This window comes from Roseateles puraquae (assembly GCF_002205845.1).
Classification (GTDB): Bacteria; Pseudomonadota; Gammaproteobacteria; order Burkholderiales; family Burkholderiaceae_C; genus Pelomonas; species Pelomonas puraquae.
In genome coordinates this window covers 1-56,163 of the sequence record NZ_NISI01000016.1, presented here as the reverse complement: position 1 = coordinate 56,163, position 56,163 = coordinate 1, and the positions used below count along the sequence as shown (strand labels likewise).

General features: G+C 69.6%; 50 protein-coding genes. 30 read left to right on the top strand and 20 right to left on the bottom strand.

Annotation, left to right across the window (positions count from 1 at the left end):
* Window positions 1–2: 2 nt before the first annotated feature.
* From CDO81_RS24595 to CDO81_RS24565, 8 genes are all read left to right on the top strand, one after another.
* Complete coding sequence (locus tag CDO81_RS24595; RefSeq protein ID WP_088485900.1) at window positions 3–545, top strand: PEP-CTERM sorting domain-containing protein; 543 nt, start codon at window positions 3–5, stop codon at window positions 543–545.
* A gap of 10 nt (window positions 546–555) precedes the next feature.
* A complete protein-coding gene (locus CDO81_RS24590) occupies window positions 556–1,794 on the top strand; it encodes a class I SAM-dependent methyltransferase (protein WP_088485899.1) in 1,239 nt (412 codons plus the stop codon).
* A gap of 192 nt (window positions 1,795–1,986) precedes the next feature.
* Entirely contained in the window at window positions 1,987–2,613 is a 627-nt protein-coding gene (locus tag CDO81_RS28265) for a hypothetical protein (protein WP_158218419.1), read from the top strand.
* Window positions 2,614–2,678: 65 nt separating this feature from the next.
* Window positions 2,679–3,179 carry an ASCH domain-containing protein gene (locus CDO81_RS24585; protein WP_158218418.1) on the top strand — a complete coding sequence of 167 codons (501 nt, stop codon included), beginning with the start codon at window positions 2,679–2,681 and terminating at the stop codon, window positions 3,177–3,179.
* Window positions 3,180–3,268: 89 nt separating this feature from the next.
* Window positions 3,269–3,796 (top strand): hypothetical protein, encoded by a 528-nt coding sequence (locus CDO81_RS24580; protein ID WP_158218417.1) that lies wholly within the window; start codon window positions 3,269–3,271, stop codon window positions 3,794–3,796.
* Between the two features lie 886 nt (window positions 3,797–4,682).
* A complete protein-coding gene (locus CDO81_RS24575; protein ID WP_088485896.1) occupies window positions 4,683–5,105 on the top strand; it encodes a hypothetical protein in 423 nt (140 codons plus the stop codon).
* A 133-nt stretch (window positions 5,106–5,238) separates the two neighbouring features.
* Window positions 5,239–5,775, top strand: coding sequence for a DUF4238 domain-containing protein (locus CDO81_RS24570; protein ID WP_088485895.1), 537 nt, complete (start codon window positions 5,239–5,241; stop codon window positions 5,773–5,775).
* Between the two features lie 682 nt (window positions 5,776–6,457).
* Window positions 6,458–6,667, top strand: a complete 210-nt coding sequence (locus CDO81_RS24565; protein WP_088485953.1) for a DUF4287 domain-containing protein — start codon at window positions 6,458–6,460, stop codon at window positions 6,665–6,667.
* Between the two features lie 59 nt (window positions 6,668–6,726).
* On the opposite strand, the gene CDO81_RS24560 is transcribed toward CDO81_RS24565, so the two are convergent.
* The 5 genes from CDO81_RS24560 to CDO81_RS24540 form a co-directional block, all read right to left on the bottom strand.
* On the bottom strand, window positions 6,727–7,077 hold the full coding sequence (locus CDO81_RS24560) for an RNA recognition motif domain-containing protein (protein WP_088485894.1): 351 nt from the start codon (window positions 7,075–7,077) through the stop codon (window positions 6,727–6,729).
* A gap of 302 nt (window positions 7,078–7,379) precedes the next feature.
* Window positions 7,380–9,086, bottom strand: a complete 1,707-nt coding sequence (locus tag CDO81_RS24555; RefSeq protein ID WP_144397394.1) for an SH3 domain-containing protein — start codon at window positions 9,084–9,086, stop codon at window positions 7,380–7,382.
* Window positions 9,087–9,164: 78 nt separating this feature from the next.
* Entirely contained in the window at window positions 9,165–9,737 is a 573-nt protein-coding gene (locus CDO81_RS24550) for a DVUA0089 family protein (RefSeq protein WP_088485892.1), read from the bottom strand.
* Between the two features lie 20 nt (window positions 9,738–9,757).
* On the bottom strand, window positions 9,758–11,428 hold the full coding sequence (locus tag CDO81_RS24545) for an alkaline phosphatase D family protein (protein WP_088485891.1): 1,671 nt from the start codon (window positions 11,426–11,428) through the stop codon (window positions 9,758–9,760).
* Window positions 11,429–11,516: 88 nt separating this feature from the next.
* On the bottom strand, window positions 11,517–12,365 hold the full coding sequence (locus CDO81_RS24540) for a PEP-CTERM sorting domain-containing protein (RefSeq protein WP_088485890.1): 849 nt from the start codon (window positions 12,363–12,365) through the stop codon (window positions 11,517–11,519).
* A gap of 125 nt (window positions 12,366–12,490) precedes the next feature.
* On the opposite strand from CDO81_RS24540, the gene CDO81_RS24535 reads away from it, so the two are divergent.
* On the top strand, window positions 12,491–15,106 hold the full coding sequence (locus CDO81_RS24535) for a winged helix-turn-helix domain-containing protein (protein WP_088485889.1): 2,616 nt from the start codon (window positions 12,491–12,493) through the stop codon (window positions 15,104–15,106).
* 45 nt (window positions 15,107–15,151) lie between these two features.
* On the opposite strand, the gene CDO81_RS24530 is transcribed toward CDO81_RS24535, so the two are convergent.
* Window positions 15,152–15,832 (bottom strand): hemerythrin domain-containing protein, encoded by a 681-nt coding sequence (locus CDO81_RS24530; protein WP_158218416.1) that lies wholly within the window; start codon window positions 15,830–15,832, stop codon window positions 15,152–15,154.
* Window positions 15,833–16,040: 208 nt separating this feature from the next.
* Between CDO81_RS24530 and CDO81_RS24525 the strand changes: the two genes are divergently transcribed.
* From CDO81_RS24525 to CDO81_RS24510, 4 genes are all read left to right on the top strand, one after another.
* Window positions 16,041–16,877, top strand: coding sequence for an SRPBCC family protein (locus CDO81_RS24525; RefSeq protein ID WP_144397393.1), 837 nt, complete (start codon window positions 16,041–16,043; stop codon window positions 16,875–16,877).
* Window positions 16,874–17,398: a c-type cytochrome gene (locus CDO81_RS24520; protein ID WP_088485886.1), complete on the top strand. Its 525-nt coding sequence runs from the start codon at window positions 16,874–16,876 to the stop codon at window positions 17,396–17,398. The genes CDO81_RS24525 and CDO81_RS24520 overlap by 4 nt, the downstream gene beginning before the upstream one ends.
* Window positions 17,399–17,439: 41 nt before the next feature.
* Window positions 17,440–17,868: a hypothetical protein gene (locus tag CDO81_RS24515; protein WP_088485885.1), complete on the top strand. Its 429-nt coding sequence runs from the start codon at window positions 17,440–17,442 to the stop codon at window positions 17,866–17,868.
* Between the two features lie 688 nt (window positions 17,869–18,556).
* A complete protein-coding gene (locus tag CDO81_RS24510) occupies window positions 18,557–19,543 on the top strand; it encodes a GGDEF domain-containing protein (RefSeq protein WP_088485884.1) in 987 nt (328 codons plus the stop codon).
* A gap of 242 nt (window positions 19,544–19,785) precedes the next feature.
* On the opposite strand, the gene CDO81_RS24505 is transcribed toward CDO81_RS24510, so the two are convergent.
* The 10 genes from CDO81_RS24505 to puuE all read right to left on the bottom strand — a co-directional run bounded on the left by CDO81_RS24505 (window position 19,786) and on the right by puuE (window position 35,503).
* Window positions 19,786–21,282 (bottom strand): PepSY-associated TM helix domain-containing protein, encoded by a 1,497-nt coding sequence (locus CDO81_RS24505; protein ID WP_088485883.1) that lies wholly within the window; start codon window positions 21,280–21,282, stop codon window positions 19,786–19,788.
* A gap of 2 nt (window positions 21,283–21,284) precedes the next feature.
* Window positions 21,285–23,450 (bottom strand): TonB-dependent receptor, encoded by a 2,166-nt coding sequence (locus CDO81_RS24500; protein WP_088485882.1) that lies wholly within the window; start codon window positions 23,448–23,450, stop codon window positions 21,285–21,287.
* Window positions 23,451–23,525: 75 nt separating this feature from the next.
* Window positions 23,526–24,047 (bottom strand): YcnI family copper-binding membrane protein, encoded by a 522-nt coding sequence (locus CDO81_RS24495; protein WP_088485881.1) that lies wholly within the window; start codon window positions 24,045–24,047, stop codon window positions 23,526–23,528.
* A gap of 11 nt (window positions 24,048–24,058) precedes the next feature.
* A complete protein-coding gene (locus CDO81_RS24490; protein WP_088485952.1) occupies window positions 24,059–26,347 on the bottom strand; it encodes a TonB-dependent receptor in 2,289 nt (762 codons plus the stop codon).
* Window positions 26,348–26,553: 206 nt separating this feature from the next.
* The gene (locus tag CDO81_RS24485) at window positions 26,554–26,937 is read right to left on the bottom strand and encodes a DUF2946 family protein (protein WP_088485880.1); all 384 of its coding nucleotides are present in this window, start codon (window positions 26,935–26,937) and stop codon (window positions 26,554–26,556) included.
* Window positions 26,938–26,989: 52 nt separating this feature from the next.
* The gene (locus tag CDO81_RS24480; RefSeq protein ID WP_144397392.1) at window positions 26,990–30,298 is read right to left on the bottom strand and encodes a CHASE domain-containing protein; all 3,309 of its coding nucleotides are present in this window, start codon (window positions 30,296–30,298) and stop codon (window positions 26,990–26,992) included.
* Between the two features lie 2 nt (window positions 30,299–30,300).
* Window positions 30,301–31,272, bottom strand: coding sequence for a diguanylate cyclase domain-containing protein (locus CDO81_RS24475; RefSeq protein ID WP_088485878.1), 972 nt, complete (start codon window positions 31,270–31,272; stop codon window positions 30,301–30,303).
* Window positions 31,273–31,462: 190 nt separating this feature from the next.
* Window positions 31,463–32,767 carry a M20/M25/M40 family metallo-hydrolase gene (locus CDO81_RS24470; protein WP_088485877.1) on the bottom strand — a complete coding sequence of 435 codons (1,305 nt, stop codon included), beginning with the start codon at window positions 32,765–32,767 and terminating at the stop codon, window positions 31,463–31,465.
* On the bottom strand, window positions 32,760–34,523 hold the full coding sequence (uraD, locus tag CDO81_RS24465) for a 2-oxo-4-hydroxy-4-carboxy-5-ureidoimidazoline decarboxylase (protein ID WP_241517137.1): 1,764 nt from the start codon (window positions 34,521–34,523) through the stop codon (window positions 32,760–32,762). Before uraD ends, CDO81_RS24470 begins: the two co-directional genes overlap by 8 nt.
* Window positions 34,524–34,546: 23 nt before the next feature.
* Window positions 34,547–35,503, bottom strand: a complete 957-nt coding sequence (puuE, locus tag CDO81_RS24460; protein WP_088485875.1) for an allantoinase PuuE — start codon at window positions 35,501–35,503, stop codon at window positions 34,547–34,549.
* A 32-nt stretch (window positions 35,504–35,535) separates the two neighbouring features.
* Between puuE and uraH the strand changes: the two genes are divergently transcribed.
* Both uraH and xdhC read left to right on the top strand, forming a co-directional pair.
* A complete protein-coding gene (gene uraH / locus CDO81_RS24455; protein WP_088485874.1) occupies window positions 35,536–35,889 on the top strand; it encodes a hydroxyisourate hydrolase in 354 nt (117 codons plus the stop codon).
* A gap of 2 nt (window positions 35,890–35,891) precedes the next feature.
* Window positions 35,892–36,677 carry a xanthine dehydrogenase accessory protein XdhC gene (xdhC, locus tag CDO81_RS24450; protein ID WP_241517136.1) on the top strand — a complete coding sequence of 262 codons (786 nt, stop codon included), beginning with the start codon at window positions 35,892–35,894 and terminating at the stop codon, window positions 36,675–36,677.
* On the opposite strand, the gene CDO81_RS24445 is transcribed toward xdhC, so the two are convergent.
* A complete protein-coding gene (locus CDO81_RS24445; RefSeq protein WP_088485873.1) occupies window positions 36,610–37,467 on the bottom strand; it encodes a substrate-binding periplasmic protein in 858 nt (285 codons plus the stop codon). The genes xdhC and CDO81_RS24445 overlap by 68 nt on opposite strands.
* Window positions 37,468–37,648: 181 nt before the next feature.
* Between CDO81_RS24445 and CDO81_RS24440 the strand changes: the two genes are divergently transcribed.
* The 4 genes from CDO81_RS24440 to CDO81_RS24425 all read left to right on the top strand — a co-directional run bounded on the left by CDO81_RS24440 (window position 37,649) and on the right by CDO81_RS24425 (window position 43,997).
* Window positions 37,649–38,836: a urate hydroxylase PuuD gene (locus tag CDO81_RS24440; RefSeq protein WP_088485872.1), complete on the top strand. Its 1,188-nt coding sequence runs from the start codon at window positions 37,649–37,651 to the stop codon at window positions 38,834–38,836.
* Window positions 38,833–40,128: a glycerate kinase type-2 family protein gene (locus CDO81_RS24435; RefSeq protein WP_088485871.1), complete on the top strand. Its 1,296-nt coding sequence runs from the start codon at window positions 38,833–38,835 to the stop codon at window positions 40,126–40,128. The genes CDO81_RS24440 and CDO81_RS24435 overlap by 4 nt, the downstream gene beginning before the upstream one ends.
* A gap of 76 nt (window positions 40,129–40,204) precedes the next feature.
* The gene (locus CDO81_RS24430; protein WP_088485870.1) at window positions 40,205–41,050 is read left to right on the top strand and encodes an HDOD domain-containing protein; all 846 of its coding nucleotides are present in this window, start codon (window positions 40,205–40,207) and stop codon (window positions 41,048–41,050) included.
* An 85-nt stretch (window positions 41,051–41,135) separates the two neighbouring features.
* Entirely contained in the window at window positions 41,136–43,997 is a 2,862-nt protein-coding gene (locus tag CDO81_RS24425; RefSeq protein WP_088485869.1) for a DUF3857 domain-containing protein, read from the top strand.
* Between the two features lie 129 nt (window positions 43,998–44,126).
* Here CDO81_RS24425 and CDO81_RS24420 read toward each other — a convergent pair whose 3' ends face one another.
* Entirely contained in the window at window positions 44,127–44,660 is a 534-nt protein-coding gene (locus CDO81_RS24420; RefSeq protein ID WP_158218415.1) for a histidine phosphatase family protein, read from the bottom strand.
* Between the two features lie 88 nt (window positions 44,661–44,748).
* Here CDO81_RS24420 and CDO81_RS24415 point away from each other — a divergent pair, with 88 nt between their 5' ends.
* From CDO81_RS24415 to CDO81_RS24390, 6 genes are read left to right on the top strand one after another with little or no spacing between them, the layout of a single operon-like run.
* Entirely contained in the window at window positions 44,749–46,005 is a 1,257-nt protein-coding gene (locus tag CDO81_RS24415) for a lipoprotein-releasing ABC transporter permease subunit (protein ID WP_088485867.1), read from the top strand.
* On the top strand, window positions 45,998–46,690 hold the full coding sequence (gene lolD / locus CDO81_RS24410; protein WP_088485866.1) for a lipoprotein-releasing ABC transporter ATP-binding protein LolD: 693 nt from the start codon (window positions 45,998–46,000) through the stop codon (window positions 46,688–46,690). Before CDO81_RS24415 ends, lolD begins: the two co-directional genes overlap by 8 nt.
* On the top strand, window positions 46,687–47,541 hold the full coding sequence (gene purU / locus CDO81_RS24405; RefSeq protein WP_088485865.1) for a formyltetrahydrofolate deformylase: 855 nt from the start codon (window positions 46,687–46,689) through the stop codon (window positions 47,539–47,541). The genes lolD and purU overlap by 4 nt, the downstream gene beginning before the upstream one ends.
* A 39-nt stretch (window positions 47,542–47,580) precedes the next feature.
* The gene (locus tag CDO81_RS24400) at window positions 47,581–47,817 is read left to right on the top strand and encodes a CopG family ribbon-helix-helix protein (protein WP_088485864.1); all 237 of its coding nucleotides are present in this window, start codon (window positions 47,581–47,583) and stop codon (window positions 47,815–47,817) included.
* Entirely contained in the window at window positions 47,817–48,089 is a 273-nt protein-coding gene (locus CDO81_RS24395) for a type II toxin-antitoxin system RelE/ParE family toxin (RefSeq protein ID WP_088485863.1), read from the top strand. Before CDO81_RS24400 ends, CDO81_RS24395 begins: the two co-directional genes overlap by 1 nt.
* Window positions 48,089–48,907: a TatD family hydrolase gene (locus CDO81_RS24390; RefSeq protein ID WP_088485862.1), complete on the top strand. Its 819-nt coding sequence runs from the start codon at window positions 48,089–48,091 to the stop codon at window positions 48,905–48,907. The genes CDO81_RS24395 and CDO81_RS24390 overlap by 1 nt, the downstream gene beginning before the upstream one ends.
* Here the strand turns inward: CDO81_RS24390 and CDO81_RS24385 are convergent.
* Together CDO81_RS24385 and CDO81_RS24380 are read right to left on the bottom strand one after the other, a co-directional pair.
* Complete coding sequence (locus CDO81_RS24385) at window positions 48,900–49,715, bottom strand: MOSC domain-containing protein (RefSeq protein WP_088485861.1); 816 nt, start codon at window positions 49,713–49,715, stop codon at window positions 48,900–48,902. The two genes, CDO81_RS24390 and CDO81_RS24385, sit on opposite strands and share 8 nt — an antisense overlap.
* A 6-nt stretch (window positions 49,716–49,721) precedes the next feature.
* Entirely contained in the window at window positions 49,722–50,531 is an 810-nt protein-coding gene (locus CDO81_RS24380) for a mechanosensitive ion channel family protein (RefSeq protein WP_088485950.1), read from the bottom strand.
* Between the two features lie 15 nt (window positions 50,532–50,546).
* Here CDO81_RS24380 and CDO81_RS24375 point away from each other — a divergent pair, with 15 nt between their 5' ends.
* The 5 genes from CDO81_RS24375 (at window position 50,547) to CDO81_RS24355 (ending at window position 55,805) form a co-directional block, all read left to right on the top strand.
* Complete coding sequence (locus CDO81_RS24375; protein ID WP_241517134.1) at window positions 50,547–51,116, top strand: DNA-deoxyinosine glycosylase; 570 nt, start codon at window positions 50,547–50,549, stop codon at window positions 51,114–51,116.
* Between the two features lie 9 nt (window positions 51,117–51,125).
* Window positions 51,126–51,899, top strand: coding sequence for a spermine/spermidine synthase domain-containing protein (locus tag CDO81_RS24370; RefSeq protein ID WP_088485859.1), 774 nt, complete (start codon window positions 51,126–51,128; stop codon window positions 51,897–51,899).
* 13 nt (window positions 51,900–51,912) lie between these two features.
* A complete protein-coding gene (gene tfpB, locus CDO81_RS24365; protein WP_088485858.1) occupies window positions 51,913–53,697 on the top strand; it encodes a type IV pilus assembly ATPase TfpB in 1,785 nt (594 codons plus the stop codon).
* A gap of 123 nt (window positions 53,698–53,820) precedes the next feature.
* The gene (locus tag CDO81_RS24360) at window positions 53,821–54,285 is read left to right on the top strand and encodes a tripartite tricarboxylate transporter TctB family protein (RefSeq protein WP_088485857.1); all 465 of its coding nucleotides are present in this window, start codon (window positions 53,821–53,823) and stop codon (window positions 54,283–54,285) included.
* An 8-nt stretch (window positions 54,286–54,293) separates the two neighbouring features.
* The gene (locus CDO81_RS24355) at window positions 54,294–55,805 is read left to right on the top strand and encodes a tripartite tricarboxylate transporter permease (protein ID WP_088485856.1); all 1,512 of its coding nucleotides are present in this window, start codon (window positions 54,294–54,296) and stop codon (window positions 55,803–55,805) included.
* The last annotated feature ends 358 nt before the right edge of the window (window positions 55,806–56,163 follow it).

Sequence of the window (56,163 nt, the reverse complement as noted above, 5' to 3'; positions counted from 1 at the left end):
TCATGTCAACCTCTCGCTTCTTTGCGCTCACGGCGCTGTTGGCCCTGGCGGCTGCGGTCGTGGTCGAGCCGGCGCGGGCCGAGGCGCCCGTGCAGTCTTTCGTGTTCAGCCAGACCGGGTTTGCCGACGAGGCCCGCATCACCGGCACCTTTGCCGGGGCCGACCTGGACGGCGATGGCTGGCTGTACGGCTATGAGCTCACCGGCTTCGAGCTGCACTGGAGCGGCAACCGTGCGGTGGCCGCGTTCAGCCTCGGCTTGGATGACCGCGCGGGCCTGGAGTTCGAGCTGGCCACCGGGCGGGTCTGGCACATGACCGGCGTCAGCCAGGACGCCGAAGGCGGTCGCCACTTCAGCTACGACAGCATGGGCTGGCCGAGCTACCAGGTGCCGGGCACCGTCAGCGACGAGCCGCTCGGCCTGTCGTCCAGCTCCTGGGCCCCGCTGGAGGTGTCGGCCGCCGTGCCGGAGCCGCAGAGCCTGGCGCTGTGGCTGGCAGGCCTGGGGGTGGTCGCCTTGCGCAGGCGAGGCGGACGCCGTCACTGACAATGGCGCCATGGCCGCGCCGTTGTTCACTGCCCTCATCACCCCACCCCCCGCCGCCACGGCGCCTGCGCACGAGCGCTTCCTGCATCTGGTGCGCCTGGCCCTCGCCAGCGGTCAGTTCGGCAAGCTGCTGTTGTCGGGCCCGGTGGGCGATGACGAGGACGTGGAGCGGTTGACGGTTCGTGCGATTGAGCTGCGCGGTGAGCCGGCGCTCACGTTTCTGTGGCGCCACCGGACCAAGGACATCACCAAGAACCACGCGCCCGAGGCGGGCCTGGACGAGGTTGCCCGCCTGCTCGGCGCGCGCTTTCGCAATGCCCATCTGCATACCTCGGCGGAAGAGGTGCAGTTCGCCGTGAGCCGCAAGGGCCGGGAGACGCTGCGCGTGACGCGCATCGACGCCGTCGAGGCGCCCGCGCCCGCGGTGCACGACAAGGCCAAGCACCGGCCGCTGGAGATGGCCCATCCGGTGTGGTCGGCCCTCGGCCTGACCCACGTCGTCAAGGGTGAGCCGGCCCTGGTGCCGGCCATGGCGCGCAAGTGGAAGCAGATCAACCGCTTCGTCGAGATCCTGTCCTCTGCGGTCGAGGAGGCCGGCTTGCAAGGCCCGGTGCGAGTGGCCGACTTTGGCTCCGGCAAGGGCTACCTGACCATTGCCGTGCACGACTGGCTGCAGGCCCGGGGCCTGGCACCCCGGGTGACCGGCATCGAGCTGCGCGACGACATGGTCAAGCTGTGCAACGCCGTCATCGAAGGCGAGCAGTTGCAGGGCATCCGATTCGACCAGGGCGACGTGCGCACCCAGGCCGTGCAGCCGCTGGACGTGATGATCGCGCTGCATGCCTGCGACATCGCCACCGACCACGCCCTGCACGTGGGCCTGCAAAGCGGCGCGCGCATCATCATGAGCTCGCCCTGCTGCCACAAGGAGCTGCGCCCGCAGATGACGCTGCCCGAGGTGCTCAGGCCCATGCTGCAGCACGGCATCCACCTCGGCCAGGAGGCCGAAATGGTGACCGACTCGCTGCGCGCCCTGCTGCTGGAGAGCCAGGGCTACCGCACCCAGGTGTTCGAGTTCATCGCGCTGGAGCACACCAGCAAGAACAAGATGATCTTGGCGGTCAAGGCGCAAGGGCCTGCCGCCGCGGCTCTGGCTGCACGGCGGCCGGAGCTGCTGGCGCAGATCGCAGAGATCAAGCGCTTCTACGGGCTGAAAGAGCAGCGGCTGGAGCAGTTGCTGGCCGCGTGAGCCACAGCGGAGCGACCGTTCAAGTTCAGCAGCAGCACTGCAGCAGACCCCGGCGCGCCCGGGGGCACCATTCGGGGCAGCCGCAGTTGCTGCAGGCACGCCTGTGGCGATGCAATCCGGCTCAGCACGGAGCCCGGCACCGAAACGCTAAGGAGGAACGGGACGCTTGCCAACAACCATTCCGAGAGCTGAATGCCTCTGCACAACCTTGACCGTCGCCTACTGCCCTGGGTCCTGGGGGCCAGCCTGCTGAGTGCGCCCGCGGCACGCGCGGCGGAGGACTTTCCGGCAGCCGAGCAGGCCCAGCCGATCACGGTGGACCGGCTCGCCGCCGTGCATGCCGCAGGGGGCGCCTACCTGCGGGCTGCCGTCGGCGGCCAGCAGGCCCAGCAGTGGTTGGCCGCCGTGGCTGACATGCCGGGCGGGCTCCACGTCGTCGCCGCCTGCATCGGCTCGTTCGACCGGCCGGGGCAGTCGCAGGCCTTGCTGGGGCTCGTGACGGCCGATGCAAGCCGGCTGATGTATGCCGTTTTCTCGCCGGGTGCTGCGCCGCAGGTGGTGTGGGATGAGAAGCCGGCACCCGGGCGCGTGGCGGGGACGATGCCGCGCTTTCCGAGTGCCCGCTGCCTGTCATGGACCGCCGTCGAGCGGCTGAACGCCCGCCTTCGCTCGGCAGGCGTTCAAGACACGGTCAAGCGACGCTCCTCCATGGATGCCGCCTGCGTGGCACCGATGACGTCGGACTACGAGTACCTCTGCTACGGTTGGGACACCGGGCGTCGGCGCTGGGAGCGGCTGGGCGGCTGGCTGCAGCCCTGAGGGCCAGCGCCTGCCGGTCGCCCAAGCACAGCGCGGCTGGGCAGAATGCCGCCACGGGAGGGCCCATGAACCTGCACCACGACATCCTCGAAGCCGCCTATCCCGGGCAGAGCCATCGCTTCTTCCTGCCGATCAGCATCGGTGGCACGCCAGCGCTCGCTGACGAAGGCGCCGGCCTCATCCTGTCGGGCATCAAGACGGCGACCTCTTCGGCCTTCTGGGACTACCCGGACGGCCGCATCCCGTTCGCCGGCGCGCTGTCCGTGCTGCTGGACGGGCGGGACCAGCCCGTGGCCATCATCGAGACGACCGGGGTCATGCCGGTGCGCTACTGCGACGTGACGGAGCCCATGGCGCTGGCCTATGGCGAAGGCGAGCGCACGCTGGCCTCCTGGCGCCACCACACCGGCGGCTGGTTCCGCGCCAAGGCGGCACGCGAGGGGCAGGCGTTCAGTGACGAGACCCTCATCCTGTGGGAGACACTGGCCGTGGTGCGGCGCCTGTGCTCAAGCGCCACGGATGACTCAGCCTTGCACCACACCCTCCAGCAGCCCTCGGGACTGTGATGATGCGCATCTGCTCTCTTGTCGTTGGGCCTTTGCTGCTCGGGCTCGCCCTGCCGCTCGCTGCGGCTGAGCGCCTGGACCCTCAGCAGATGTTCCTGCAACTGCGGCCCGATTTGGGCCACCTGCAGTTCCTGTGGACCCAGGCGGAAGGTGACCTCAATGGCGATGGCATGGCGGATGTCGCGATGCTGTTGACCGGCAGCACGGGCACCGACGCGGGCAGGGACGAACGGCTCGTGATCCTGGCCGGTACGCCCGCAGGCGGCTACCGCGTGCTATCCGTGTCCGCCGATTTCTGCCACCCGAGCAAGTTCTACAACTTGGAGATCCGGCGCGGGGCGCTGTTGGTCGAGACGGTCGAGACGGCAGACGGCGGTCGATGGGGCAGCACGACCCGGCGCTTTCGCTACAACGCCGGGCGCCAAGACCTGGAGCTGATCGGCGAAGACACGCGTTCGGAAGACGAGTCATCGGGCGAAGCGGAGCGTGGCAGCACCAACTTCCTGACCGGCCAGCACGTGTCGACCACCCGCAGCAAAGGCAAGACCCAGACGACAACCCGACAACTCGGCATCACCGCACGGCCCTTCCTGAACGGCTGGGACTGCGGGCGATAGCGCCAAGGCGCCGCCACACGGCCCCGATGCGCGGCCAATCGGCTCTTCGCTTCTTGGGCTACGGGCTTGCCGGGGTGCTTCTGCTTTGTGCCGGATGGTGCCTGCTGTGGGTGCTTCCATCCAGCAACATGGCGTTCATGCCTTGCTGCGGGAAGGTGGCCGTCAGGACGAGCTTTCGTTTGAGTGGCGCTATCGGCCAGGAGCGGTCGTCAGAACTAGACCGCTTTCATGTAGCCTAGTCTGTCTCCCCGTCACATCGTGCTATGCCCTCGTCCACGCCCGGCTACTGGTTCACGTCTACGGTCTTTGAGGCAGAGCCTGGTGAAGACCATCAGACCAACCCGCGTATGTATGGGCGCCAACCGGCAAGGTGGCTCCGCGAGGGGCTTGTCAGGCTTGGGTACCACGCTGAGGAGGTGTTTGGGGAAGACTGGGGTTGGTGCGTTATGTGCCAGCGCGATCCGTACCTACTGTGGGTTGGCTGCGTGAATCTGCCGGATAGGGGCTTCGCGCAGGAAGGTGATCCGCCGCCGGCCAGAAGCCAACTCCTCTGGAACGTTGTGCCGTTTGCCGAAGTGCCGTTTTTCAAGCATGCGTTTCGTCGCAAGCCCGACATAACACCCGGGCTCGCTAAACTTGACGCTGACCTCCACGTGCTGCTGAAGGCTGAGCCCTCCATTCGGATTTTTGGCCAGGAAGTCGCGACGACCTGGTTTGAACGTGGAGACACTGGCAGTCTGGATGGGCCAGTTTGGCCTTGACTGGCGCCTGTCGGCCAGGAGCGGACTTCGGCGAGAGGCGGCTTTCCGGTAGGCTCCAAGCTCCCAACGTTCGAAACGTCGCCTTGGACGTTCATGCGCAACCCCAAACCGTTTGAAGATTGGCCATGTTTGTCATCGAAGCGCGGAACAGTCGAGGTTGGCGTTGGATTTCGGCGATATGCCGGGATCAGCAGCGCGCGATCGACTTCCTCGCATCCGTCCCGCCAGAGCTTCAACCGGTGCAACGCATGATTGAAGTCCCGGCTCGTGACTACCCCATGTTCATCGTGGAAGACCACGGCTTCGAGTATGGGAGCGCGGAGCTTGTTCGGAGACGGTTGTCCCAGTTGCGGCCGTGTGGCGATGAAGATGCTGTTCTGCTGAACGTCTACATCGTGCGGGAGGACTTCTTGCCGGACCATCCGGGCAGGGACTGCATGGGGCACCTTTACCACTGGCACATCACGGACGATGCACTCCGCCCGCCGCGGATCGACCGAATACATGAAGAGCTTGATCGTGCGACCCAGGAGCAGCCGAGCGACTGATGCGGCGTGGTGACCAAACCTTGGTCCGGCGGTGACCAAAGTCAGCCAGGATCGGCCGGTGGCATCGGGCGGCTTTCGCGCAAACCTGTTGCTCGCGCCGCATCCTCCACGACACTGCTCAACATATCAACCAATGAGCCATCGAAAGCATCACTACGTGCCTGCTTTCTTGCTAGAGCAGTGGCACGCAGAAGACACGCGAAAGCTGGTCTCGTTCAGATGGGCGCACGGGGCTCTGCGATCGCACCCGCATACGGCACAACACGTGGCCAAGGCCGACCACCTTTATTCAATGGTGCGTTCAGCCAGCCAGCCAAACGTTGCGGCGGAGCGCGACTTCCTTGGGCCGCATGTTGATGATCCGGCCGCAAAGGTTCACAAGCAGATCCTCGCAAGCGGTGTTCGTTCCCTCAGCATGCAGGACCGAGCGGTCTGGTCGCGGTTTCTGGTTGCCCAGTTGCTGCGCATACCGAGGATGGTTGAACACATGCGGGGGAAGGGGCGAGATATCTTGCGTCGCCAGCTTCAGGACGCTCCCGATGAATACGAGGCGGTGCGAGGCGATGCCGCCGAAGAGTCACTTTACGAATGGGCCTTGCAGAACTCCCGGACATCTTTGATGACTTGGCAATTCACACGCTGCCATCACTTGTCCAATCTGAAGTACTGAACAGAGCTTTTCTGGGGCCAGGCGTCAGTTGGGCTACTCGCCAGCTTCATAGCTCAGTCCATGAACTTCTGATTGGCGATGCACCGCTTATCGTCGTTGGGACGCTTGCCACTAGCTATCTGGCTTGTCTGCCCTTGGGGCCACGGAACGCCTTCTTCGCGTTCAACAATCCCCGTACTTGGGAGCAGACAATGGCACGTTCCCAGTCCGAGATGGCAAAGGAGATCAACTGGAATACGGTGCAGCAGGCCGACACCTACGTGTACGCCCGGACGGTGGCGCAATTCGGCTTCATTGAACGGCACCTAAAGAGGCCACCCGGCTAGCGACGAAGGAGATGACAAAGCCCTTTCAATGACTGGCTCACTGAAGAAGTGTTGCAGCGCGCGCATGAATCACCTACGAGCTTGGCCTTCTCGCTGTGGACAACTAATGCCCGCTTGCCGGCACCCAACCTGGCATGCCTGAGCGGCCGCACCGGGTCGTCAGCCGACCTTCCACCAACCCCGTCCCCCAGCGGTCAACGCCTCTCAACGGCAGGGCAAATTAGGCAACTGACCTCAAGCCAGGGCCCGTAGACCCAGCGCACGCAGCCCTGCAACTTGTCGATCCCGCGCGCCTCGATTCGTCGAGCGAGCAGCATGCCCTGCATCGAGCCATGCCTTGCCATTTGGAGCTGCCCATGCCGACACCCGAAAAAGCCAAAGGCCCCGCGTCCTACTTTCCGTCCATCGAGAAGACCTACGGCCAACGCGTCGAGCACTGGCTGGCTGTCCTGCGGGCGGCAGGCGACTTGAAGCACATGGAATTGGTCGCCTTGCTCAAGTCGGCTCATGGGCTGGGGCATGGGCATGCGAATGCGCTGGTGGCCCATCACCTGGCCGGGCGCTAGCTGAGCCGGGCGAAAAAGAACGGCTCCGTGGAGCCGTTTCTCGCGAGCCGCTGCGGGCCTCAGTAGCGACCGCCGCCGAAGCCGCCGTTGCCGTAGCCAACGTCCGGTCGATTGCTGGCGCGGTAGCCGGTGGCGCTGTAGGCGCCGGGGGCGGCGCGTTCTTCGCGAGGGCGGGCGAGGCTGACGACGATGCGGCGGCCTTCGACTGACACGCCGTTCAAGGCGCTGATCGCGGATTGCGCCGCTTCGGGTGAGGCCATCTCGACAAAGCCGAAGCCCTTGGACTCGCCCGTGTCGCGGTCCATCATCACCTTGGCCGAGGTCACGCCGCCGAACTCGGCGAAGTTGCTCTTCAGGCTGGTATCGGTGACGGAGTAGGGCAGGTTGCCCACGTAGATCTTGCTGCTCATGGCTGAGCCTTTCGGTGGTTCAGGGCGTCGTCGAGCAGCAGTGTGCCGCCCAGGCTGGCCCGGGGTCGTGCGGAGGAGGGGGCGGATGCGGGCGGGTGCAGTCGGCGCCGGCATGAGCGAAAGGGGCGGTTGGCTGCAGCTCGGCGGGCCTACCGGCGACGGGCGTCGCGTGTCTCGGTCGGCATGGAGGCCGCCGGTGAAACGGCGTCGGCCGGAACACGGCGCGGATTATACGTTCGTGTTATTTGAACGGCTGCCCATATTATTTTCTGTTTCAAAGGGCAGGCTTCAGCCCGGCCGCTTCAACAGCCACAGCCGTAGGCAAAGCGGTCGTGCCCCAGCACCTTCCACGCGCCACCGATATTGGCCAGCTGCAGCCGCCACCAGGGGTCGTCGGTGGTGGACATCATGTCCAGGTGGCCTGGCCCGCGGCCCACGCCTTCCAGCACGACAAGGTCGGGGCGGCCGTCGCCATCGAGGTCGAAGCTCATCTGCACCACGCGCACGAAGCCAGTCGCCTCGCGGTCCAGCTTGATCACCTGTTCGCTGCGTTCGGCCTTGGCCCGGGGCGGTGCCTGCAGCGCGTTGTAGCCAAACAGCCGGGGTGGGCCGGCGCGCCGCGGCGGCGGTGTCAGGCCCATGCCGGCGTCCTGGCCGTAGCGCCAGATGGCGCCGTCGACATCGCCGAAGCCGAAGCCGGGCGTCCAGTCGCCGCACTCGGGTTCGTCCACATCACGCCACAGCAGCTCGGTGTAGGCGGCTGTGTTGGGTTCGCTCGTCAATGAGCCGTCGCGGTGCAGCCGCACGAACTGCACCGGGCGGGTCAGCGACTCGGTGCGGCTGAGCATGTCATAGAGCCCGGCTGCCGCGTTGGGCTCATCGCTGCGACGCTGCGGCTTGCGCGGCGTGACCACCGTGCGGTAGATGCCGTCGAAGCGGCCGGCCAGGGCCTGGGCGTTTTCGCCCGGCGGGCCGATCTCGGCTTCGGTCTTGAACAGGGATGGCGCCGCCGTGGGCAGCTCCAGCGCGCGCATCAGGCGCAGCACCCGTTCACCCCCGCCCTCGGCAGAAATGGGATCGTGCAACGGGCCGGACAGGCCCAGGGCATTGGCGATGCGATGCGCGGCGCCGCTGGCGCGGTACTCGCGTTCCCACAGGGCCTTGTCCTGGCCGGACTGCGCTTGCGCGCGGCGGGCCGGGCTGAGCAGCGACGGCTCGTGCGCCGCCGCCAGCGCCTTCAAGGCGGCCCAGTCGGGCAGCGGTGGCGGCGGGCTGCCCTTGAGGCCCAGGGCCAGGTGAGCCTTCATGCGCTCCAGCGCTTCGTCGCGCGGCCAGGGGCCGGCCTTGGCCGACTCCGGCAGGGCCTTGGCGAGTTGCTGGGCATGCGCTTCGAGCTTCCACCAGCCGGGCGCCCGCCAAAAGGCGCGCACGGGGTCGGGGTCATCCCCGGCGGCCACTGCTGCTGAGAGTGGCTCCAGGCCGAGGTATTGACAAGCTGCATAACCGCTCGGGCCATCGGGCTTGCCGGCGCGGTCCTGCGGCTGCACTTCGCAATAGCCGGCGCTGGCATCAGGCTTGAGGAGCCGCACCGTGCGGTTCACGGCCAGCCGCGACAGTTGCGGCGCGTCGCGCGAGGGGCCACTGCGCAGGATCACGGCCGTGCCGGTCACCCAGCGCTGGTCGGCCGGCACACCCCCCTGGCCGGCGCGCGGCCGGGCCACCGGGTCGGCACTCAGGTACTGGCAGGCGACGTAGCCGTACAGGCCGTCACCTTCGATCAGGCAAAAGCCATCGAAGACGGTCGGGCTCTTCAGGATGACCTGCGCGCCCCGCTGCAGCAGGCCCCGTACCGGGTGGTCGAGGCCCGGGCCGTTGCGCACGCGCAGGTCGTCGGCCTTGATCCAGCGCGGCGGCTGTTCCAGCGCCTGGCCGAGGGGCGCAAGGGTGCTCAAGGCCAGCCCGAGCAGGGCGCCGAGCGCGGCCTTCACGGGCCGTCGGGGTCGATGCATGTGGTCTCCCTGGCCGGGCGCGGGCCCGGTGGCGAGGGAGTGTAGGAGGGCGCTCGTGCCCCGAGAGCTCGTCGCCCCTCAGCCGCGTCGGCGTGCCCGCAGGCCGAGCGCCAGCAGGCCCGGCAGCATCAGCGCCCAGCCGGCCGGCTCGGGCACGACCGCGGCGGTCTCGACGCCGCTCAGGTGCAGGCGCCAGAAGCCGCCCTTCTGGTCGTTGGCGTTGACGTCGTAGCTCGGCTGGTTCCAGGTGGCCAGGGGGATGGGCGTGTCGCCGTCGTAGGTGAAGCCGGCGGACAGCGTCGAACCCAGCCGGGTGTTGGAGCTCGCGTTGAGCACCAGGCGGTAGCTGCCGGCCGTGCTGGCAGTGAACGTCAGGCCAGCGTCGAAGAAGCCAGCGCCGGCGTTGACGAGGCTGCCGTTGTCATCGTCTTCCAGCACGATGGCATCGCCCTGGGCCAGGTAGAGCTGCGGGTCGAAGTTCAGGCCCGACTGCCAGCTGTCGGTCCACAGCGAGATGCTGCTGCCGGCGGCGACCTGGAAGTCGATGACGATCTTGTCGTTGTGGTTCACCGCCTGGCCGGAGAAGGTCAGGTCCGCCGCGCCGGCGTTCAGCGAGAGCAGGGCGGCGAGGAGCGTGAGGGCGTGCTTCATGTCGAGGGTCCGTGGGAGGTTCAGGGGGCCAGGGCCGGCGGGTTGGCGCGGTTGGGTGTCTGGGCGGAGGCGCGCAGGCGGTTCTCGCCGGCGCGCACCTCGAAGGCGGTCGCGAAGGTCTCGATGTTGCTGGGGCTGGCCACCGTGTCGACGTACCACCACTCGCCCACCACGCGGTCACGGTTGACGTCCATGACCATGTAGCCGCGGCGGGTCAACTGCACGTACTTGAAGTGCGGGTTGAAGGAGCGGATGGCGCCCGCCACCGCGCCGGTCGTGTCGGTGTCGATGCCGGGCGAGGTGACCGACGTGCCGACGAACTCCACCGCCAGCGAACCGGCGCCGGTGGCCTTGTCGTAGGCGGCCGGGTTGTAGGGGTTGGGGTGCAGGTCGGCGGCCCAGCTGCTGTGGATGTCGCCGGTCAGCACGACGACGTCGTTGACCTTGGCGTTCGCGGCATCGCCCTGGATGCCGGCAAAGATGCGGTTGCGCGCTGGCTCGTAGCCATCCCACTGGTCGCTGTTGATGAAGTACAGGCCCGGGTCGGTCGCCTGGTTGCTACCCGGCGCCTTGAGCTGGGCAAACATGACGCCCTGGCCGAGCAGCTTCCACTGGGCCGGCGTGGTGCGCAGGCGGTTGATGAGCCAGGCCTCCTGCGCATCGCCCAGGAGGGTGCGGCTCGCGTCGCCATAGCCCGGGTCGGTGGTCGCGAAGCCGGCGCCGAAGGCGGTGGGGTGCACGGCCGTCGTGAGCTGCTCGGAGCGGGCGTTCACGCGCTCTTCCAGCATCAGCAGTTCGGCCAGGTCACCGTAGGCGAAGCTGCGGTGGTTGTCGCGCAGGTTGGCCACGTCCACCGGGCGCACCGGCATCCATTCGTAGTAGGCCTGCATCGCGGCGGCCACGCGGGCGCTCCAGTCGCCTTCGGTGGCGGGCTGGTGGTTTTCGGCGCCGGTCTTGAAGGCGTTGTTGGCCGTCTCGTGGTCGTCCCAGATGGCGATCAGCGGATGCTGGCGGTGCATGGCCTGGGAGTCGGCATCACGCTTGTACTGGGCATGGCGCTGGCGGTAGTCGGCCAGCGTGACGATCTCTTGGGCCGGCTCGGGCGTGCGCACGCTGCCGTACTGGCGGGCGCCGTATTCGTAGATGTAGTCGCCCAGGTGCATGACCAGGTCGAGGTCGGCCCGTGCCGCGATGCGGGCGTAGGCGTTGAAGTAGCCGTAGGCGTGGTTGGAGCAGCTCACCACCGCGAAGCGCAGGCTGTTCACGCCGGTCGTCGGCAGCGTCTTGGTGCGGCCCACGGGGCTGTCCACGCCCTCGGCGCTGAAGCGGTAGTAGTAGGTCGTGCCGGGCTTCAGGCCCGCGGCATCGACCTTGACGGTGTAGTCGCGGCCCGGGTTGGTCTTGGCGCTGCCGCGCTGCACGACCTGGGTGAGCGCCGGGTCAGTCGCCACCACGTACTGCACCGCGATGGCCGGGCGGGCCGCCGACGGCGTCACGCGGGTCCACAGGATGACGCGGTCAGCCAACGGGTCGCCGCTGGCCACGCCGTGCTCGAAGCGCACCGGCCCGGTGGTCTGCGCGAGCAGCGGCGTGGCGGTCGCCACGGCCACGGCGCCAGCGCCTGAGCGTTTGAAGAAGTCGCGGCGGCTGCTGCCTTCGCGCGACGGCTGAACCTTGCTAGGACGACCCATGCGTTACCTCGTGTGCGCTGCCGCAGCGGCTGCTGCGGATGGGCGCGGAGGATGGGTCGCTTCTGTGAAGCGGTCGTGACGGCGCGGTTCAGCGCACCCGGCGGCGCTGCGCCAGCAGGCCGAGCCAGCCCAGGCCGGCGCCGATCAGGGCCCAACTGCCCGGTTCGGGCACCGCCGCCACGGCGCCCCACTGGATGGTGTGCCCGTCGGTGGCGAGGCCATTGGCGGCCGTGAAGCCGTAGTACACCGGCAGGCCCACCAGCCCCAGCGCGGCGAAGTCCACACCGGCCTGCACGCTGAAGCTGCCGACGTCGGGGTTCCAGATCGTGCCGGTCAGGGTGCCGGCGTGGTCTGCCAGGCCGGAAGGCGTGTAGTCGAACGTCGCGATCAACGCGTAGTTGCCATTGCGGATGGCGTCTCCCAGCCCGGTCTCGGTGTAGGCCACCGGCGTGGTCACGCCCTGCGTGAGGATCTGCAGGCTGGGCGAGACCGGCTCGCCGTCGAAGTGGAAGGTGTCGATCGCCAACGCCAGGCTGCGCGAAGACAGGCCCTCATAGCCGAGCCCGGAGCCGGTGCCGCCCACGCCGGTGGCATCGGCCAGCACGAAGGTCAGGCCGTCGCCGCGCACCTCGTCGGGGTTGTTGTGGATGTTGAAGGCGAAGCGGAAGCTGAACGCGGTGTTGAAGTCCAGCAGCAGCGTCTGCGGCGCCCAGCCGGCACCGGCCGAGCCGCCGACCGTGGCCTGGGTCAGGTTCAGCGTGCTGTAGGTGAAGCCGTTGCCGGGCGTCAGGTTCTGGGCGCTGGCGCTGCCGTAGAGCGTCCAGGCGGGGAAGTTGGGGCTCTGGCCAGGGTCGAGCAGGTCCACGCCCTGCTGGGCATGGGCCGCGCAGGCGCTGGCAGCGAAGACGAGGGGCAGCAGGAGGCGGGTGAGTGACATGGCGGTTCTCCCATCAAGGTGGCCGCAGTCTCTGAACCAACCGTTAGGCAAGCGTTCGTCCATCGTTTGCTCAAGGGGGGCAAAAGCCCCGCAAGCAGGGGGGTGCGTGCCTATCATTCGAGGCCATGGCACTCGCCCACACCAAAACCCGAGCCCCGCGGCCGCGGGCCGGCTTGCTGTTGCCGCGCCCGGCCTTGCTGGCCCGCTTTCATGAAGCCCTGCAGACCCACCGGGCGCTGCTGCTGTGTGCCCCGGCCGGTTACGGCAAGACGGCGCTGCTGACCCAGGCCCTGGCCGAACTGGGTGACGACACCGCCGTGGCCTGGGTGGCGCTCGACGAGGGCGACGACCTCGGGCGCCTGCTGGACTGCCTGTTCACGGCTTTCGAGCCCTACGACCCCCCCTGGCGCACGGCGCCCGAGGGCCTGCGCGATGCGGCGCTGCGCGGTGGCGCCGAGCTGATCACCGCGGCGGATGCGATGGCCAACGCGCTGGAGGCTTGCGAAGTCGCCCACGGCCTGATCGTGCTGGACGATGCCCACCATCTGGTGGACACCGCCTCACTGCAGTTCCTCGACCGCTGGCTCGCGCGCATGGGCGAGCGCTGGCGGCTGGTGCTGTCGGCCCGCCATGAGCCGGCGCTGCGCGTGGCCCGGCTGCGGGCCACCGGCGACCTGGCTGACCTCGGGCCCGAGCAGCTGGCCCTGGCGCCGGCCGAGGTCACGCAGCTCGCTCACGCCGCCGGCCTGGGCGACGAGGCCGCGGCCGAGCTGTATGCGCGCAGCCAGGGCTGGGCGGCCGGCCTGCGGCTGGCGTTGGGGCTGTCGCAGCGGGACGCGCTGCCCGCGGCCATCGACCGTGCCACCTTTGACTACCTGGCCGCCGAGGTGCTGGACCGGCTGGACGCCGAGCTGCGCGACTTCCTGCTGCGCACCAGCGTGCTGCACGAACTGGACGTGGCCCGCTGCCAGGCCCTGGGGGAGGGCGCGATGGTGGCGACCTTCCTGGCCGAGATCGAGCGGCTGTCGCTGTTCGTGACGGTGGTCGACCTGTCGCCCCACACGCTGCGCCTGCACCAGCTCTTCCGCGACATGCTGCAGCTGCGCTTGCGCCAGACCCAGCCCGAGCTGCACCGCGAGCTGCTGGAGCGCGCTGCGGTGTTGGAGAGCGACGCCCAGCGCCGCCATGGCCTGCTGATGGCCGCCGGCCGGCCCGACCGTGCGGCGGAGCTGCTGCTGGCCGATGCCGGCATGCTGATCAACCAGCTCGGCGCCCAGGGGTTGCTCGACCTGGCGGGGCGCTTCGATGCGGACTTTGCCGAGGTCAGCCCCGAGCTGCACCGCGTCAAGGCCGTGGCGCTGTGGACGCTGTGGGAAGCGGAGCGGGCCGAGTACCACCTGGGCCGCGCGGAGCTGCTGTTCCAGGCGCGGGGTGACACGGCTGCGCTGCGGGTGGCGCGCGCCCACCTGGCCGTGCTGCTGATCGCGCAGGGCCGGCTCACGCAGGCGGCGGCCATCCTGCAGGCGCTGGACCCCTTCGATGGTGAAAGCCGGCTCAGTGGCGAAGCCCGCCGCGTGGTGCTGCTGGCGCGCTGCTGGCATGCCTTGGAGAGCTGCCGCTTCGATGCGGTGGCGCCGCTCTTCGAGGCGCAGCTCGCCGAGTTGCTCAAGCATCCGACCGTGGAAGCCTGGTACACCGGCGTGCCGCCGCCGCGCCAGATCAGCTGCCGCGGCATGGCTGCGCCCATGGAGCGCTGGTTCCGCGGCGCGATGCAGGTGGTGGGCGACCGCCCGCTGCCGCTGGGGGTGATGGGCTACATGGCGCGGGCCTGGAGTCTCTTCTGGCAGGGCGAGCTGGCCGAGTGCGAGCAGCATCTCGCGCGTGCCGAGGCCGATGCCGCCTGGTTTGGCCGGCTGGTCATCGCCCGCAACCATGGCCAGGCGCTGCATGCGATGTTGGACCTGGTGCATGGCCGCCACGAGTCTGCGGTGGCCTTGATGCGGCTGCGCCTGGCCGAGCACGTGCCGGGCTATGGCCGCTGGGGCCTGTGGCACGGCATCTTCTTCTGCTCGCGCATGGCTGCGGCCTGTGGCGAGGTGGCGCTGCTGGATGAAGGCCTGGCGCGCCTGGTGCGCGAGGGCGCCGAACTGCCCGACCTGACCGCCCCGCACCGCCGCGACCCGCTGGCCGGCCTGCGGGCGCGCCAGGCCGAACTGGCGGGCCGCCGCGCTGAGGCGATTGCGCTGTGGCGGGCCTTGCTCGCCGAGGGTGAATCCGCCGACCTGCTCGGCCAGCGCGCCGAGGCGCAGCTGCGTCTGGCCGGCGCGCTGCTGGATGATGGCCAGCCCGCCCAGGCCGCCGAGGCGCTGGCACCCGCGCTGGCCGAGCACGACCCCGGCGGCCTGCTGTGGGACGTGCCGCTGATGCGGCGCATGGCCGCGCACGACTGGGGCGGCCTGCTCGACGCGGCGGCGCTGGCCCGGCTGCGCAGTTGGGTGGAGGCCCTGGCGCCGCTGGCCGCGGGCACCGGGGAGTCGGCCGCACTGGCGGCGGACGACCGGCTGTCGCAACGCGAGGCCGAGGTCATCGCCCAGATCGCGGCGGGTGCGAGCAACAAGCACATCGCCCGCGCGCTGGACCTGAGCCCGCACACCGTCAAGCGGCATGTGGCCAACATCCTCGACAAGCTGGGCTTGAACTCACGCGGCGAGGCCGCCGCGTGGTGGAACCGGCAGCGCTGAACGGGCCTTTGGCGCGCCTGGCAGGCCCGCCTGGCGCCGCTGCCGTCAGGCCTCCACGAGGCCCGGCACGCTGGCCTGGCCCATCGCCCGGCTGAGCTTGCCCCAGGCGGCATCGTTCAGCAGCGCGCGGGCCGAGGCCATCACCGGCGCCTGCACCTCGGGCGGCAGGCCGCCGATCACCTCGGCGCGCTCGGCCGGCGCCAGCGCCGGGATCATCCAGCGCAGGATCTCGCTCATCTCCTGCGGGCCGACGCTGGCCAGGATGCGGCCGTGCAGCGCGTGCAGCTCCTCGTCGGTGTAGGCCGCCCACAGCGCCTGGTTGTGGCGGCTCTCCTCCACGGCCATGTGCTCGAAGTTGTGGGCCACGAAGGTGGCAAAGCGGCGGTACAGGCGCTGGGCGGCGGCGGCCGACGGCATCACGCGCAGGGCGGCAGCTTCGGCGCGCAGCGTGCCGATGCTGTCCAGATGCTCCTCGTGCTCCGCCTCGATGGCTGCGCTGGCGCCGGCGCGCCGGGCTTCGATGGCCGGATGCACGAAGCGGTTCTCCTTCTCGACGTGATGCTGGGCGGCATCCAGCACGGCATCGAGCTGGCCGAGGGTGGCGGCGATGTCCAGCGGGTCGGCGGGGTCCAGGCTGCTGAGCTGGCGCAGCGTCTCGCACATCGCCAGGCGCAGGGCCTTGTGGATGTGGGCATACAGGTCGACGCGGTGGGTGGGGGTGGTCATGGGAATCTCCTTGAAGCCGGCGCGAGGGGTCGAAGTGAAGGGGGCCGGATGCCGGGCAGTGTTCCGTCCGGGCGGGTGCGCGCCATCGCTCTGACGGGCCAGGGCCGGTGGGCCACGGGGGTGACGAGGGTCATGGCTCTTCAGCCCCGGGGGCGCTGGCCCGTCCGGGCGATGTGGGCCAGCCGGCCGCTCGGCACAGTGCCGTCCCATGCCCCGCCTTGCCTGTGCCCTCTTGCTGCTCGCCGTCGCCCTGCCGGTGCGGGCTACGCTGCCTGAGCGGCTGGCCGACACCGGCTTCGGCGGCCCGGGCCTGCGGAGCTTCGAGCCGCGATTTCCGCTGTGGTCCGACGGCGCGGCCAAGCAGCGCTGGATCGCCCTGCCGCCTGGCACCACGGTCGACGCCAGCCGGGCTGACGCGTGGCGCTTCCCGGCCGGCACCCGGCTGTGGAAGACCTTCAGCGTGGACGGCCACCCGGTCGAGACCCGGCATCTGGTGGTCCAGGCCGATGGCCGCGTCGAGGCCGCCACCTATGTCTGGCACGACGGCCAGGCCCGCCGCGCGCCTGACCGCGGTGCCGTGCTGACGCTGCCCGGCGGGCGCCGCTACGAGCTGCCGTCGGTGGGCGACTGCATGGCCTGCCATGCCGGCGCGCGCAGCCCGGTGCTGGGCTTTGCCGCCCTGCAGCTCGGCCCCGCCGTGCCCGCCCTGGTGCGCGAGGGCGTCATCGCACCGGCCCCGGCCGCCTGGCGCGAGCAGGGGCCGGACTTCCTGGCCGCCACGCCCGCCGAGCAGGCCGCCCGCGGCTATCTGCACGGCAACTGTGGCCACTGCCATTTCGACGGTGGCGTGCCGGTGCCGCTGCGGCTCGCGCTGGACGCGGGCCAGCCGCCCGCGCCGGTGGACGGCGCCGCCGTGCTGCGCCGCGCGGGCACCCGCAACCCCTACCAGCAGATGCCGCCGCTCGGCACCCGCGAGATCGACGCCCAGGGCCTGGCTGTGTTGGCCCGCCACTTCAACCTCAACCCCCCGGAGAAAAGCCCATGAAGGCCATCCTGCCCCTGCTCATCCTGGTTGCCGCGACAGCCCAGGCCAGTGACCGCATCGAACGCGGCCGCTACCTCGTCAACACCAGCGGCTGCGCCGACTGCCACACGCCGCTCAAGATGGGCGCCAACGGCCCCGAGCCCGACATGGCCCGTCACCTGTCCGGCCATCCGCAGGGCTTCACCGTGACCGCGCCGGCCACGCCACCCGGTGAGCCCTGGATGGTGCTGATCGCGCAGACCGGCACGGCCTATTCGGGCCCCTGGGGCGTGAGCTTCTCCGCCAACCTCACGTCCGACCCCGACACGGGCCTGGGCCGCTGGAGCGAGAGCGACTTCGTGCAGACCATCCGCACCGGCCGCCATCTGGGCCGCGGCCGCCCGGTGCTGCCGCCCATGCCGATCCCGGTCTACAACCACATGACCGACGACGACCTCAAGGCCGTGTTCGCCTACCTGCAGACCCTGCCCCCGACGCGCAACAAGGTGCCCGACCCGCTGCCGCCGGCCGGCGTGCGCTGAACGGCTTCGCCCTTCTTGCCTCCATCCATCAGGACACTCCCATGTCACTCATCACCCCCGCCCGCCTGGGCCTCCTGTCCGCCCTGTGCCTCGTGGCCGCCGCCGTCATCACCTTCGGTGAGGAAGCCCATGCCGCCACCGCGCCCTGTGACGACACCGCCGCCCTGCAGCAACGACTCAACGATTTCGATGCCCACTGGAACGCCAGCGACGCCTGGGGCCTGACCGCGCAGTTCGCCCCCGAAGGCAGCCTGGGCGCCGACGCCCCCGCCGGCCGCCAGGCCGTCTACCGTGAACTCGTGGAGCGACTCGGCCGCTCCACCACCAAGCGCCAGACGCGCGTGGTGCGGGCCACGGCGGTGGGCGCCGCGTGCCTGGTGGACGTGCAGGTGAAGAGCGGCGAGCGCAGCGAGCCGGGGCTCTTCCTGCTGGCGGCCTCGCGAGACGGTGGCATCGTCGCCATGCGCTGAAGCGCACGCAGCCGCGCAAAGGAAAGCCCCGCCCGGCATGAGCCGGTCGGGGCGAAAGAGCGCCTCACGCCGCCCGGGACACCCCGAGACGGGGCGTGGGGCTGCGGCGTTCATCACAGCGCAGGCGGCCTGGCAGGCGACACCGGGAGGTGACGCAGTCGGGCCCGAACTTGGTGCTTCTCGTGGTCGCGGGCGGTTCGCGTTCCGCCTCGCCAGGGGCCGCAACGTTGCCGGGGGCCATGCACTGGTGACGGGCTGAATCATCGTCGTGCCCGAGCGTGAACGATGCCGCGATCAGGCGGGGTCAGCCGGGCCTTTTTTCGTCAGTGGTGCGCTGGCTGCGCGTCGGCGCAGACCTGATGTTCGAGCGACTCGAACAGGGCGGGCGCGGACGGGATTCGGAGTCGACAGAGAGCCCGGCGGTGGGCCGCTATCCACGATTGCCGGGCTGGCATTGCCGCTTGGCGGATGGAGAGCTTGTACGCGTGGTGGCTGTGGAGCGATGGCGGCGACTTCTTGCAATCGGTTGAGCGCCGGTTGAAAGCTCTTCAGCAGACTGGATGCAGAGTGAGCATGCCTTCTCTCGCGTGCATATTCCCGGTAGGTGGCGTTGCCTGGCGCACGGGCCACTTCTGCGCCTTGGGGGCTGGATGAAACTCCTGCCGTTTTGGCTTGTCGCGTCTCGGTCATGCAGGTTGTTCTTCAGGCTTTCCAACGACTGTTCGCAATGCCCAAGGCGGACGACACCTGGGCAAGGCGTGCCGCGCGTACCGTTCTGGAAGTGACCCTGGTCCTGCTGGGCTTCACCTCGCTGTCCTTCCTGGTGTCGCATTTGGACTTCGAGGATGTGACGGCCCGTACCGTGGTCGCCATCGTTGTGGGCAGCGCCTATGCCGCCCTGTACACGGCAGTTGTTCTGCGTCATTCCCGAATGCCGCAGGCCTGGTCGAGCGTGGCGCTCCTCGTGCTTGAGTTGGCGATGCTTGCCATCCTGCTTCCCTTCCTTGTCGGGCTGAGCCATCTTGTCGTGCCCAAGAGGTTCCTGGATCTGTTCGTGGGCACTACCAATGAGACCGCCTGGGGAATACTGGTCTTCCTCGCGGTCGTGCTTTTCGCCAGCAGGGGGTGGGGAAGATACGTCGGTCGCTCTGCGCGGATTGCAGCGGCAAACGAGACCAGTCGGGTTTATGAGCGCCTCGCGCACGAAGACGTCCTGACAGGCCTGCCCAACAGGCGCCGATTCGAGCAGGATGCGACCGCTTGGCTGAGCGAGAGCGCAGCAGGAGGCGGCGGTGTCTCGCTACTGATGATCGACGTCAACCGCTTCAAGTTCATCAACGACACGTATACGCACAACATCGGCGACGAGGTGCTGAAGGGTATCGCCGAGGTCTTGAGGTCGAACGTCCGCAAGACAGACTTGGCTGCACGGCTCGCCGGTGACGAGTTTGTCGTGGTACTGCGAGACGCAGATGAGGGCTTCGCGCGTCAGATGGCTCAGCGCCTGATGGATGCGGTCAGCCGCCGGGACTGGTCGACGATCGCAGCGGGCTTGCCCGTTTCCATCAGCGTGGGGTACGCGACCGCGGCCAAGGGAGAGGCGCTGGTCGACCTGATGCTCAGAAGCGACCAGCAGATGTATGCGATCAAGCAGGCGGGCCGGACTGCCAGCTGAGTTCCGAACAGCACTGTGCCGCGCAGCGGTCATTCGGGCGGGCTGTGCGTGAACTACCCACCGAGCGGCCGATGTCGGAGTCAAAGCCGACAGGCAAGCCGGCCCCGCAGCCGTCTGCTTGATGGGGCTGAACAATCGTCGCTGAGGCCCTGAGCCGCGAACGGCTCCCATCAGCCTTCCGCGGTCCTCTGTCCCCACCCGCAGCGCCCCGCTCCGCCCGCCCACATCGCGCCTGAAGGCAGTTACCGCCGCCCAGCCACTGGCCGCCGCGTGACCTTGTGCCTCAACCTTCGCCAGCCCAGCACCACCCCGGTCAGTGACAGCGCCAGGCCGGCGAGGCTGAAGCCCAGCATCCAGAGGTCCCACATGGGTCGGGCGTTGAGCAACACCGGCAGGTCGAAGCTGTGCAGGAAGGCGAAGAGCCAGCGCTCGGCACGCTGCGGGCGGTTGGTGAGCTGCACCAGGCTCCCGGTGGCAGGGTCGAGCACGGCTTCATGGGCGGCGGGGTCGTCGAAGCGAAGGCGCAGCGCGGGCAGCGGGCGTTCGCGGTGGCCGGTCATGGTGTGCGACTCGCGGGCGTAGTAGTGCGCGTCGTAGGCCTGCAGCCATTCGCGGCTGATGATGCGGGCCTGCGGCAGCAGGCGTGCGGCGGCCTGTTCGAGCGTGGCCTCGAATAGTGGGGGGAGGCGCCGGCCGGAGGCATCGACGAGGAAGCTGGCGCCCGCGGTCTGAACCAGCACGACCGGCTGGCCCGCCACACGGCGCCATTCCAGCAGGCGCGGGGCCTGGCCGTCGGCGCTCAGTTGCGCCAGCACGTGGGCCGCGGCAGGCGCATCGTCCGCGCGCAGCGGGCCGCCGGCGAAGGCGATGCGGTCGGGCTTGGCCCCGTTGGCCGTGAAGAGCTTCCACGGGTTCATGGAGAACAGGCCGCTGAGCACCCAGGTCAGTGCCAGCAGGCCGCCCGTCAGGCCCACGAGGTGGTGCCAGCGCATCAGGCCCGCGCGGTAGGGCGAGCGCGAGCCCGTCTTGTAAGGCGTGCCGAAGCGCCAGCGCCACACGCCGACCACGCTGCCGCTCAGGGCCAGCACGCCACCGGCGATGGCCAGCCAGATGACGATGTCGGTCCACCAGGCGTCGAGTGCACCGCCGCGGAAGACATAGAGCCAGTGCAGCCAGGCGCCCACCCAGCCCCAGGTGCGTTCGGTGCGGCTGGCATCGCGCACCACCTCGCCGGTGCGGCTGCTGACGTAGAGCCAGCGGCCGTCGGGCTCGTCCACCGCGACGACCTGCAGCGGCCGGTGGGCGTCGAGCGCGCGGGAGTGGGTCCAGGCGTCCTCCTGCACCTCGCCGAGCCAGTGCACGGGGGCACCGCCGGCGAACTCGGCGGCACTGGCCACCGCGGCGCTCGCGTCGGTTGGTGGCACACGCCGGCCGCTGCGTGCATCGACGGCAGCCGCAGCCTTGCGGCCGTCGCCGAACACATAACGCAGCTCGCCGCCGATGCGCATCAGCCGCCACTGAGTCGGCTCGCGCAGGCCGGAGGCCGCGAGCGCCTCGGCCAGCGGCACGCAGCAGTCGGGCCCGGCGGTCAGCACGGCCTGGCCCTGCAATTGCTCGGCGGGCGTGAGCTTGGGGTAGCCCACATAGAGCATGACCATGCCCGACAGGAACCACAGCGCCATCACCAGCGCCAGCGTGATGCCGGCCCAGCGGTGCAGCAGGTAGAGCAGCCGCTTCATGATCAGAAGCGCCAGTCGAGCGCGCCACTGAGGCTGCGCGGTGCGCCGAGGTAGGGCAGGCTGGTGCTGAGGCTGGCCACGTAGCGGGCATCCGTCGCGTTGTCCACGCGCAGCCGGGCGGTGAGCTGGGGCGTGATGCGCAGCGTGAGGTTGAACCCCAGCAGGTCATAGGCGCCGTCCCACACGGTGTTGGCGGTGTTGGCATAACGGCGGCCGACGTGGCGCCAGTCCGCCCCCATCGTGAGGGCGTCGTTCACCCGCCAGTCGGCGCTGGCGCCCAGCACGACGGCCGGCACATTGGCCGGGCGGTTGCCGGCGCGCGAGACGGTCGCCGTGCCCACGGTCTCGACGAAGGTGTCGTACTGCGCCTGGGTGTAGCTGGCCTGGGCGGCCAGCGTCCAGGCGGCCGTCGGGCGCCATCGCGTGTTGAGCTCCACGCCACGGCTGCTCTGCGCGCCGACCGGGATGACCTGGGTGCGGTCGTTGGGGTCGGTGATGGCGAGGTTCCTGCGCGTGATGTCGTAGGCCGCCAGCGTCGCCCAGCCTCGGCCGGCATCGAAGCCCCATTTGCTGCCCACCTCGACCTGGCGGCCGGTGGTGAGGTCGAAGTTGCGCAGTGCCGAGAAGCCGGCCGTGGCCAGCACGCCCGACGGCGGGTCGGCGGCGGTGCTGGCCTGGGCGTAGACCTGCCAGTCGGCGCCGAGGTCCTTCACCAGCCCAAGCCGGCCCGTGACGGGCGAGAAGCGCGTGGTGAACAGCGCCGGGTTGGTGGCCGTGACCGCGCGGTGGTTGCGCACGTCCAGCGCGATGCGATCGGCCCGCAGCGCGCTGACCACCGACCAGCCACCGCCCAGCACCGTGCGGTTCTCCAGGAAGAGCGCAAAGCTGCGCAGCAGGTTGGTGGCGCCCGGTGTGTAGGTGCGCGTGATGCCGGGCGTCTGCAGGAAGTAGCGGTCGGCCGGCGCGTAGGGTGAGGTGGTGTCGAAGGGGCCGGCGACCGACAGCGGGAAACGCGTCTGCTCATTGAAGCTCCAGTCCCAGCCGGCGGCGAAATCGGAGCGCAGGCCGGCTAGGGTGGTGCTGTGGCTGGCCTCCAGGCGGCTGCCGGTCACGTGCTGGTCGTGGCGCTGCAGCAGGGCGCTGCTGCGCTCGACCGCGGTGTTGCCGGCCTTGAAGGTGTAGACCTCGACGTTGTCGTAGTCGCGCAGGGCGTTGTAGTGATAGAGGGTGTGGGTCAGGCGCGTCGCGGGCGAGACGGTCCATTCGAGGATGGATCGCGCCCAGTCGACGTCCTGCTCGTAGCGGCCGTCCACCACGTTGTAGTTCACGCCAAAGGTGCCGGGGTCGAAGCGCAGCTGGCCGCTCGCGCTGCCGTCGGCGGCGCGCAGCATCGGCGTGCCCCAGTAAGGCTGCAGCACCTTCTCGTGCTGGCGCTCCAGCGCCAGGGTGTGCACCAGGCCGGCCGTCAGCGGTGCGCGCCAGGAGGCGCTGGCCTGCCAGGCGCTGCGGTCGCGGCCTTGCGTCCACAGGGCGCCCTCGCTGCGGTTGAGTTCCACGCGCAGCACCTGGTCGGCCACGGTGCGCTGCCAGCTGCCGGCCAACTGCGCGCGGTCGCCCAGGCCGGTGTAAAGCCGTGTGATGTCACCGCTGGTGTCGGCCACCTTGGTGATGACGTTGATCGTGCCGCCGACGGCGCCCGAGCCGTTCAGGAAGCTCGACGGTCCGCCGATGGCTTCCAGCCGCTCGACGATCCAGCTGTCCACCGGCCGGGCGGCGATGGCGTCGTACTGCACGCTGATGCCGTTGTAGAGCTGGGCCAGCGAGCCCGACCCGAAGCCGCGGTAGAACACGCTGCCGGCCGAGCCGGGCGGGTCGGAGAACACGACGCCGGGCACGCCCTTGAGCAGGTCTTGCGTGGTGGCGGCGCCGCGGGCCTCGATGGCCTCGCGGTCGATGACGGTGACGCTGGCCGGCGTCTGCTGCAGCGTCAGCCCCAGTCGCGAGTTGCTGCCGGCCGCCGTGGCCAGGCCGCTGGCGGTACCGGTGACGGAGACGCGCTCCAGGGTGGTGGTGTCCGTCTGGGCGGCGGCCGGCAGGGCCAGCAGGCAGGCGAGGGGGACCAGCGCCAGGGCCGGTTGGCGGGCGCGGGAGGGGGTCAGGTGTGTCATGGCAGAGGTGGCCACGGCTCCGCTGGCCGGTGCGCCGCAAGGCGCGGCCGGCGAGAGGGCTCGTGGCGATTCAGGTCAGTGGTGGGGTTGCGACGCGGCGGGTTGCACGACCAGCTTCACGGCCGGTGCGCGTGGCTTCGGGTTGGCGGCGCTGGGCTTCTCGGCCCAGTGCCACTCGCCCTCGGTGCAGGTCTGGCGCACGGCGAAGAACAGCTCGCCCGGCTCGGCCGGCAGGCTGGCGCGCACGACGAATTCGTCGTACCAGGCGTCGGGCAGGGCATCGGCCGGCGTGTTGGCCGTCCAGCGCACCTCGGCGAGTTCGTCGGCGACGGTCTTGCCGTGGCTCTCGTAGGGCGCCTTGAGCGGCCGGCGCGTGGTGGTCAGCGTCCAGCCGGGTTTGGGCATGGGCTTGGCGCCGCGCAGGCCGTCCGGCAGCGTGATGGTGATGGCCGTGGTGGCTGCGCCGTCACAGCCGTGGCCGACCTTGAAGGTGGCGCGGTAGCTGCTGCCGGCGGGCGCCGCGGGCTGGTCGAGCGTGATGTGGGCGTGGGCGATGCCGCTGAACAGTGCAGTCAGGAGCAGGGCGGTCTTGGTCATGGCGGCGGTCCTCACAGGTCGAACTTCAACTCAGCGGAATAGCTGCGCTGCGGATACGGGTGGAAGTTCCAGTACTTGTCGTTGTTCAGGTTGTCCACACCGAACGCTGCACTCCACTGGCGGTCGATCTGCCAGCGCAGGCGCGCATCCGCCGTGAGGAACTTGCTGACGCCCTGGTAGGCGAAGCCGTTCACGTCGGCATTGTTGAGCGTGCGGTACTGCGGGCCGCTGTAGCGCACCGCGAGGTTGGCGCTCCAGGCTGCGTTGAGTCGGTAGCCCGCCTGCGCGGTGGCGCGCCAGCGCGCGATGTTGGGCTGCCACTTGCCCACGGTGTCGCCTGCCACCGCGACAAAGCCGCGGTTGGCCTTGATCTTGGAGTCGGTGTAGGTGAGGCTCATGGACAGGTCCAGCCCGCGCGTCAGCCAGTCCTGGGTGCCGAAGCTGGCTTCCAGGCCGGTGGTGCCCACCTTGTCGACGTTCTGCACGCGGCTGATGTTGCGGTTGGCCGCGGCGTCGAACGCGGTCTGCGAATACAGCGAGTCGCGCGTGGTTTCAGCGAACAGCGTGACCCGCGACTGCAGCGGCCCCCACAGGCCTTCGGCGCTGAGCTCCGCGGTCCACGACTTCTCGGGCTTCAGGTTGGGGTCGTTGATGTAGAGCGAGTTGGTGGTGGAGGTTGCCCCATAGAGCTCGCTGACGGTGGGCATGCGCACGGCGCGGCCCACGGACGCCTTCAGCACCGTGTTCTCCAGCGCCTGCCAGGACAGCGCAAGCTTGGGCGACAGGAAATGCTCGCGCCGCGTGGGGTAGCTGAGCTTGCTGCTGCCGGAGAAATCCGTGCGGCCATCGCTCGCCTCCCAGCGCTCCGCGCGCAGGCCGGCCACGGCCTTCCAGTCGGGCGCGATCAGCCAGGCGTCCTGCACGTAGGCCGCCTGCAGCGTGGTGTTGCCGCTCACATTGCTGGTCAAGGTGCCCGGGCCGTCCTGCAGATAGTTGTTGGTCAGGCTGGTGGTGATGTAGCGGAGCTGGTAGCTGTCTTGCTGCAGGCCGACGTCCACGACATGGTCGGTGCCCGCCGGCCGCCAGATGCCCTTGGCGGCCAGCGTGTGCCAGCCCGTGCCGCTGCCATCGGCCAGCGTGCCCGCGCCGCCGTTCAAGGCGCTGGGCTGCGCGTTGGTGGCGGCGTTCTGGCGCTTCTCGTCGCGGCCGTAGTCGTAGAGGCTGGCGGCCAGTTCCCAGTCCCAGGTGCCGCCGCTGCGGCTCTTCAGCGACAGGCCATGCATGGTGTGGCTGAGCTTCTCGCGGGTGACGGCGAGGTCGCCCCCGGTGAGCGCGGCGTACTGCTTGCCGTCGATGACGATGGCGCCGCTGGTCACCGGCTGCCCGGCGGCATTGCGCAGATAGCTCTCGGAGTTGCCGTCAGCGTCATTGCGCCAGGCACCGAACACATAGCTGGCGCGCAGGGTCGGGCTCAGGTCATAGGCGAACTTGAGTTTGAGGTGGTCCTGCACCGTGCGGTACTGGGTGCCCGCGCCAATCAGCCACCAGGCCTGATTGGCGTTGTTCAGGCCGGCGACCGCGCCGGTGACCGGCGTGCCGGTGGTGACGGCCGTGCCGGAGGACACCAGCCGGGTGGCGAAGGTCAGCGGCTGGCCGTCGCTGTCGGTGCGGTTGACGTTGATCCACCAGCTCAGATCGCCGTCCCGGCTGCCCACCGAGGCGCTGGCCTGCCAGGCGCGGTAGGTGGTGTCGGTGTTGTAGAGCTTGAAGGGCTGGCTCACATAGCCGACCTTGGCGTGGGCCTCGAACTTCGTCGGCATGCGGGTCACGTAGTCGACCACGGCGCCCACCGAGTTGCCGGGGTAGGCGGCCGAGAAGGGGCCGTACATCACGTCCACCCGCTCGATCTCCTCCGGCGTGACCAGGCCCCAGCGCGGCGGGAAGCTCAGCCCGCCCACGCCGTTGCCCAGGAAGTTGGATAGGAGGATGCCGTCGGCATAGACCGCCGAGCGCGCACTGTTGCCGGTGCCCGAGGCGCGGCTGGACAGGATGGCGTGGTTGTAGTCGCCGATGTAGCGCTTGCGCACCAACAGGCTCGGCAGGTACTTGAGCGCATCCTCCGAGTCGGTCGCATTGATGTTGCGCTCGATGTCCTCGCGCGTGACGGTTTCGCGCGTGGTGGGGATGTTGGTGGGCAGGGAGCTGGGTGAGGCGCCTTGCACGCGCACCAGGCCGAGCTTGGCGCGTGGGGCGGGCGTGTCGCCCTCCTGCGCAGCGGTGCCGGCCGCGGCGCTGGCCATGGGCGCGGGCGTGTCGTCGCAATCGCAGTCGTCGCAGGCCAGGGCCAGGCCAGGCAGCAGGTAGAGCGCCGCGCAGGCCGCAGCCGCGCGCGCGAGAAGAGTCTTGTTCATGAGCAGCAGTGATCGAACCAGGCCCGCGCGCCGCGGCCAGGCCGGGCGGGCAGGCAAATGCCGGCCCCAAGGGGCGCGACAGCGTCAGGGAGCGATCAAGCGGCGGGAGGGGCGCGCGCGCTGGCGGGGCGCCAGGCGTGGGCGGTGACCGGGGCGGTCCAGAAGCGTTCAGGCGCTTGCAGCAGCAGGTCGTTGCGCAGCGTCAGCGGCAGGGGCGCGGGAGGCGGTGCCAGGTCGCCGGTGCCGATGTGGCAGGCGGGGCAGTGCCCTTTGGCCAGCAGGTCCAGGGCCGCTTCGAGCGGCTTGGGCTGCAGGCTGTTGCTGGCAGCCGGCGAGCGGCAGACATCCTGCAGCGCCGCGAAGTCGCCCCGGGCATGGGCCAGCGCGGCGCTGATGCCGGGGGCGAGCACGCCCAGCAGGAACACGACGATCAGCCAGCCGAGGTGGCGGCGTGAGCGGGCGTGGTTCAGGCGGAGCATGGTGGCGCATTCTAGGTGTCTGCGCGGGCGTCACGCGCTGTCGCGCAAACGCTTATGCGCCGTGAACCTCTGCGCTTTGCTGTGGCTCGCTGCTGGTGACCAGCCCGGCATCTTCCAGGACCTGCACCGCCGCATCGAAGGCCAGCGACTCGACATGCTGCACCAGCCGCGCAAAGGCGAGGTCGCCCAGTTGACGGCGCAGCGCGGGGCGCAGCGGCTGGAAGCTGTCCAGGGCCTGCAAGTCGTTGGCCTTGAGCTGCCGCTGCCATGCGTGCAGCGCCTGCGCGCTGAGTGGCGCGCTGGTGCCGGCATCGGCATCGGCAGCAGGGGCTGCCGGCAGGCGCGCGCGCTCGGCCTCGAAGCCGGGCCGCAGTGCGGCCATCTTGGCCAGCACGGGGCGGGCCTGGGTGGTGTCGCCGGCACGCAGCAGCCGCTCGGCTTGGGCGGCCAGCGTCTGCAGCGTCGTCGCAGCCAGGGTGCCTGCGGTGCCCTTGAGGTCGTGCAGCCGCGCGGTCAGCGTGGCGTGCGGCGCGACGGACAGCGCCTCGGGCGGCAGCTCCCGCAGCGTGGCCAGCACATGGTCGAGCAGCCGGCCCAGCAGCCGTGTGTCGCCCTTGAGCTGGCGGTAGGCCCGCTCGGCGTCCATGCCGGCCAGGCGCGGCCATTCGGGCGGGCAGGGCGAGGCCGCAGCCGTCGCGTCTTGCGGGCCGGAGGCTGCCGGCTGGCCCGCCCGCAGGCGGCGGATGGTGGCCACGAGGTGCTCGGGGTCGAAGGGTTTGCCGACGATGGCGTTCATGCCGGCCGAGAGCCCGAGCTGCTGCTCGTCAGCCCCCACGCCGGCGGTCAGGCCGATGACGGGCAGCGCCAGCAGGCCGGGCGTGGCCCGGATGCGCCGGGTGGCGCTCAGCCCGTCGAGCACGGGCATCTGCACGTCCATCAACACGGCGTCGAAGGTGGCGCCGGTGGCCAGCGTGGCGAGGGCTTCCTGGCCGTTGACGCTCAACACCACGTCCGCGCCTTCGCTGCGCAGCAGCCGCGAGGCGACCTCGCGGTTCATGTCGATGTCGTCCACCACCAGCAGCCGCAGGCCGGTCAGGCCCTGGCCTCGGGGCACTGGCACTGCGGTGACGTCGGCGGTCAGCGCCTCCTGGCTCACCGGCAGCTGCAGGTCCACGCGGAACTCGCTGCCTTTGCCCGGTGCGCTTTGCAGATTGATCTGGCCCGACATCAGCGCCACCAGCTGCCGCACGATGGACAAGCCCAGGCCCGTGCCGCCAAAGCGGCGGGTCGTGGAGGTGTCGGCCTGCACGAAGGGCTGGAAGAGCTGGCCCTGCACCTCGGCCGGGATGCCGATGCCGGTGTCGGTCACGCGCAGGCTCACGTCGGCAGCAGGGCCTGTCGCGGCGGCCACAGCGGTCAGTTGCACCTGCAGGCGCACGCCGCCGGTGCTGGTGAACTTGACGGCATTGCTCAGCAGGTTGAGCAGCACCTGGCGCAGCCGTGTGCTGTCACCCACCAGCGTCCGGGGGGCGTCACCCAACACCATGACCTCGAAGCCGATGCCCTTGTCTTCGGCCGCCACGCTGATGAGCGAGGCCACGTCACGCACGACGGCGTCGATGTCAAACGGCGCCGCCTCCAGTCGCATCTCGCCGGCCTCGATCTTGGAGAGATCCAGCACGTCATTGATGATCGACAGCAGGCCCTTGCTGGCCACTTGGATGCGCGCCAGCAAGCCGGTCTGGTCGTCGTCAAGCGCGGTCTTGCCCAGCACATGCGACAGGCCCATCACCGCGTTCATCGGCGTGCGGATCTCGTGGCTCATGTTGGCCAGGAACCGGCTCTTCGCCTCGTTGGCCTCGCGCGCCTGCTGCATGGCGGCTTCGAGCATGGCGGTGCGTTCGCGCACCTGGTCTTCCAGGCTGGCGTTGAGTTCGCGCATGCGCTGCTCGGCGGCGCGGGCCTCGCGCACGTCACGCAGGATCTTGGCGGCGCCCACCACCACGCCATTGGCATCATGGATGGGCGAGGCGGTGATGGAGACCGGGATGAGCGTGCCGTCGCTCGCGCGCCGCAGGGTCTCGAACACCTGCACCCGGTCACCTCCGGCCACGGTGCGACGGATGTCTTCATCCTCTCGCTCCAAGCCCTGGGGCAGCAGCAACTCGGTGGCGGTGCGGCCTTTGGCCTGCTCGATGGGATAACCGAACAGCCGGGCGGCGCCGCCGTTCCAGTCGGTGATGACGCCGTCCAGGTTCTGCACGATGACCGCATCGCTGCTGCCCTCGACGATGGCCGCACGGCGGGCCTGTTCCAGCCGCTGCCCCCGGGTGCGGTCCATCAGCTGCAGCAGCGCGGCGATGAGGCCCGAGCAGGCGAGGCCGAGGACGAGGGCTTCCAGCGCCTCGGTGGCGGGCGAAGGCTGCTTCAGGGCCGCGAGAAAGGCCGGTGAGGGGCGCAAACGCACATCCCAGGTGCGGCCGTACAAGGTCATCGGCAGGCGCACCTCCAGCGCGTCGTCGGCCATGACGCTGTCGGGGCGGGCACTGTGGAAGGCGGTGGTGGCGTCCGCCTCGCGGTCGTACAGGTCCAGCGAGAACTGGTCTTCGTCCACGTCCAGGCCCTGCATCACGTCATCCACCAGCAGTGGGGCATACGACCAGCCGATCAGGGCGTTCTCGCGCTCGTGGGGCGTGCCGGTGGGCGCGCCAGGTTGGTAGATGGGCAGCAACAGCAGCAGCCCGCGTGAGGTGCTGCCCGAGGCCTGCACCAGGGTGATGGGTGCGCTGAGCGTGGCCTTGCCGCTCACGGCGGCCAGGTCGGCGGCGTCGCGGCGGCGGAGTTCGGAGGCAATGTCCAGGCCGATGGCTTCGCGGTTGCGTGCCAGGGGTTCGACCAGGGTGATGACGTAGCGCTCACCGCCGTGAGGTTCGAACTGGCGCACCGAGAAGTTTTCCAGGCCGCCGGCCTGCATGCGGTGCACGAAACCCGGTTGGTCTGCCTCGGCCACGCGCCAGATGACACCGAAGCCCCGTGCGCCGGGGAACTCCCGTTCGATCTGGCGCGAGTCGGCATAGCGCTGGAAGGCTTCGCGGGTGGTGGTGCCGTTCCCGGCCAACACCACGCCGCGGGCGCCGCGCAGCCCGTACTCATAGCGGCGCAGCCGCTCGCCCACCTCGAAGGTCACCCGGTTGGCGAGAGCCTCGAAGCGGGTCGCCGCATCGGCGCGGTTGTTCTGGAGCTGCGCGATGTAGGCCAGGCTCGCGGTGAAGAGGCCGGTGGCCAGCATCACCGCCATCACGGCCAGGGCGCGGGGGCCCGGTGCCAGGGCCTTGCGGGAGCGCTGCCAGAAGCTCGTCATGGTCAGGCCGGGCAACGGGTCGCGTTGATGGGTGCGGGAACGTACGAGCCGGCGGCGGCGTCCGGTGTCGCCCGCGCGACCGGGCCGACACGGCTGCGGCCTGCGGCCTTGGCGTCGTACAGGGCCTCGCCGGCGCGCTTCATCAGCGCCTGCTCGGCGCCGTCGTGGGGCGACGGGCGGGGCACCCAGCCGGCCACGCCGAGGCTGACCGTGACGTGGTCGGCGGTCAGGGACGCCGCATGGGGCAGGGCGAGCTGGCCGATGGCCTGGCAGATCGCTTCGGCCACCTCGCGTGCGCCCTCGGGCGTGGTGTTGGGCAGCAGCACCGCGAATTCTTCGCCGCCCACCCGGGCCGCCAGATCGCCAGGTCGGCGGGCCAGGCCGCCGAGCGCCGCCGCGACCGCGCGCAGGCAGGCATCGCCTGCCGGGTGGCCGTAGTGGTCGTTGTAGCGCTTGAAGTGGTCCACATCGAGCAACACCAGCGACAGGGGCGTGCCGGTGCGCAGGCTGCGCTGCCATTCGCGGCTGAGGTGCTGGTCGAAGCTGCCCCGGTTGTGCAGGCCCGTGAGTCCGTCACGTTGAGCCGTGCGGCGGAGTTCGTCGGTCAGGTGCTTCAGGCGCAAATGGGTCGTGACACGGGCCACCAGCAGAGGTTCGCGCACGGGCTTGGCGATGAAATCCACCGCACCGGCAGCCAGGCCACGCAACTCCGCCTCCAGATCGTCATGGCTGGTGACGAAGATGACGGGGATGGCCTCCAGCGCGGCGTCTGCCCGCATGGCGGCGCAGACTTCGAAGCCGTCCATCTCGGGCATTTCGGCGTCCAGCAGGACCAGGTCGGGTGGGTCCAGCCGCATCTGGCGCAGGGCGGCAGCGCCGCTGGTGGCAAACCTCACCTGCCCGAGGCCCGCCAGCATGGGGGCCATGACCTGGATCAAGGGGGCGTTGTCGTCGACGATGAGGATGGTGGGCATGGTGCAGCTTCGTGGGCGGGCGGTGGGGCTCGCTGTTGACGAATCCCTGGCGTGATGGCTATCAATTTTGCCAATTGATGGGCGCGACTGCACGGGGTGCATGCACCTAAATTGATAACAATGACACGCTTGCCCGCCGTCCCAGCGGCGGTCGGTGCGGCTTGGGCAGCCGCTCGAGCGTTGCCCGTCCTCAGGCTGCGAGCAGCTCCGCCAGCGCCAGGGCCACGACGCGGGTTGCGCCTTGCAGGTCGGCCAGGTTCAGGTGCTCGTCGGCGCGCTTGGCGTTGCTCTCCAGTACGGTGCGCGGGCCGGCGCCGTAGATGGCCGCCGGGATGCCATGGGCGGTGTAGAGGCGCACGTCGGTGTACAGCGGCGTGCCCGAGGTGGGGATGGGCTCGCCGAACACCGCCTCGCCGTGCTTCTGCAGCGCGGCCACCAGCGGTGCGGCGCTGGGCAGCGGCTTCATGGCATGGGCGAGCAGCAGGCGCTTGATGTCGAGCCGGATGCCGGGGCAGGCAGCCACCGTCTGCTCGATGAGCGCGCGCACCTCGGCTTCCACGGCGGCCGGGTCTTCCTCGGGGATCATCCGCCGGTCGAGCTTGAGCACCACCTTGCCGGGGACGACATTGGTGTTGCTACCGCCCTCGATGCGACCCACGTTCAGGTAGGGGTGGGTGATGCCGGCCACTTGCGACTGCCGGGTGCGCAGCACGTCGTTGTGCGCATAGAGCGCCGTCAGCAGCCGGGTGGCGGCCTGCAGCGCGTCCACGCCGGTGTGCGGGTAGGCGGCATGCGAGGCCAGGCCGTGCAGCGTCACCTCCATCTGCAGGCAGCCGTTGTGAGCGGTGACGACCTGGTAGCTGAAGCCCGCCGCGATCAGGTAATCGGGCCGGGTGAGGCCTTGGGCCAGCAGCCAGCCGGGGCCGAGCTCGCCACCGAACTCCTCGTCGTAGGTGAAGTGCAGCTCGACCGCGCCCTTGAGCGGCAGGCCCGAGTTCTTGAGCGCCAGCAGCGCATAGGTGTAGGTGGCGAAGTCACTCTTGCTGACGGCTGCGGCGCGGCCATACAGCTTGCCGTCCATGAGGTGGGGCGCTGGGCCGCTCCCGAGGCCCACCGCGTCCCCTTGGGGGACCGCCGGCGTACCCGCTGGCGAGGGGTAAACAATCTCAGCGCCGTAGGGGTCGTGGGTCCAGCCCTCGCCCGGCGGCACGACGTCGCCATGCGCGTTCAGCGCAATCGTCGGTCCGCCCTCGCTGAAGCGGTGACGCACGATGAGGTTGGTGATGGACTGCATGCCCGCGGCCTGTACCTCGGCGGCAGGCACCGCGTGGCGCTCCACCTCGAAGCCCAGCGCCGTCAACAGCTCGGCCGTGCGCTCGGCATGTGGTGCGTTGTTGCCGGGCGGGGTGTCGGTAGGCACGCGCACCAGGGCTTGCAGAAAGCGGACCTGGTCGTCGAAGTGGGTGGCGATCCAGGTGGTGATGGGTTCAGACATGCAGGTTCTCGATCAGATGCTCAAAGGCGGCGACCGCCAGCTCGGCGTCGTCCACCGTCACGGACTCCAGCGGGTTGTGGCTGATGCCGCCATTGCCCCCGCGCACGAAGAGCATGGCTTGCGGCAGCAGTTCGTGCAGCTTCATCGCGTCGTGGCCGGCGCCCGAGGGCAGGCGGTGCAGCGGCAGGCCCAGGGCCGTGACGGCGGCTTCCCAGCGGGCCTGCCAGGCCGGGTGGCTGGGCGCGGCATTGGCCGCCAGCGTCGGCTGCAGCGTGAAGCTCAGGCCGCGGCGCTGGCAGATCTCGTCGAGCTTGGCGCGGACGTCGGCATCCAGCGCATCACGGGCCTCGTCCGTCGTGGCGCGCAGGTCCAGGCTGAAGCGGCAGTGGCCGGGGATGACGTTGATGGAGCCCGAGGGCACCTCCAGCATGCCCACGGTGCCCACCACGTCGGGCACCGCGGCGGCGCGCTGCTCGCAGAAGAGGATGAGCTCGGCGACGCCCGCGGCGGCATCACGGCGCTGGCCCATCGGCGTCGTGCCCGCGTGGCTGGCCAGGCCGATGACCTCGCCGGTGTAGCGCCGGCTGCCGTTGATGCTGGTGACGATGCCCAGCGGCAGGTCCAGGCTGTCCAGCACCGGCCCCTGCTCGATGTGCACCTCCACGAAGCCGAGGTAGCGCGCCGGGTCGCGGCGCAGGGCCTGGATGGCCTCGTCGCTGCCCGGCAGGCCGGCGGCGCGCATGGCGTCGGCCAGCGTGATGCCGGCGGCATCCGTGCGGGCCAGCCAGTCGGCGTCGAAGGCACCGATGACCGCGCTGGACGCGAGGAAGTCGGCCGGGAAACGCTGGCACTCTTCTTCCGAAAAGCCCACCACTTCCAGGCCAAAGGGCAGGCGGCGCCCGGCGCGGTGCAGGTCTCGCACCACCAGCATCGGCACGAAGATGCCCAGGCGGCCGTCGAAGCGCCCGGCGCGGCGCACGGTGTCGAAGTGGCTGCCGGTCAGCAGGCGTTGGCCGGCGGTTGCGCCTGCGGTGCCGTGGTAGACGCCCACCACATTGCCAACCGCATCGCGGTGCACGTCGTCGAAGCCGCAATCGCGCATCCACGCCATCAGCTGCTCGGCGACGGCGGTGTGGGCAGGCGTGGCGTAGGTGCAGGTCAGGAACTCGGCGTCATCGCTGTGGCGGGCCAGCTCGGCCGCCCAGTCCCAGAGCTGCTGGCCGCGGGCGGGCTGCACGCCGCACTTGTCGTTCAGGCGGATCTCGGCGATGCGGTGGATCTGCCGCAGGCATTCGGCCCGCTCCAGGTCGGGGTGGGCGCGCAGGCGGCGTTCGAAGGTCGCGATGATCTCCTGGCGGGTGAGGCCCAGGCCACGCGGGCCGCGCACCGCCAGGATGAACGGGAAGCCGAAACGCGCGTTGTAGGCCGCGTTGAGCTCTTGCAGCTTGGCGAACTCCTCGGGCGTGCAGGCGGTCAGGCCGGCCTTGCTCTGCTCGTTCGTCGACTCGGCCGTCAGCTCGCCCGCCACGGCGGCCTTGCCGGCGAGCTCCGGGTGGGCGCGGATCAGGCCGAGCTGCTCGTCCACGGTGGCCTCGCGCACCACGCGGGCCAGGGCCACCTTGAGCGCGGCGAGGGACGCGAACGGCCGCGCGGCGGCGGCGCGCTCGGCGATCCACGGCGAATGTTCGTAGGTGCCGTCCAGCAGGGCGACGAAATCGGCCACCGAGGCGGCGTTGAGTTGATCTAGAAAATGCACTCTGACCCCATTTTCATGGTCGTTCATTCCCACACGAAGGCGGTGCGGGCGTCGAAGGGATGGGTGGCCTTCCAGTGGCGGGCGATGTCCAGGCGGCGGCAGACCCAGACGCGGTCGTGGGCTTCGATGTGGTCGAGGAACTTCTGCAGGGCGCGCATCCGCCCGGGGCGGCCGAGCAGGCGGCAGTGCATCCCGATGCTCATCATCTTGGGGCTGTCGGCACCCTCGGCGTAGAGCACGTCGAAGCTGTCCTTCAGGTACTCGAAGAAGGGCTGGCCATGGCTGAAGCCCTGCGGAAGGGCGAAGCGCATGTCGTTGCAGTCCAGCGTGTAGGGCACGACGAGATGAGGCGCGAGGCTGCCGTCGGTTTTGCGCACCTGCAGCCAGAAGGGCAGGTCGTCGCCGTAGTAGTCGCTGTCGTACTCGAAGCCGCCGAAGTCCGCCACCAGGCGCCGCGTGTTGGGGCTGTCGCGGCCGGTGTACCAGCCCAGGCCGTGCGGGTCGCGGCCCAGGGTCAGGCGCTGCAGGCTGGCCATGGCCTGGGCCATGTGGGCGCGCTCGGTGGCTTCGTCCATGCCCTGGTAGTGGATCCAGCGCCAGCCATGCGAGGCGATCTCGTGGTCGAGTTCCACGAAGGCCTGGGTCAGGTCGGGGTGGCGCTCCAGCGCCATGCCCACACCGAAGACGGTCAGCGGCAGTGCGCGCTGCTCGAATTCCTTCAGCAAGCGCCACACGCCGACGCGCGAGCCGTACTCGTAGATGCCTTCCATGCTCAGGTGCCGCGCCGGGTAACTGGCTGGGTTGAACATCTCCGACAGGAACTGCTCGCTGCCCGCATCGCCGTGCAGCACCGAGTTCTCGCCGCCTTCCTCGTAGTTCAGCACGAACTGCACGGCCACCCGGGCCTGGCCCGGCCACTGCGCGTGCGGTGGGTTCTCGCCGTAGCCGATCAGGTCGCGGGGATAACGGGGTGTGCTCATCCCTACACTTTGCACCAAGGATTGGAGTTCTCATGGGCAAACTGACAACACATGTGCTCGACACCGCCAACGGCTGCCCTGCGGCCGGCATGGCCGTGCGGCTGTACCGCGTCGACGCTGAAGGCCCCAAGTGGCTGCGCAGCCTGACGCTGAACCACGACGGCCGGGCCGACGGCCCCGTGCTCGAAGGCGCAGCCTTCACGGCTGGCCGCTACCGCCTGGTGTTCGAGGTGGCGGCTTATTTCCGCGCCCGCGGCGACAACCTGCCCGAGCCGGCCTTCCTGGACGAGGTGCCGCTGGACTTTGGCATCGCCGACGCCGACAGCCACTACCACGTGCCCCTGCTGGCCTCGCCCTGGGCCTATTCCACCTACCGGGGCAGCTGAACGTGACCGACACGGTGCTGGTCACCGTCGCGCGCACCCAGGGCAGCGTGCCGCGCGAGGCCGGCGCCTGGATGGCGGTGACGGCCGAGGGACTCACTGGCACGGTCGGGGGCGGCCATCTGGAGTTCGACGCCATCGCCCGTGCGCGTGCCGCGCTGGCGGGCGGCGACCTGGCCGAGGAGGTGCGCTACCCGCTCGGCCCGAGCCTTGGCCAGTGCTGCGGCGGCGTGGTGTGGCTGCGCTTTGCCCGCGTCCCGGCGGGCGACGATCTCGCCGCTCACCTGCCCCAGCCGCCCTTGCGGCCGGTCGCACTGTTCGGCGCCGGTCATGTCGGCGAGGTGCTGGCGCGCTTTGCCCGGGAGCTACCGCTGGCGCTGCACTGGGTGGACAGCCGCGAGGGCCAGTTCCCGCCCGGCCCGCCGCCGCGCGGCTGGCAGCACGAGGTGGCCGACCCGCCCGCTGACGCGGTGCCGGACCTGGCACCTGGCTCGGCCGTGCTCGTGATGACGCACAACCATGCGGAAGACTTCGACATCATCGCGGCCTGCCTGCGCCGTGCCCGCGAGCAGGCGGACCTGCCCTTCATCGGCATGATCGGCAGCCGCACCAAATGGGCGAGCTTTCGTCAGCGGCTGCAGGCCCGGGGGTTTGGCGACGGCGACCTGGCTCGGGTGACCTGCCCCATCGGCGTGCCCGGCGTGGCGGGCAAGCAGCCCGGCGTCATTGCCGTGGCCGTGCTGGCGCAGATGCTGGCGTTGCCGCTGGCGGCGCAGCCGGCGCCGGATTGAGCACCAGGCTGCGCCCGGGTTGGGCGTGCAGCCGGGCATTCGGTGTCGCGATCTCGCGCTCGTAGTCCGTCCAGGCCTGCTGGATCTCGCCGCGGTCGCGCATGCCGCGCAGCACCTGCTCCAGCGCCGGCACCCAGGCCGTACGCGATTCGTGCACGCCGTGATAGAGCGTCGTGCGCGCCAGCGGCGTCGGGATGACGCAGATGGCGCCCTGGCGGGTCTCCACCGGCACTTCCACCATCCAGGGGGTGCTCAGCGTGAGGGCGTAGTCGGCGCTGCCGTTGGCCAGGCTCAGGAAGGCATCGGCCGGCGTGTTCGCGGGCAGGCGGGCTGCCTCCGGTACCAGCGCTTCGGCGGCCGCCATGCCGCGCTGCATGCTGACGCGGCTGCGGCCCAGCTCCTCGGCGGTGATGCTGCGAGCGCAGGGCGGGCGCGCATAGGCATAGAGCTGCAGTTGTAGCAGCGGCACGTCCACCTTGCGCAGTTGCGGCACCTGCTCGAAATAGGTGTCGGTGCGCATGGCCACCGCATCCAGCCGGCCGGCGCGCAATTCGATGGTGGCCCGGGGCAGCGGAAGCGGCAGGTATTCCACCTCCAGGTTCAGGCTGGCATAGGCGCGCTTGAGCAGCGCCTCGGCGGGCGGGAAATAGCTGCGCTCCACATTGGTGGCCATGCGCACTGGCGCCGCCGTCTGGGCGTTGGCCAGCCCGGCGGCCATCGCTGCGGCCAGCCCAACCGCCAGCTTCAGGGCAGGCATCAGCAACACGGGGCGGGCGGTCGGCAGCGGCATGGGGCGATTCTGAGCCGAGCCTGTCGCCGTTGCGTATGCGGCAAATCACGCTTGGTCGGTTTGATGTGGGCCTGCCTACACTCCGGCCTGTCGCCGCGGAGTCGGGCTGCGCAGCCCGTGGACGCGACCCCTGGGCCCCACAGCACCCGCCGTGGTGGTGGCCGTAAGTGACCGCTGCCTCATGGACATCTATCTGCTCGACTGGGCCAACCTGCTGCTGCGCTGGTTGCACGTCATCACCGTCATCGCCTGGATCGGCGCCTCCTTCTACTTCGTCTGGCTCGACAACCACCTCGTCAAGCCAACCGCCGACGACCTCAAGGCCAAGGGCGTGGACGGCGAGCTCTGGGCCGTGCACGGCGGCGGCTTCTACAACCCGCAGAAGTACCTGGTGGCGCCGGCCAACCTGCCCAAGGACCTGCATTGGTTCTATTGGGAGAGCTACTGGACCTGGATGAGCGGCTTCGCCCTCTTCGTGGTGCTCTACCTGTTCAACGCCAGCCAGATGCTGATCGACACGCGGGTGCATGCCTGGGGCGCGCCCTGGCAGGCGGTGCTTGCCGCGCTCGGTTTCCTGGTCGTGGGCACGGCGGTATATGACATCGCCTGCCGCACGCTGGGCCGCACGCGTGACGGCGCCATCGGCCATGACGGCCGGGTGATGGCCGTGGTGGCCGTCTTCGTGGTGGCGGCCACCTGGCTGGCCTGCCAGCTCTTCGCCGGCCGCGCGGCCTTCCTGCTGATCGGCGCCACGCTGGCCACCATGATGACCGCCAACGTGGCGCACTGGATCATCCCGGGCCAGAAGAAAGTCATCGCCCAGATGCGCGCGGGCCAGAAGCCCGACCCCATCCATGGCCAGCGCGGCAAGCAGCGCAGCGTGCACAACACCTATTTCGGCCTGCCGGTGCTGATCGCGATGCTCAGCAACCACTACGGCATGCTGCACCAACATCCGCACAACTGGGTGGTGCTGTGCGTGCTGATGGCCGCGGGCGTGGCCATCCGCGTGTTCTTCGTGAAGCGCCACAAGGGCGTCAACAGCTGGGGCGCCGTCGTGCTGGCCCTGGCGCTGCTGGCGGGCCTCATCGTGTGGATGTCGCCCCGCCCGCAGCCGGCCGCTGCCGCTGCCGCCGAGCCTGTGACCCTGGCCCAGGTGCAGGCCATCGCGGCCCAGCGCTGCCTGGCCTGCCATGCCGGTGAGGCCGCGCAAAAGGGAGTGCGGCTCGACAGCGCCGAAGGCCTGGCCGCACACAAGGCCCAGATCCACCAGCAGGTGGTCGTGCAGCGCGCCATGCCGCTGAACAACGCCACCGGCCTGACCGAAGACGAACGCGCCCTGATCGGCCGCTGGACCCTGCAACCATGACCCTCGACCCTCGCGCCCTGCTGCGCCAGCTCTACGACGTCGCCGTGGCCAGCGCCTTGCCGGGCCGTGTGCTGGCGGCCCACCTGCCCCCGCCGCCCGAGCCCGGGCGTGGTCGCACGCTGGTGCTGGGTGCGGGCAAGGCCGGTGGTGCGATGGCACAGGCCCTGGAGGCCGCGTGGCCGGCCGAGGCGCCGCTGTCGGGCCTCGTCATCACCCGCTACGGCCATGTGCCTCTGGGCGGGCGGCCGCGGCGGCTGGAGGTGGTGGAGGCTGCGCATCCGGTGCCGGACGCCGCCGGGCTGGCCGCCAGCGAGCGCCTGCTGGCCTTGACCCGCGGCCTCACGGCAGACGACCTCGTCATCTGTCTCATCTCGGGCGGCGGCTCGGCGTTGATGAGCCTGCCCGCGCCCGGCCTGACGCTCGCCGACAAGCAGGCCGTGAACCGCGCGCTGCTGGCCAGCGGCGCCACCATCGGCGAGATGAACTGTGTGCGCAAGCACCTGTCGGCCATCAAAGGTGGCCGGCTGGCCGCGGCCTGTGCGCCGGCGCGCGTGGTCACGCTGATGATCAGCGACGTGCCCGGCGACGATCCCGCCGTCATCGCCTCCGGCCCCACCGTGGCAGACGCCACCACCTGCGCCGATGCCTTGGCGATCTGCCACCGCTACCAGATCGACCTGCCTGCGGCGGCCCGCGCGGGGCTGGCCTCCGGTGCCTTCGAGACGCCCAAGCCGGGCGACCCGCGCCTGGCCGGGCACACGCTCGTCATGCTCTCCACGCCGCAGATGAGCCTGGAGGCGGCTGCCGATGCGGCCCGCGCGCAAGGCCTGGCGGCCCATGTCCTGAGCGACGAGATCGAAGGTGAATCGCGCGTGGTGGGCGGCGTTCATGCGGCGCTGGCCCGCGCGGTGGCGCGGCGCGGCGAGCCGTTCGCGCGGCCCTGTGTGATCCTGTCCGGCGGCGAGACCACCGTGACCGTCAACCCCAGCCGCGCACCGGGCCGCGGTGGGCGGGCGACCGAGTTCCTGCTGGGTTGCGCGCTGGCGCTGCAGGGCGAGCCGGGCGTGCATGCGCTGGCCGCCGACACCGACGGCATCGACGGCGTCGGCCCGCATGCGGGGGCGCTGCTCACACCCACCAGCCTGGCCCGCGCCCGGGCCCTGGGCCTGAACGCGCAGGCGCTGCTCGATGCGCATGACAGTGCGAGCTTCTTCGAGCCGCTGGGCGATCTGCTCGTGCCGGGCCCGACCTTCACGAATGTCAACGATTTCCGTGCATTGCTGATCACTTGAGGCCGCGCTGCAGCGTCCCGCGGAGGGCAGGCCGCGCCTAGACTGGCCCGGTCCTCATCGCCACGGAGACCGGAAGATGAATGCAGCAGCGGAGCGATTCTTCGTCAAGCACAACGCCCTGCCGACGATGCCCGAAGTGGCGTCGCGGCTGCTCAAGAGCTTCGATGACGACAACGTCGGCCTGCCGCAGATCGCGGCCCTGATCGAGAAGGACTCGACGCTGGCCGCCAAGGTGCTGCGCCTGGCCAACTCCGCGCACTACAGCCCGTCGCACCAGATCGCCACCGTCGTGGACGCGGCGCATGCGCTGGGGCTGGAGACGCTGCGCAACCTGACGCTCGCGGCCTGCCTGAGCGGCGCCTTCCCCAGCGTGCAGGGGCTGGACCGCGCCACGTTCTGGCGCCACAGCGTCGCCACCGCCACCTACGCCCGCATCCTGTCGCGCCTGCTGGGCGTGGACGCGGGCCTGGCTGACACCGCCTACCTCGCCGGCCTGATGCTGCGCACCGGCCAGCTGCTGATGGCCATGGACCAGCCTCAACTGGTGGCCGACGTGGAGGCCCACGCGGCCGAGCCCGGCAGCCGGTTCTCGCTGGAAGAGCACCGCTTCGACTGCACCCATGCCGACGTGACGGCCGCGCTGGCCCGGCACTGGCATTTCCCTCAGGCCCTGGTCGACGCCTTCGGCCATGCCAACCGGCCGCTGGACACGCGGCCCTTCTCGCTGATCGCCGCAGTGCTCCACCTCGCCGAGGTGCTGGCCGATGCGGCCGAGCATCATGACGAGCCGGTCCATGCCCTGCAGGCGGCGGTGCCCGAGCTGATCCAGCATCTGCATCTGGACCTCGACCTGGAACTGCTGGCCACCCGCGTGGCCGCCGCGGGCGACCCGGCTGCCGAGGTCGCGCAGATGTTGCACTGAGCCCGCGCCGCCCCTCCCGCCCACGGTCTGACGCAGGCTGCGTCGGCACCGCACAATCGGGCCAGCACACGGGAGGTCACAAGACATGACATGGTGGCGAATCGGGCCAGCGTTGATGCTGGCCGCCGGTCTGGCGATGGCCCAGGCACCGGCACCCAAACCCTCCGCCAAGCCGGCGGCACGGCCTGCAGCGGCCAAGGCCGGTTTGCCGGCCTACCCCGCGGTGCCTGCTGACGCGGGCTATCGCTTCGGCGTACCGGCCGCCTGGGTCAAGCCGGCCCCGGCTGCGGAGCCCCAGGGAGCGCCGACCCCGGCGCCGGCGGGTCGTGCGCGGCGTGATCCCTTGGTTGACGTGCAGGTCCAGCTCGGACCGAAGTCGGCCACCGCGACCTACGTCCACCTGCAGCGCATCGCGCTCGACAGCTCGGTGCTGCGCGAGGTCGGCGAGCCGCAGATCCGCTTCAATCCGGCCTACCAGAAGCTGGTCATCCACCAGGTCGGCCTGGTGCGTGAAGGCCGGCGCGAGGACCGGTTGCGCGATGCGCGCATCGAGATGATGCGCCGCGAGCAGCAGCTGGAGCGCCAGATGATCGACGGCGTGCGCACGGCGTTGGTCGTGATCAGCGACGTGCGGGTGGGCGATATCGTCGATCTGGCCTACACCGTCGAGGGCGAGAACCCGATCTTCGAGGGTCGCTACTCCGACTTGTTCCAGCTGGCGTCCGACGCACCGGTGGACCGCCTGCACATCCGTGTCGAGTCGCCTGTCGATCGCCCACTGCAGGTGCGAACGCTCGCCTCCGACCTGGTGCCTGAGCAGTTCGAGGAGGGCGGCAAGCGGGTGATCCGGGTGCTGCGCGAACGCCTGGCCGCCGTGCCTGATGAGGCGGCCACGCCGCCCTGGTTCAAGGTCTACCCGGCCTTGCAGGTGACCGAGTACGCGAGCTGGGCCGAGGTGGACCAATGGGCCCAGCGCCTGTTCGCGACCGACAACCTGGCGCCGGCCGTGGCCAACAAGGCGGCCGAGCTGAAGGCGGCGGCAGCCACGCCCGAGCAGCAGGTGGCCCTGGCACTGCGCTTCGTGCAGGACGAGGTCCGGTACTTCTCGGCGTCGCTGGGGGAGAGTTCGCACCGGCCCAAGCCGGCGGCACGCACGCTGGCCGAGCGGCTCGGCGACTGCAAGGACAAGACGCTGCTGCTCAACAGCCTGCTGCAGGCCATGGGCCTGGACGCGCGGCCGGCCCTGGTGTCCATCGTGCGCAACCGCGGCGTCATGAACTATCTGCCGTCGCATGACCAGTTCGACCACGTGATCAGCCGTGTGGTGCTGGACGGCCGCACTTTCTATCTGGACTCCACGCTCAATGGCCAGGGGCTGTCCCTGCGTGGGCGCGGCTACTACGCTTATGGCGCGGCTTTGCCGGTCGGCCTGGGTGACGCCGGGCCGCAGCCGGTCGTCGTGCCGGAGTTTGCGCGGGACGCGCTGGCTTTCCAGCAGGACTGGGACTTCAGTCGCCTGGACCGCCCCGTGCGGCTGGACACGCGCCTGAAGGCCACGGGCCTGGCGGCCGAGTGGTGGCGTGCCCAGCATGCGGCGCTCGGCCTGGAGCGCCTGGCGGAGGCCTTGGGTGGTGCCTACGTGCGCCAGCTGCCCGGGCTGACCGGCACGGCGGCCCCGGAGGTTGTCGACAGCCGCGAGACCAACGAGTGGGAGCTCAAGCTGCATTTCGAGCACCCGGGACCGGGCCGCTATCTGCGCGGTTCGCTGGACCTGGAGTTCCCATCGGCCGAGCTGGTCGACAGCCTGCCCTTGCCGCAGGAAGCGCGCCGCCGCTACCCGTATCACCTGCAGGCGCCGCGCAGTGCGGAGCTGCGCGTCAAGGTGACCGGGCCGCAGCCCTTGAAGACGGCCGCACCCCCGCCCCAGCAGATCGCCGACCGGCATCTGGCCTTCAACAGCCGCGTGGAAGTGGACGGGGCCGTGGTCCAGTTCATCACGTCGGTGGAGCGGCGTGCCGACGAGGTGTTGCCGGGTGACCTGGACGCCTACCGCGATCGCGTGGGCCGCGCCCGTGCGACGCTGGGCAGCTACCGCATGCGCATGCCGCTGCTGGACTTCAAGGCAGCCGACCCGGGCTATGCCGAGATCGACCGCCGCCTGCTGAAGTTCCGCAGCGGCGCCCGGCCGGACGCGCTGTGGCAGCTGATGCAGCTCAACGAGTTCGTGCGCCTGATGGACACCCGTGTGATCGCTGCCGCCGATGGCCAAGGCCGGCTGGCCGGGCGGGCGCTGGCGGAGCGGGCCCTGGCCAACAACCAGCTCGGGCAGTTCGAGGACGCCCTGGCAGACGCGGACCGTGCCCTGGCGTTGCTGCCCGAGGGCGATGACGCTGGCGCGGCACTGGAGGCGCGGGGCGTGGCGCTGGTGGGGCTGGGCCGGCTGGAGGACGCGGTGGCGGTCTTTCAGCGGCAGGCGGAGCAGGGCAGTACTCGGGGCAGCTGGCTGGGCCTGACGCACTACCTGCTGGGCAACTTCGAGCGCGCTGAAGTCGTGCTGCGGGACAGTGCGGCGAATGCCAGTGGCGAGGCGCGCCACTTCACGCTGCTGTGGCTGTACCTGGCGGCCGAGCGCCAGGGCGGCCGAGGCAAGGCCGCCATCGCGGGCGACCTGGATGCCGCAGATGCGAGCCAATGGGGCGGTGCGCTGCTGCGCTACCTGGGCGGCAGCCTGGACCGCGATGGCCTGCTGAAGCTCGCGCGCGAGAAGCCCGAGACCGAGCGGTTGCGTCTGGCCGAGGCCTACTACTTCATCGGCCAGCAACTGGTGGCGCAGGGGCGCCGAGCCGACGCGCTGCCATGGTTCGAACGCACCGTCGCCACGCAGGCCGTGCCCTACCGCGAGTTCACCTTGGCACAGCGGGAGCTCAAGCGGGGCGGGGCGCCCTGATCAGTCCGTCGGCCCGGTGGCACTTCGCCGGTGCGGCCAGCCCGGCGCCGAGGTGAGGTGTCGCATGACATCTCCCTGAGTGTGTCGTCACATGCGGCCTTGTGAGCACGACCGGCGAGCCCCCGACCCTCAGAGGCAACCTGGTGTGGGCGGCTGCCCCGGCGCGCCGTAGCTCAAGCGCGCCCAGCCGCCCGGTGGCTGCCACAGGAAGAGGTGCTGGAAGCTGGTTTCGCACAGCTCGGCCAGCTTCGGCCCGCCGAGCGCGGCCAGCAGGGGTGTCACGGTGTTGCTGTGGCCCACAACGACCACCGTGCCGGACTGCGCCCGCACGGTGTCCGCCACCTGCTGTACATGGCCGGGCATGTCGCCCTTGCGGGTCTCGATGACTTGCGGCTGAAGGCCGAGCGCCTGGGCCAGCGGGGCAGCGGTGTCGCGGGTGCGGCGGTACTGCGTCGTGATGATGGTGCTGACGCGCAGCCCCTTGAGCGCGTCAGCCAGCGCCTGCGCCCGCTGGGCACCCTCGGGCGACAGCGCCGGGTCGTTGCCCGGTTCGGCGGCCTTCTCGGCATGCCGCACCAGGATGACGAGGTCAGGAGCCGCCAGGGCGGCCGGGGCCAGGCTTGTCAGCCAACCGGCCATGGCGAGGACGGACAAGGTCTTCATCGCAACTCCAGAAGGGCAGGAGCCCCATTGTGGACGGGGGCGGGCAGTTACCATGCCGGCCCCATGCTGCTCGCCTTTTGCCACGTCCATGTCGTTGCCGTTTGAACTCCAGGTCGGCTGGCGCTACACGCGCGCCGGCCGCGGCGGGCGGCGCAACCGCTTCATCAGTTTCATCTCGGGGGTGTCCATCCTGGGCATCGCGCTCGGGGTGGCCGCGCTGATCATCGTGCTGTCGGTGATGAACGGCTTCCAGCGCGAGGTGCGCGACCGCATGCTGGAGGTCATCGCCCACATCGAGCTGCTCGACTACAGCGGCCAGGCCCTGCCGGACTGGCAGGCCACGGCCACCAAGGCCCGCCAGAACCCGGCCGTCGTCGGCGCCGCGCCTTTCATCGCGAGTCAGAGCCTGATCGCCCGCGGGGACGCCTACAAGGGCGCCGTCATCCGCGGCATCTCGCCGGCGGACGAGGCCACGGTCACCGGCCTGGGTGCGGCACTGAAGGATGGTGCCTTTGCCAGGCTGCAGCCGGGCAGCTGGGGCATCGTGCTCGGCTCCGAACTCGCGCGTCAGTTGGACGTGCGCGAAGGCGACAAGATCACCGTGGTGGCCCCGGGCGGCCAGGTCACGCCTGCCGGCGTGGCCCCGCGGCTCAAGAGCTTCACGGTGGTCGGCACCTTCACGGCCGGCCATTACGAGTACGACTCGGGCCTGGCCCTGGTCAACATCGAAGACGCCGCGCGCCTGTACCGCACCGGCGGCCCGACGGGCGTGCAGCTCAAGCTGCGCGACGTGCACGAGGCCCGGCGCATCGCCGCCGAGCTGGCGCCCGTGATGGGCCCGGACATCCTGGTGCGCGACTGGACCCGCTCCAACGCCACCTGGTTTGATGCGGTGCAGGTCGAGAAGCGTCTGATGAGCATCATCCTGACCCTGATCGTCGCGGTCGCCGCCTTCAACCTCGTGTCGACGCTGGTCATGACCGTGACCGACAAGCAGAGCGACATCGCCATCCTGCGCACCCTGGGTGCGAGCCCGCGCTCCATCATGGGCATCTTCATCGTGCAGGGGGCAGTGTCGGGCGTCATCGGCACGCTCTCCGGCGTGGGCCTGGGCCTGCTGGTAGCCTGCAATATCGACGTCATCGTGCCGGCCATCGAGCGGCTGCTGAACGTCAGCTTCCTGCCGGGCAGCATCTACGTCATCACCAAGATGCCGAGCGACCCGCAGCAGGCCGACATCATTCCGATCGCGCTGGTGTCGCTGGCGCTGTCCTTCCTCGCCACGCTCTACCCGAGCTGGCGCGCCAGCCGCGTGCAGCCGGCGGAGGCGCTGCGCTATGAATGACCTGATCCTGAACGCCACCGGCCTGACCCGTCGTTTCAACGAGGGCGGCCTGGACGTGACCGTGCTCAAGGGCGTGGACCTGCGGGTCGCCCGCGGCGAGACCCTGGCCATCGTCGGGGCCTCCGGCTCCGGCAAGAGCACGCTGCTGCATCTGCTCGGCGGGCTGGATGCGCCGAGCCAGGGTGCCGTGCAACTGATGGGCCGCAAGCTGGAGGACATGGACGAGGCCGAGCGCGGCCGCTGGCGCAACCAGCACCTGGGGTTCGTCTACCAGTTCCACCACCTGCTGCCCGAGTTCAGCGCGCTCGACAACGTCGCCATGCCGCTGCGCATCCGGCGCCAGACACCGGTGCAGGCGCGGGCGACCGCGGCCGAGATGCTGGCCCGCGTCGGGCTGAAAGAGCGGCTGAATCACCGCCCAGGCGAGTTATCGGGCGGCGAGCGCCAGCGCGTCGCGATCGCGCGCGCGCTGGTGACCCGGCCGGCCTGCGTGCTGGCCGACGAGCCCACCGGCAACCTCGACCGTGACACCGCGGACGGCGTGTTCGCGCTGATGCTCGAATGTGCGCGCGAATCGGGCACGGCCTTCGTGCTCGTCACCCATGACCGCGACCTGGCGGCCCGCTGCGACCGGCAGCTGCGCCTGGTGGCGGGGCAGTTCCAGACTTCCGCCTCACCCGTATGACCCGCCGCTTCATCCTCAAACTCTCCTGCCCCGACCGCGCCGGCATCGTGCATGCCGTGACCGGCGTGTTGCTGCAGCAGGGGGGCAACATCCTGACCTCGCATCAACATGGCGACGCGGACCATGCGCGTTTCTTCATGCGCATCGAGTTCGAGGCCACGGCCGAAGAGGCGGCGCTGCAGGCCGCCTTTGAGCCCTTGGCCAACGAGTTCCGCATGGATTGGGAACTCGTCTCGCGTGAGCGCAAGACGCGCGTGCTGCTGCTGGTGTCCAAGCTGGGCCACTGCCTGAACGACCTGCTGTTCCGCGTGCAGACCGGGCATCTGCCGATCGAGATCCCGGCCATCGTGTCCAACCACCGCGACTTCTACCAACTCGCGGCCTCGCACAACATTCCCTTCCACCACTTCCCGCTGCTGGGCGGCACCGAGGCGCAGAAGGCGGCCCAGGAGGCCAAGATCCGCGAGGTGATCGCCGACAACCAGATCGACCTGGTGGTGCTGGCCCGCTACATGCAGATCCTGTCGCCCGAGCTGTGTCGCGAGCTGGCGGGCCGCGCGATCAACATTCACCACAGCTTCCTGCCGAGCTTCAAGGGCGCCAAGCCCTACCACCAGGCCTACGAGCGCGGCGTGAAGCTCATCGGCGCCACGGCCCACTATGTGACCAGCGACCTCGATGAAGGCCCGATCATCGAGCAGGAGGTCGCCCGCATCGACCACAGCATGCCGCCGGAGCAACTCGTGGGCATCGGCCGCGACATGGAATGCGTGGCCCTGGCGCGCGCCATCCAGTGGCATGCCGAGCACCGCGTGCTGCTGAACGGCAACCGCACGGTGGTGTTCCGCTGAAGTCCTAAACTCGGCGCCTGCGCTTTCGAGGAGTCACCCATGAGCAGCCGCACCCTGAGCATCGAACTGCCTGAGGCCGTGTTCTCGCAGGTGGACGCCCTGGCGCGGGACACCGCCCGCAGCCCGGCGCGGGTGGTGTCTGAAGCCTTGGAGCAGTTGTTGGCACTCGAGGCCTGGCAGGTCGAGGACATCAAGGCCGGCTTGCGGGAAGCGGAGACCGGCGAGTTCGCCAGCGAGGCCGAGGTGGCTGAGGTCTTCGCTCGCCACGGCGCCTGATGGCGATTCGGTGGACGCGCGGCGCGCTGCGCAATCTGCAGGATCTGCTGGCCTACATCGCTGCCGACAACCCGGGTCGGGCTGTGACATTCGCGCGGGAGCTCAAGGACAAGATCGAGTGCTTGGATGAGTTCCCTGGTCTGGGCCATGCGGGGCGCATGCCCGGCACGCGAGAACTCGTGTTGCACGCCAACTACCGGGTCATCTACCGGACGCATGCGGGCACCGTGCAGGTGTTGCGCATCCAGCACAACGCGATGCGCCCACGCTGATGTGGACCGACACCCACTGCCACCTCGACGCGGCCGAGTTCGACGCCGACCGTGAAGCCGTCGTCGCCCGCGCGCTGGCGGCGGGCGTGTCGCAGATCGTCATCCCGGCCGTCGAGCCGGCCAACTTCGATACCGTGCGCGGGCTGGCCGCGGCGCATGGTTTCAGCTATGCGCTGGGCATCCATCCGCTCTATGTGATGCGTGCGCCGGCCGACGCGCTGGCACAACTCGGCAAAGCCCTGCAAGCCCATCGCGACGACCCGCGCCTGGTGGCGGTGGGCGAGATCGGGCTGGATTTCTTCGTACCCGGCCTGGATGCCGACACCCAGCAGCGCTTCTATGTCGAGCAGCTCAAGCTCGCCCAGCGCGCCGGGTTGCCGGTGCTGCTGCATGTGCGCAAGAGTGCCGATCAGCTGCTGGCCGGCCTGCGCCGCGTGGGCTTCTCGCAGGGCGGCATCGTGCATGCGTTCAACGGCAGCGAGCAGCAGGCCCAGGCGTTCATCGCGTTGGGATTCAGGCTCGGCTTTGGCGGCACGCTGACCTTCGACCGGTCCCTGCAGATCCGCCGCATCGCTGCGGCCGTGCCCGAGTCGGCCCTGGTGCTGGAGACGGATGCACCCGACATCCCGCCGCAGTGGCTCTACAAGACGGCCGAGCAGCGGGCGGCCGAGCCGGGCCAGAGGCGCAATGAATCGGCCGAGCTGCCGCGCATTGCCGAGAGCCTGGCGGCGCTGCGCGGCTGGTCGCTGGCACAGACCGCCGCTGCCACGACGGCCAATGCTCACGCGGCGCTGCCGCGGTTGGCGGCGCTCAGATGAAGGCCAGTGCCACGCTGACGCGGTCGCCGAGGCGCAACGGCCCGGCGCCTGACGCGCTGACGTAGACGCCAAACTGCACCGGCGCGCCAGGCGCCCGTTGCTGGCTCAGCCGCGTCAGCGCCTCGAGTGCCGTGGCTTGGGGCTCGCCGGTGGTCGGGTCGACGGTGGTCATCAGGCAGCGCTCGCACACGCCGATGCGCCGCAGGGTCAGCGCGCCGACCTGTGCTTCGGTGATGAGGTCCTCGATGAAGGGTGTGAGCGGCTCGCCGTCCTCGGCGGTCAGCACCAGATTCGGCCGGGCGCGCTCGGTGAGCCGGTCCAGCGCCGGCGTGAGGGCCTCGCGCCAGGCCTGCAGCGAGCCATCGCCGAGCAGGTGCAGGGCGTTCAGCATCGGGCGGCGGCGTGCGGGCAGGCTCAGTCGCACCAGGCGCAGCGGTGCGCCCGTGGCCGCGTGCAGCAGGTCGGCTGCGGCATCGCCGGCATCCCAGGCTTGCAGCAGGTCGAAGTCTTGGCGCTGTCCATTCCAGCCACGGGCGGTGATGGCGGTGCCGCCGTCCAGCGGCACGGCCAATCGGGCGTCGGGTGTGGTGAGCCACAGATGGTCTGCCTTCAAGGCCGCTTGCACTCGCGCGAGCCGCGGATGGGCGCCCATCCAGGTCAGTTCGCCAGCGGCGTCGACGACGCCCCACTCGCGGTTACCCACCGGCCAACCGCCGTCGTCGAGCACCAGTTCGTCGACAGCCTCCCCTGCGCAGGACTTGACTGGGTAGCGCCAGAGCGCCGCGATGCGGGCGGTGAGGTCGGCCATATCGTCTCAGCGGTTGCGGGGGGCGATGGGCGTTTCGGGCACCGGGTAGCCAGCGGCGCCGAAGGTGGTGACGATGGCCTTGTGCACGTCAAAGTAGACCTGCCAGTAGTGATCGGTATGGCAGTAGGGCCGCACGCAGAGCAGCGGGCCTTCGGGCGTGAACTGCAGGATCTCGATGTCGGGGGCCGGGGTCTTGAGCACGTTTTGAATGTCGGCGATGACCGGGCGCAGCTTCTCGATGGCCTCGTGCGGGTCCACACTGTTGGCGACCTTGGCGGTGCAGTCCACGCGGCGGTGGGGCAGGGCGGAGTAGTTCTGGATGGAGCCGCTGAAGATGGTGTTGTTGCCCACCAGGGTGTGCACGTTGTCCGGTGTGGTGATGGAGGTGCCGAAGAGCCCGATCTCGGTCACGGTGCCGGTCACGCCGCCGGCCTGCACGAAATCACCCACCTTGAAGGGCCGCAGCACCTGCATGAACACGCCCGCCGCGAAATGCGTCAGCAGGCCGCCCCATGCCGTGCCGATGGCCAGGCCCGCGCCGGCCAGCAACGCGGCGAAGGAGGTGGTCTTGACGCCGAAGATGTCGAGGATCGCCAGGATCAGCACCAGGTTGAGCAGCACGCTCAGGATGGAGCGCAAATAGGTGGCGAGCGTGGAATCGATGCGCCGGCCCCGGTCCAACGCCGCAGAGAACACGCGCAGGGCCAGGCTGATCAGCCAGCGCCCCACCACCCAGGCCGCAATCGCGGCGAGCACCTTGAGCCCGAAATCCACCCCCTGGGTGCTGAGAAACTGCCAGATCGCTTCGGTGTTCAGCATGATGTTCCTCCCGTGAAGACACGCGCATCCTCTCAGCCTGCCCGCCCGGCTGCCAATCCCCCTGAGCCCGAGGTGCAGCAGCAGCTCGTGGGCCTGGCGCCGGTGTTCGACGCCGGCGCTCGGCTGCTGGTGCTGGGCAGTTTCCCGGGCGCCGCCTCGCTGCAGGCGGCCCAGTACTACGCGCATCCGCGCAATGCCTTCTGGCCGGTGATGGCGGCGCTCACCGGCGAGCCTGGCTTGCCGGCGCTGGCGTATGCGGACCGGCTGGCCACGCTGAAGCATCACCACATCGCGCTGTGGGACGCCGTGGCCGCCTGTCACCGCGAAGGCAGCCTCGACACCGCCATCCAGGCCGCCGTGCCCAGCGACGTGGCGGCGCTCGTGGCGCAGCTGCCGGCCTTGCGGGCCATCGCCTGCAATGGGGCGCTGGCGTATCGCCAGACGGTGGCCGCGCTCGGTGAGGTCGGGCTGCCCGTGCTGCAGCTGCCTTCGACCAGTCCGGCGCATGCCGGCCTCAGCCAGGCCGACAAGATCGAGGCATGGCGCACCGCACTGGCGCCTTACCTGTCCGCCTGCCTCTAGGATGCACGCATGACCGCGAAGAAACAGACCTGGGGACCGGCGACGCTGAGCGAATTCGACGGCGTTCGCTTCCTGCACCTGGATTCCATCTGGGTGCAGGGCGCGATGCGCATCCGCAAGCCCGATCAGCTGGAGCTGGAGTACATCCAGCGCATGTGCGCCTGGATGCTGTGGCGGGACCCGAACGCGCTGGCCGAGGGCCATGCAGTGCAGCTCGGCCTGGGTGCGGCAGCGCTGACACGCTTTTGCCACGGGCAGCTCAAGATGCGCACGACGGCGGTGGAGATCAACCCGGAGGTGATCGCCGCCTGCCGCCAGTGGTTCCGCCTGCCTGCCAACGATACGCGCCTGACCGTGGTCAATGCCGATGCGGCTGCCTGGGTGACGGACGACGCGCACCTGCAGACCGTCGATGTGCTCAACGTCGACCTCTACGACCATGACGCGGCGGCGCCGGTGCTCGACGACGAAGACTTTTACCGCGCCTGCCGCGGTGTGCTGGCCGACGGCGGCCTGATGACGGTGAACCTGTTCGGGCGCAGCGCCAGCTTTGCTCGCAGCGCGCTGCGCATTGCGCGGGCCTTCGGGTCCGATCAGGTCTGGAGCTTGGCGCCCACCAAGGAAGGCAACACGGTGGTGGTGGCCGGCCGCGGTGTGCAGGTGCCGCACCGCGAGGTGCTGGAGCAGCGCGCGGCTACCATCGAATCGCGTGTCAAGTTACCGGCCCGCAAGTGGCTGCGTCTGGTGCGCCCACTGCCGATGAGCATACTCACCGCCATCTGACCCGAGCTGCGCGATGTCCACCTCCAAGTCCAAGCCCGCGGCCCCTGCCGCCAAGACCGATGGCCGTCTGGAATGGCGTGCCCTGCTGCACTGGCTGCTGGAAGACGGCCTGATCGACGAAGGCCAGGTGCAGCGCACCGAGCAGCGCTTCGCGGCGGGTGACAGTGCCCTGCATCCGCTGGTGCGACTGGGCCATGCGAGCCTCGTTCGCCTGTCCACCGGCAAGCCGCTGGACGTGGATGCACTCAGTGAATGGCTGGCCGTGCGCGCGCGACTGCCTTATCTGCGCATCGACCCGCTGAAGGTCGATGTGGGCCGCGTGGGTGACGTGATGTCCATCGGCTATGCCGAGGCGAAGCGCTGCCTGCCGGTGCAGTTCGGCGTGAACGACGTGACGATCGCGACCTCGGAGCCCTTCGACACCAGCTGGGTCGCGCAGATCGAATCGCATGTGCGCAAGCCGATCAAGATGGTGGTGGCCAACCCGCTGGACATCGCGCGCTACACGACCGAGTTCTTCACGCTCGCCCGCTCCGTGCGCGCTGCGGCGAAGGCAGGTGAGCAGAGCCAGGTGGCGAGCTTCGAGCAGTTGGTGGAGCTCGGCCGCAACAACAAGCAGCTCGACGCCAACGACCAGGGCGTGGTGCAGGTGGTCGACTGGCTGTGGCAATACGCCTTCGACCAGCGAGCCTCCGACATTCACCTGGAGCCGCGCCGCGAGATGGGCGTCATCCGCTTCCGGATCGACGGTGTGTTGCACACGGTCTACCAGCTGCCGCCGACGGTGATGGCGGCCATGACGTCGCGCATCAAGCTGCTGGGCCGCATGGATGTGGTCGAGAAGCGCCGGCCGCTGGATGGCCGCATCAAGACGCGCAACCCTGCGGGCGACGAAGTGGAAATGCGCTTGTCCACGCTGCCCACGGCCTTCGGCGAGAAGATGGTGATGCGCATCTTCGACCCCGACACCGCGGTCAAGGACCTGGCTTCGCTGGGCTTTGGCCAGCATGACTCCGACCGCTGGGAGTCCCTGGTCAAACAGCCGCACGGCATCATCCTCGTGACCGGCCCGACCGGCAGCGGCAAGACCACGACGCTTTATTCCACGCTGAAGCGGCTGGCGACGGATGAGGTCAATGTCTGCACGATTGAAGACCCGATCGAGATGATCGAGCCGGCCTTCAACCAGACCCAGGTGCAGAACGTGCTGGACTTCGGTTTCGCCGAGGGACTGCGCGCGCTGATGCGCCAGGACCCGGACATCATCATGGTCGGCGAAATCCGCGACCTGGAGACGGCCGAGATGGCCATCCAGGCGGCGCTGACGGGTCACCTGGTGTTCAGCACCCTGCACACCAATGACTCGGTGTCTGCCATCACGCGCTTGATGGACCTGGGCGTGCCCTCCTACTTGATCAGCGCGACCGTCATCGGCGTGCTGGCCCAGCGCCTGGTGCGCACGCTCTGCCCGCACTGCAAGCAGCCCGACCCGCTGGTGACGCGCGAGAGCCTGAACGACCTGGTGAAGCACTGGCGCATCGGCGGCGGGGTCAAGCCCTACAAGCCGGTGGGTTGCCTGGAGTGCCGCAACACCGGCTTCCGCGGTCGGGCTGGCTTGTATGAGCTGCTGACCGTGAGCGAGAACGTCAAGTCATCCTTGGGCGACCTTCCCCTGTTGCGACGTCATGCGGTGCAGGAAGGCCTGCGCCCCCTGCGCTTGGCTGGCGCGATGAAGATCGCCGAGGGGGCGACGACCGTGGAGGAAGTGCTGCGCAGTACGCCCGCCTGGGAAGGCTGAACGCAAGCTGACGACAGGCTTGCTGGGGCTTACGTGTAATCCACAGGCGGGGGGACTTGGGCCCACTGCCAGAATCGCCGCCAATCGAGCGGGCCATGGGGCCCGCCCTGGAGGCGACAAGCAATGAAGATCAAAAGCCAGCGGGACTTTGTGTCCGGGCTGCTGTTTCTCGTGGTGGGCGTGGCGTTCGCCTGGGGGGCCACCGAGTACTCCTTCGGCACCTCCGCGCGGCCCGGGCCCGGCTACTTCCCTTTCGGTCTTGGCATCCTGCTCGCCCTGCTGGGTGCGCTGGTGCTGTTCAAGGCGCTCACGCTGGAGTCCGAAGGTGGTGATCCGATTGGCGACATCGCATGGCGGCCCCTGCTGATCATCGTGGCCGCGGTCGCAGTGTTCGGGCTGGCGCTGCCGCGGCTGGGCTTGATCGTGACGCTGCCGCTGCTCATCACGCTGTCGGCCTTGGCCAGCAAGGAGTTCCATTGGCGTGACGTGCTGATCAGCTCCGTGGTGCTGACGGCTGGCAGCTGGGCGCTGTTCATCCTGGGGCTGAAGCTGACCATTCCGGTCTGGCCCGTGTTCATCAACGGCTGAGGCGCATCATGGATCTGTTGAACAACCTCGGCCTCGGTTTCCAGACGGCCCTGTCGCTGCAGAACCTGGCGTATGCCTTTTTCGGCGCGATCCTGGGCACGCTCATCGGCGTCCTGCCTGGCCTCGGCCCCGTGGCGACGATCGCCATGCTGCTGCCGTCCATCTATACGCTGGATGCCACACCGGCACTCATCATGCTGGCCGGCATCTATTACGGCGCGCAATACGGGGGCTCGACGACGGCCATCTTGATCAACGTGCCGGGTGAGTCCAGCTCGGTGGTCACCGCCATCGACGGCTACCAGATGGCACGGCGCGGGCGGGCGGGTGCGGCACTGGCCGCGGCAGGCCTTGGCAGCTTCTTCGCGGGCTGTGTGGGCACCATCATCATCGCGGCCTTTGCGCCACCGCTGACTGAGCTGGCCTTCAAGTTCGGCTCGGCCGAATACTTCTCGCTGATGGTGTTGGGTTTGGTGGGCGCCGTCGTGCTGGCGTCGGGCTCGCTGATCAAGGCGATCGCGATGATCGTGCTTGGGCTGCTGCTGGGCCAGATCAACACGGACGTGATCACCGGCACCGCGCGCTTCTCCTTTGACATTCCGGAGCTGACGGACGGTATCGGCTTCGTCGTGATCGCGATGGGCGTCTTCGGTTTCGGCGAGATCATCGCCAACCTGGGCCAGCCGGAAGAGCAGCGCGAGGTCTTCACCAAGGAAGTGAAGGGCCTGTGGCCAACACGCGAGGACTTCAAGGAAGCCTGGCCGTCCGTGCTGCGCGGCACGGCGCTAGGCTCCATCCTGGGTGTGCTGCCGGGCGGCGGTGCGCTGCTGGCGTCCTTTGCGTCCTACACGCTCGAGAAGAAGGTGGCGCGCAATCCGCGTGTGCCATTCGGCAAGGGCGCCATCCAGGGCGTGGCCGGGCCTGAAAGCGCCAACAACGCGGGCGCACAGACGTCCTTCATCCCGATGCTGACACTGGGCATCCCGCCCAATGCGGTGATGGCGCTGATGGTCGGCGCGATGACGATCAAGGGCATTCAGCCGGGCCCGCAGGTCATGACGAGCAACCCGGAGCTGTTCTGGGGCCTGATCGCATCCATGTGGATCGGCAACCTGATGTTGATCGTGCTGAACCTGCCGCTGATCGGCATCTGGATCAAGCTGCTCACGGTGCCCTACCGCTTCTTGTTCCCGGCCATCGTGGTGTTCTGCTGCATTGGCACCTACTCGCTCAACAACAACAGCTTCGACGTCTACCTCACGGCCGGCTTCGCGCTGCTGGGTTATGCGTTCTACAAACTCAGTTGCGAACCGGCGCCGCTGCTGCTCGGCTTCATCCTCGGCCCGATGATGGAAGAGAACCTGCGACGGGCACTGCTGTTGGCTCGGGGCGACTGGAGCACCTTCCTGACGCGGCCACTGTCCGCCGGCCTGCTCATCGCGGCGGCGTTGATGATCGTGGTGGTGATGCTGCCGTCCATCAAGAGCAAGCGGGAAGAGGCTTTCCAGGAGGAGGGCTGAGACAATCGCTCACGGTGGGCTGCCCCTGGGCCACTCTCTATCAGTAGTGAGGCGACGGCGAGCGCGCGATGCCTCTATAGAGAGTGGTGAGGGCGGTACGTGTGCTGCCTTCAAAGAGATTTCTGCAAATCTCTTGCCCTCTCGAAAAAAGCTGTGCTACAGTCGTGGGCTTCGCTGATCACAAAGCGCAGCGCAAACCGGAAACGGTAGCGCGGTGAGTTGAGGTTGGTGGCCAAGCCGAAAGGTTTGGGGCGGGCTGGAGAGTTCGTTGGGTGCTTGAAGATCTTGAAGACGCTGTCTGAAAGAAATTTTCAAAAAGTACTTGACGACACTGCGAAAGCAGATCAAAATCTCGCCT

Coding starts and splice junctions, on each gene's coding strand:
- CDO81_RS24595 (WP_088485900.1), top strand. CDS start 3: ATGTCAACCTCTCGCTTCTTTGCGCTCACGGCGCTGTTGGCCCTGGCG.
- CDO81_RS24590 (WP_088485899.1), top strand. CDS start 556: ATGGCCGCGCCGTTGTTCACTGCCCTCATCACCCCACCCCCCGCCGCC.
- CDO81_RS28265 (WP_158218419.1), top strand. CDS start 1,987: ATGCCTCTGCACAACCTTGACCGTCGCCTACTGCCCTGGGTCCTGGGG.
- CDO81_RS24585 (WP_158218418.1), top strand. CDS start 2,679: ATGAACCTGCACCACGACATCCTCGAAGCCGCCTATCCCGGGCAGAGC.
- CDO81_RS24580 (WP_158218417.1), top strand. CDS start 3,269: ATGTTCCTGCAACTGCGGCCCGATTTGGGCCACCTGCAGTTCCTGTGG.
- CDO81_RS24575 (WP_088485896.1), top strand. CDS start 4,683: ATGTTTGTCATCGAAGCGCGGAACAGTCGAGGTTGGCGTTGGATTTCG.
- CDO81_RS24570 (WP_088485895.1), top strand. CDS start 5,239: ATGAGCCATCGAAAGCATCACTACGTGCCTGCTTTCTTGCTAGAGCAG.
- CDO81_RS24565 (WP_088485953.1), top strand. CDS start 6,458: ATGCCGACACCCGAAAAAGCCAAAGGCCCCGCGTCCTACTTTCCGTCC.
- CDO81_RS24560 (WP_088485894.1), bottom strand. CDS start 7,077: ATGAGCAGCAAGATCTACGTGGGCAACCTGCCCTACTCCGTCACCGAT.
- CDO81_RS24555 (WP_144397394.1), bottom strand. CDS start 9,086: ATGCATCGACCCCGACGGCCCGTGAAGGCCGCGCTCGGCGCCCTGCTC.
- CDO81_RS24550 (WP_088485892.1), bottom strand. CDS start 9,737: ATGAAGCACGCCCTCACGCTCCTCGCCGCCCTGCTCTCGCTGAACGCC.
- CDO81_RS24545 (WP_088485891.1), bottom strand. CDS start 11,428: ATGGGTCGTCCTAGCAAGGTTCAGCCGTCGCGCGAAGGCAGCAGCCGC.
- CDO81_RS24540 (WP_088485890.1), bottom strand. CDS start 12,365: ATGTCACTCACCCGCCTCCTGCTGCCCCTCGTCTTCGCTGCCAGCGCC.
- CDO81_RS24535 (WP_088485889.1), top strand. CDS start 12,491: ATGGCACTCGCCCACACCAAAACCCGAGCCCCGCGGCCGCGGGCCGGC.
- CDO81_RS24530 (WP_158218416.1), bottom strand. CDS start 15,832: ATGACCACCCCCACCCACCGCGTCGACCTGTATGCCCACATCCACAAG.
- CDO81_RS24525 (WP_144397393.1), top strand. CDS start 16,041: ATGCCCCGCCTTGCCTGTGCCCTCTTGCTGCTCGCCGTCGCCCTGCCG.
- CDO81_RS24520 (WP_088485886.1), top strand. CDS start 16,874: ATGAAGGCCATCCTGCCCCTGCTCATCCTGGTTGCCGCGACAGCCCAG.
- CDO81_RS24515 (WP_088485885.1), top strand. CDS start 17,440: ATGTCACTCATCACCCCCGCCCGCCTGGGCCTCCTGTCCGCCCTGTGC.
- CDO81_RS24510 (WP_088485884.1), top strand. CDS start 18,557: ATGCAGGTTGTTCTTCAGGCTTTCCAACGACTGTTCGCAATGCCCAAG.
- CDO81_RS24505 (WP_088485883.1), bottom strand. CDS start 21,282: ATGAAGCGGCTGCTCTACCTGCTGCACCGCTGGGCCGGCATCACGCTG.
- CDO81_RS24500 (WP_088485882.1), bottom strand. CDS start 23,450: ATGACACACCTGACCCCCTCCCGCGCCCGCCAACCGGCCCTGGCGCTG.
- CDO81_RS24495 (WP_088485881.1), bottom strand. CDS start 24,047: ATGACCAAGACCGCCCTGCTCCTGACTGCACTGTTCAGCGGCATCGCC.
- CDO81_RS24490 (WP_088485952.1), bottom strand. CDS start 26,347: ATGGCCAGCGCCGCGGCCGGCACCGCTGCGCAGGAGGGCGACACGCCC.
- CDO81_RS24485 (WP_088485880.1), bottom strand. CDS start 26,937: ATGCTCCGCCTGAACCACGCCCGCTCACGCCGCCACCTCGGCTGGCTG.
- CDO81_RS24480 (WP_144397392.1), bottom strand. CDS start 30,298: ATGACGAGCTTCTGGCAGCGCTCCCGCAAGGCCCTGGCACCGGGCCCC.
- CDO81_RS24475 (WP_088485878.1), bottom strand. CDS start 31,272: ATGCCCACCATCCTCATCGTCGACGACAACGCCCCCTTGATCCAGGTC.
- CDO81_RS24470 (WP_088485877.1), bottom strand. CDS start 32,767: ATGTCTGAACCCATCACCACCTGGATCGCCACCCACTTCGACGACCAG.
- puuE (WP_088485875.1), bottom strand. CDS start 35,503: ATGAGCACACCCCGTTATCCCCGCGACCTGATCGGCTACGGCGAGAAC.
- uraH (WP_088485874.1), top strand. CDS start 35,536: ATGGGCAAACTGACAACACATGTGCTCGACACCGCCAACGGCTGCCCT.
- CDO81_RS24445 (WP_088485873.1), bottom strand. CDS start 37,467: ATGCCGCTGCCGACCGCCCGCCCCGTGTTGCTGATGCCTGCCCTGAAG.
- CDO81_RS24440 (WP_088485872.1), top strand. CDS start 37,649: ATGGACATCTATCTGCTCGACTGGGCCAACCTGCTGCTGCGCTGGTTG.
- CDO81_RS24435 (WP_088485871.1), top strand. CDS start 38,833: ATGACCCTCGACCCTCGCGCCCTGCTGCGCCAGCTCTACGACGTCGCC.
- CDO81_RS24430 (WP_088485870.1), top strand. CDS start 40,205: ATGAATGCAGCAGCGGAGCGATTCTTCGTCAAGCACAACGCCCTGCCG.
- CDO81_RS24425 (WP_088485869.1), top strand. CDS start 41,136: ATGACATGGTGGCGAATCGGGCCAGCGTTGATGCTGGCCGCCGGTCTG.
- CDO81_RS24420 (WP_158218415.1), bottom strand. CDS start 44,660: ATGAAGACCTTGTCCGTCCTCGCCATGGCCGGTTGGCTGACAAGCCTG.
- CDO81_RS24415 (WP_088485867.1), top strand. CDS start 44,749: ATGTCGTTGCCGTTTGAACTCCAGGTCGGCTGGCGCTACACGCGCGCC.
- lolD (WP_088485866.1), top strand. CDS start 45,998: ATGAATGACCTGATCCTGAACGCCACCGGCCTGACCCGTCGTTTCAAC.
- purU (WP_088485865.1), top strand. CDS start 46,687: ATGACCCGCCGCTTCATCCTCAAACTCTCCTGCCCCGACCGCGCCGGC.
- CDO81_RS24400 (WP_088485864.1), top strand. CDS start 47,581: ATGAGCAGCCGCACCCTGAGCATCGAACTGCCTGAGGCCGTGTTCTCG.
- CDO81_RS24395 (WP_088485863.1), top strand. CDS start 47,817: ATGGCGATTCGGTGGACGCGCGGCGCGCTGCGCAATCTGCAGGATCTG.
- CDO81_RS24390 (WP_088485862.1), top strand. CDS start 48,089: ATGTGGACCGACACCCACTGCCACCTCGACGCGGCCGAGTTCGACGCC.
- CDO81_RS24385 (WP_088485861.1), bottom strand. CDS start 49,715: ATGGCCGACCTCACCGCCCGCATCGCGGCGCTCTGGCGCTACCCAGTC.
- CDO81_RS24370 (WP_088485859.1), top strand. CDS start 51,126: ATGACCGCGAAGAAACAGACCTGGGGACCGGCGACGCTGAGCGAATTC.
- tfpB (WP_088485858.1), top strand. CDS start 51,913: ATGTCCACCTCCAAGTCCAAGCCCGCGGCCCCTGCCGCCAAGACCGAT.
- CDO81_RS24360 (WP_088485857.1), top strand. CDS start 53,821: ATGAAGATCAAAAGCCAGCGGGACTTTGTGTCCGGGCTGCTGTTTCTC.
- CDO81_RS24355 (WP_088485856.1), top strand. CDS start 54,294: ATGGATCTGTTGAACAACCTCGGCCTCGGTTTCCAGACGGCCCTGTCG.